The organism is Mycobacterium pinniadriaticum (assembly GCF_026242045.1).
Classification (GTDB): domain Bacteria; phylum Actinomycetota; class Actinomycetes; order Mycobacteriales; family Mycobacteriaceae; genus Mycobacterium; species Mycobacterium pinniadriaticum.
Genome location: NZ_JAPJDO010000003.1, coordinates 282,188 through 338,984, shown reverse-complemented (window position 1 = coordinate 338,984; position 56,797 = coordinate 282,188). Strand labels below are relative to the sequence as shown.

59 protein-coding genes and 1 tRNA gene (1 of these 60 only partly in view) are annotated in these 56,797 nt (G+C 66.7%); 30 read left to right on the top strand and 30 right to left on the bottom strand.

Translation table 11 applies throughout. The annotated features are described in order from the left end of the window. The first annotated feature begins 141 nt into the window (after positions 1–141). The 10 genes from ORI27_RS05895 (at position 142) to ORI27_RS05850 (ending at position 9,193) form a co-directional block, all read left to right on the top strand. A complete protein-coding gene (locus ORI27_RS05895) occupies positions 142–1,899 on the top strand; it encodes a CTP synthase (protein WP_265995668.1) in 1,758 nt (585 codons plus the stop codon). Next, a complete protein-coding gene (locus ORI27_RS05890) occupies positions 1,892–2,515 on the top strand; it encodes an NUDIX domain-containing protein (RefSeq protein WP_265995628.1) in 624 nt (207 codons plus the stop codon). Before ORI27_RS05895 ends, ORI27_RS05890 begins: the two co-directional genes overlap by 8 nt. Beyond that, complete coding sequence (gene xerD / locus ORI27_RS05885) at positions 2,512–3,519, top strand: site-specific tyrosine recombinase XerD (protein WP_265995626.1); 1,008 nt, start codon at positions 2,512–2,514, stop codon at positions 3,517–3,519. Before ORI27_RS05890 ends, xerD begins: the two co-directional genes overlap by 4 nt. Before the next feature lie 175 nt (positions 3,520–3,694). After that, positions 3,695–4,477 carry a ParA family protein gene (locus ORI27_RS05880; RefSeq protein WP_407666227.1) on the top strand — a complete coding sequence of 261 codons (783 nt, stop codon included), beginning with the start codon at positions 3,695–3,697 and terminating at the stop codon, positions 4,475–4,477. Further along, positions 4,474–5,295: a segregation/condensation protein A gene (locus ORI27_RS05875; protein ID WP_265995622.1), complete on the top strand. Its 822-nt coding sequence runs from the start codon at positions 4,474–4,476 to the stop codon at positions 5,293–5,295. The genes ORI27_RS05880 and ORI27_RS05875 overlap by 4 nt, the downstream gene beginning before the upstream one ends. Beyond that, positions 5,292–5,999, top strand: coding sequence for an SMC-Scp complex subunit ScpB (gene scpB / locus ORI27_RS05870; protein WP_265995621.1), 708 nt, complete (start codon positions 5,292–5,294; stop codon positions 5,997–5,999). The genes ORI27_RS05875 and scpB overlap by 4 nt, the downstream gene beginning before the upstream one ends. Then, positions 5,992–6,735, top strand: a complete 744-nt coding sequence (locus ORI27_RS05865; protein WP_265995620.1) for a pseudouridine synthase — start codon at positions 5,992–5,994, stop codon at positions 6,733–6,735. The genes scpB and ORI27_RS05865 overlap by 8 nt, the downstream gene beginning before the upstream one ends. Further along, entirely contained in the window at positions 6,732–7,412 is a 681-nt protein-coding gene (gene cmk / locus ORI27_RS05860) for a (d)CMP kinase (RefSeq protein WP_265995619.1), read from the top strand. The genes ORI27_RS05865 and cmk overlap by 4 nt, the downstream gene beginning before the upstream one ends. Beyond that, positions 7,409–8,815 (top strand): ribosome biogenesis GTPase Der, encoded by a 1,407-nt coding sequence (gene der / locus ORI27_RS05855; RefSeq protein WP_265995618.1) that lies wholly within the window; start codon positions 7,409–7,411, stop codon positions 8,813–8,815. Before cmk ends, der begins: the two co-directional genes overlap by 4 nt. 51 nt (positions 8,816–8,866) lie before the next feature. After that, positions 8,867–9,193, top strand: coding sequence for a hypothetical protein (locus ORI27_RS05850; protein ID WP_265995617.1), 327 nt, complete (start codon positions 8,867–8,869; stop codon positions 9,191–9,193). 15 nt (positions 9,194–9,208) lie between these two features. On the opposite strand, the gene ORI27_RS05845 is transcribed toward ORI27_RS05850, so the two are convergent. Next, positions 9,209–9,895: a nitroreductase family protein gene (locus ORI27_RS05845; protein WP_265995616.1), complete on the bottom strand. Its 687-nt coding sequence runs from the start codon at positions 9,893–9,895 to the stop codon at positions 9,209–9,211. Positions 9,896–10,037: 142 nt separating this feature from the next. Between ORI27_RS05845 and ORI27_RS05840 the strand changes: the two genes are divergently transcribed. Then, positions 10,038–10,805: a sulfite exporter TauE/SafE family protein gene (locus ORI27_RS05840; RefSeq protein ID WP_265995667.1), complete on the top strand. Its 768-nt coding sequence runs from the start codon at positions 10,038–10,040 to the stop codon at positions 10,803–10,805. Here the strand turns inward: ORI27_RS05840 and ORI27_RS05835 are convergent. Continuing rightward, positions 10,795–11,523, bottom strand: coding sequence for a group I intron-associated PD-(D/E)XK endonuclease (locus tag ORI27_RS05835; RefSeq protein WP_265995615.1), 729 nt, complete (start codon positions 11,521–11,523; stop codon positions 10,795–10,797). The genes ORI27_RS05840 and ORI27_RS05835 overlap by 11 nt on opposite strands. A gap of 48 nt (positions 11,524–11,571) precedes the next feature. Then, positions 11,572–11,645 (bottom strand) — tRNA-Pro (locus tag ORI27_RS05830). A 274-nt stretch (positions 11,646–11,919) separates the two neighbouring features. Here ORI27_RS05830 and ORI27_RS05825 point away from each other — a divergent pair. From ORI27_RS05825 to ORI27_RS05820, 3 genes are all read left to right on the top strand, one after another. Continuing rightward, positions 11,920–12,129, top strand: coding sequence for a hypothetical protein (locus tag ORI27_RS05825; protein WP_265995614.1), 210 nt, complete (start codon positions 11,920–11,922; stop codon positions 12,127–12,129). A gap of 15 nt (positions 12,130–12,144) precedes the next feature. Then, positions 12,145–12,267 carry a hypothetical protein gene (locus ORI27_RS33095; RefSeq protein ID WP_407666221.1) on the top strand — a complete coding sequence of 41 codons (123 nt, stop codon included), beginning with the start codon at positions 12,145–12,147 and terminating at the stop codon, positions 12,265–12,267. A 380-nt stretch (positions 12,268–12,647) separates the two neighbouring features. Continuing rightward, positions 12,648–13,520 (top strand): bestrophin family protein, encoded by an 873-nt coding sequence (locus ORI27_RS05820; RefSeq protein ID WP_265995613.1) that lies wholly within the window; start codon positions 12,648–12,650, stop codon positions 13,518–13,520. 65 nt (positions 13,521–13,585) lie between these two features. Here ORI27_RS05820 and ORI27_RS05815 read toward each other — a convergent pair whose 3' ends face one another. Next, positions 13,586–14,059, bottom strand: coding sequence for an ArsI/CadI family heavy metal resistance metalloenzyme (locus ORI27_RS05815; RefSeq protein WP_265995611.1), 474 nt, complete (start codon positions 14,057–14,059; stop codon positions 13,586–13,588). A gap of 100 nt (positions 14,060–14,159) precedes the next feature. On the opposite strand from ORI27_RS05815, the gene ORI27_RS05810 reads away from it, so the two are divergent. After that, complete coding sequence (locus ORI27_RS05810; RefSeq protein ID WP_265995610.1) at positions 14,160–14,519, top strand: Rv2640c family ArsR-like transcriptional regulator; 360 nt, start codon at positions 14,160–14,162, stop codon at positions 14,517–14,519. Here ORI27_RS05810 and ORI27_RS05805 read toward each other — a convergent pair. The 3 genes from ORI27_RS05805 to ORI27_RS05795 all read right to left on the bottom strand — a co-directional run bounded on the left by ORI27_RS05805 (position 14,516) and on the right by ORI27_RS05795 (position 16,962). Continuing rightward, positions 14,516–14,944: an arsenate reductase ArsC gene (locus ORI27_RS05805; protein ID WP_265995609.1), complete on the bottom strand. Its 429-nt coding sequence runs from the start codon at positions 14,942–14,944 to the stop codon at positions 14,516–14,518. The two genes, ORI27_RS05810 and ORI27_RS05805, sit on opposite strands and share 4 nt — an antisense overlap. After that, positions 14,941–15,333, bottom strand: a complete 393-nt coding sequence (locus tag ORI27_RS05800; protein WP_265995608.1) for an ArsR/SmtB family transcription factor — start codon at positions 15,331–15,333, stop codon at positions 14,941–14,943. The genes ORI27_RS05805 and ORI27_RS05800 overlap by 4 nt, the downstream gene beginning before the upstream one ends. A gap of 90 nt (positions 15,334–15,423) precedes the next feature. Then, on the bottom strand, positions 15,424–16,962 hold the full coding sequence (locus ORI27_RS05795) for an MFS transporter (RefSeq protein WP_265995607.1): 1,539 nt from the start codon (positions 16,960–16,962) through the stop codon (positions 15,424–15,426). A gap of 227 nt (positions 16,963–17,189) precedes the next feature. Here ORI27_RS05795 and ORI27_RS05790 point away from each other — a divergent pair, with 227 nt between their 5' ends. The 3 genes from ORI27_RS05790 to ORI27_RS05780 all read left to right on the top strand — a co-directional run bounded on the left by ORI27_RS05790 (position 17,190) and on the right by ORI27_RS05780 (position 19,344). Then, a complete protein-coding gene (locus ORI27_RS05790; protein WP_265995606.1) occupies positions 17,190–17,477 on the top strand; it encodes a hypothetical protein in 288 nt (95 codons plus the stop codon). 177 nt (positions 17,478–17,654) lie between these two features. Beyond that, positions 17,655–18,563 carry a cytochrome c biogenesis CcdA family protein gene (locus ORI27_RS05785; RefSeq protein WP_265995605.1) on the top strand — a complete coding sequence of 303 codons (909 nt, stop codon included), beginning with the start codon at positions 17,655–17,657 and terminating at the stop codon, positions 18,561–18,563. A 139-nt stretch (positions 18,564–18,702) separates the two neighbouring features. Further along, positions 18,703–19,344: a TetR/AcrR family transcriptional regulator gene (locus tag ORI27_RS05780; RefSeq protein WP_265995604.1), complete on the top strand. Its 642-nt coding sequence runs from the start codon at positions 18,703–18,705 to the stop codon at positions 19,342–19,344. A gap of 45 nt (positions 19,345–19,389) precedes the next feature. Here the strand turns inward: ORI27_RS05780 and ORI27_RS05775 are convergent, their stop codons facing one another. The 3 genes from ORI27_RS05775 to ORI27_RS05765 all read right to left on the bottom strand — a co-directional run bounded on the left by ORI27_RS05775 (position 19,390) and on the right by ORI27_RS05765 (position 24,046). Then, entirely contained in the window at positions 19,390–20,634 is a 1,245-nt protein-coding gene (locus ORI27_RS05775; protein WP_265995603.1) for a hypothetical protein, read from the bottom strand. Positions 20,635–20,702: 68 nt separating this feature from the next. Then, positions 20,703–21,863: a phosphatase domain-containing protein gene (locus ORI27_RS05770; protein WP_265995602.1), complete on the bottom strand. Its 1,161-nt coding sequence runs from the start codon at positions 21,861–21,863 to the stop codon at positions 20,703–20,705. 5 nt (positions 21,864–21,868) lie between these two features. Continuing rightward, a complete protein-coding gene (locus ORI27_RS05765; RefSeq protein WP_265995601.1) occupies positions 21,869–24,046 on the bottom strand; it encodes a pentapeptide repeat-containing protein in 2,178 nt (725 codons plus the stop codon). 184 nt (positions 24,047–24,230) lie between these two features. Here ORI27_RS05765 and ORI27_RS05760 point away from each other — a divergent pair, with 184 nt between their 5' ends. Beyond that, the gene (locus ORI27_RS05760) at positions 24,231–24,428 is read left to right on the top strand and encodes a hypothetical protein (RefSeq protein WP_265995600.1); all 198 of its coding nucleotides are present in this window, start codon (positions 24,231–24,233) and stop codon (positions 24,426–24,428) included. Positions 24,429–24,432: 4 nt separating this feature from the next. On the opposite strand, the gene ORI27_RS05755 is transcribed toward ORI27_RS05760, so the two are convergent. The 7 genes from ORI27_RS05755 to ORI27_RS05725 form a co-directional block, all read right to left on the bottom strand. Beyond that, positions 24,433–25,122 (bottom strand): esterase, encoded by a 690-nt coding sequence (locus tag ORI27_RS05755; protein WP_265995599.1) that lies wholly within the window; start codon positions 25,120–25,122, stop codon positions 24,433–24,435. Positions 25,123–25,191: 69 nt separating this feature from the next. Next, positions 25,192–25,989 carry an ABC transporter permease subunit gene (locus ORI27_RS05750; RefSeq protein WP_265995598.1) on the bottom strand — a complete coding sequence of 266 codons (798 nt, stop codon included), beginning with the start codon at positions 25,987–25,989 and terminating at the stop codon, positions 25,192–25,194. A gap of 3 nt (positions 25,990–25,992) precedes the next feature. Further along, positions 25,993–26,892: a 2-aminoethylphosphonate ABC transporter permease subunit gene (locus ORI27_RS05745; protein WP_265995597.1), complete on the bottom strand. Its 900-nt coding sequence runs from the start codon at positions 26,890–26,892 to the stop codon at positions 25,993–25,995. Next, a complete protein-coding gene (locus ORI27_RS05740) occupies positions 26,889–28,001 on the bottom strand; it encodes an ABC transporter ATP-binding protein (protein WP_265995666.1) in 1,113 nt (370 codons plus the stop codon). The genes ORI27_RS05745 and ORI27_RS05740 overlap by 4 nt, the downstream gene beginning before the upstream one ends. 61 nt (positions 28,002–28,062) lie before the next feature. Continuing rightward, entirely contained in the window at positions 28,063–29,109 is a 1,047-nt protein-coding gene (locus ORI27_RS05735; RefSeq protein ID WP_265995596.1) for a 2-aminoethylphosphonate ABC transporter substrate-binding protein, read from the bottom strand. A 14-nt stretch (positions 29,110–29,123) separates the two neighbouring features. Continuing rightward, on the bottom strand, positions 29,124–29,813 hold the full coding sequence (locus ORI27_RS05730) for a phosphonatase-like hydrolase (RefSeq protein WP_265995595.1): 690 nt from the start codon (positions 29,811–29,813) through the stop codon (positions 29,124–29,126). A gap of 10 nt (positions 29,814–29,823) precedes the next feature. After that, positions 29,824–30,939 (bottom strand): TIGR03364 family FAD-dependent oxidoreductase, encoded by a 1,116-nt coding sequence (locus ORI27_RS05725; protein ID WP_265995594.1) that lies wholly within the window; start codon positions 30,937–30,939, stop codon positions 29,824–29,826. Between the two features lie 109 nt (positions 30,940–31,048). On the opposite strand from ORI27_RS05725, the gene ORI27_RS05720 reads away from it, so the two are divergent. Further along, positions 31,049–31,594, top strand: a complete 546-nt coding sequence (locus ORI27_RS05720) for an HD domain-containing protein (protein ID WP_265995593.1) — start codon at positions 31,049–31,051, stop codon at positions 31,592–31,594. Beyond that, a complete protein-coding gene (locus ORI27_RS05715) occupies positions 31,591–32,286 on the top strand; it encodes a GntR family transcriptional regulator (RefSeq protein ID WP_265995592.1) in 696 nt (231 codons plus the stop codon). Before ORI27_RS05720 ends, ORI27_RS05715 begins: the two co-directional genes overlap by 4 nt. Position 32,287: 1 nt before the next feature. Here ORI27_RS05715 and ORI27_RS05710 read toward each other — a convergent pair whose 3' ends face one another. The 5 genes from ORI27_RS05710 to ORI27_RS05690 all read right to left on the bottom strand — a co-directional run bounded on the left by ORI27_RS05710 (position 32,288) and on the right by ORI27_RS05690 (position 36,743). Then, the gene (locus ORI27_RS05710; RefSeq protein WP_265995591.1) at positions 32,288–33,112 is read right to left on the bottom strand and encodes a PHP domain-containing protein; all 825 of its coding nucleotides are present in this window, start codon (positions 33,110–33,112) and stop codon (positions 32,288–32,290) included. Positions 33,113–33,239: 127 nt separating this feature from the next. Then, complete coding sequence (locus ORI27_RS05705) at positions 33,240–33,734, bottom strand: Rv2253 family sensor-like surface protein (protein WP_265995589.1); 495 nt, start codon at positions 33,732–33,734, stop codon at positions 33,240–33,242. After that, a complete protein-coding gene (locus ORI27_RS05700) occupies positions 33,727–34,392 on the bottom strand; it encodes a hypothetical protein (RefSeq protein ID WP_265995588.1) in 666 nt (221 codons plus the stop codon). Before ORI27_RS05700 ends, ORI27_RS05705 begins: the two co-directional genes overlap by 8 nt. Before the next feature lie 268 nt (positions 34,393–34,660). After that, entirely contained in the window at positions 34,661–35,746 is a 1,086-nt protein-coding gene (locus tag ORI27_RS05695) for an NAD(P)H-dependent amine dehydrogenase family protein (protein WP_265995587.1), read from the bottom strand. Beyond that, positions 35,733–36,743, bottom strand: a complete 1,011-nt coding sequence (locus tag ORI27_RS05690) for a Rieske 2Fe-2S domain-containing protein (RefSeq protein WP_265995586.1) — start codon at positions 36,741–36,743, stop codon at positions 35,733–35,735. Before ORI27_RS05690 ends, ORI27_RS05695 begins: the two co-directional genes overlap by 14 nt. Positions 36,744–36,802: 59 nt before the next feature. Between ORI27_RS05690 and ORI27_RS05685 the strand changes: the two genes are divergently transcribed. Beyond that, positions 36,803–37,417, top strand: coding sequence for a TetR/AcrR family transcriptional regulator (locus ORI27_RS05685; protein WP_265995585.1), 615 nt, complete (start codon positions 36,803–36,805; stop codon positions 37,415–37,417). An 87-nt stretch (positions 37,418–37,504) separates the two neighbouring features. On the opposite strand, the gene aceA is transcribed toward ORI27_RS05685, so the two are convergent. Beyond that, complete coding sequence (gene aceA / locus ORI27_RS05680; RefSeq protein WP_265995584.1) at positions 37,505–39,811, bottom strand: isocitrate lyase ICL2; 2,307 nt, start codon at positions 39,809–39,811, stop codon at positions 37,505–37,507. Positions 39,812–40,313: 502 nt separating this feature from the next. Here aceA and ORI27_RS05675 point away from each other — a divergent pair. The 3 genes from ORI27_RS05675 to ORI27_RS05665 are packed head-to-tail and all read left to right on the top strand — an operon-like array spanning position 40,314 to position 43,247. Continuing rightward, entirely contained in the window at positions 40,314–41,525 is a 1,212-nt protein-coding gene (locus ORI27_RS05675; RefSeq protein WP_265995665.1) for an MCE family protein, read from the top strand. Between the two features lie 57 nt (positions 41,526–41,582). Beyond that, positions 41,583–41,780, top strand: a complete 198-nt coding sequence (locus tag ORI27_RS05670; RefSeq protein ID WP_265995583.1) for a ferredoxin — start codon at positions 41,583–41,585, stop codon at positions 41,778–41,780. Further along, a complete protein-coding gene (locus tag ORI27_RS05665; RefSeq protein ID WP_265995582.1) occupies positions 41,781–43,247 on the top strand; it encodes an APC family permease in 1,467 nt (488 codons plus the stop codon). It abuts the gene before it with no gap. A 53-nt stretch (positions 43,248–43,300) separates the two neighbouring features. Here ORI27_RS05665 and ORI27_RS05660 read toward each other — a convergent pair whose 3' ends face one another. The 7 genes from ORI27_RS05660 to ORI27_RS05630 all read right to left on the bottom strand — a co-directional run bounded on the left by ORI27_RS05660 (position 43,301) and on the right by ORI27_RS05630 (position 51,315). After that, positions 43,301–43,882: a peptidoglycan endopeptidase gene (locus ORI27_RS05660; RefSeq protein ID WP_323055565.1), complete on the bottom strand. Its 582-nt coding sequence runs from the start codon at positions 43,880–43,882 to the stop codon at positions 43,301–43,303. Between the two features lie 321 nt (positions 43,883–44,203). Beyond that, the gene (locus ORI27_RS05655; RefSeq protein ID WP_265995581.1) at positions 44,204–45,115 is read right to left on the bottom strand and encodes an enoyl-CoA hydratase; all 912 of its coding nucleotides are present in this window, start codon (positions 45,113–45,115) and stop codon (positions 44,204–44,206) included. A gap of 29 nt (positions 45,116–45,144) precedes the next feature. Continuing rightward, positions 45,145–46,626 (bottom strand): acyl-CoA synthetase, encoded by a 1,482-nt coding sequence (locus ORI27_RS05650; RefSeq protein WP_265995580.1) that lies wholly within the window; start codon positions 46,624–46,626, stop codon positions 45,145–45,147. Further along, positions 46,611–47,414 (bottom strand): SDR family NAD(P)-dependent oxidoreductase, encoded by an 804-nt coding sequence (locus ORI27_RS05645; RefSeq protein WP_265995579.1) that lies wholly within the window; start codon positions 47,412–47,414, stop codon positions 46,611–46,613. The genes ORI27_RS05650 and ORI27_RS05645 overlap by 16 nt, the downstream gene beginning before the upstream one ends. After that, positions 47,387–48,964 carry an AMP-binding protein gene (locus tag ORI27_RS05640; protein ID WP_265995578.1) on the bottom strand — a complete coding sequence of 526 codons (1,578 nt, stop codon included), beginning with the start codon at positions 48,962–48,964 and terminating at the stop codon, positions 47,387–47,389. Before ORI27_RS05640 ends, ORI27_RS05645 begins: the two co-directional genes overlap by 28 nt. A gap of 3 nt (positions 48,965–48,967) precedes the next feature. After that, positions 48,968–49,717, bottom strand: coding sequence for a GntR family transcriptional regulator (locus tag ORI27_RS05635; protein WP_265995577.1), 750 nt, complete (start codon positions 49,715–49,717; stop codon positions 48,968–48,970). Beyond that, positions 49,714–51,315 (bottom strand): SMP-30/gluconolactonase/LRE family protein, encoded by a 1,602-nt coding sequence (locus tag ORI27_RS05630; protein ID WP_265995576.1) that lies wholly within the window; start codon positions 51,313–51,315, stop codon positions 49,714–49,716. Before ORI27_RS05630 ends, ORI27_RS05635 begins: the two co-directional genes overlap by 4 nt. A gap of 159 nt (positions 51,316–51,474) precedes the next feature. Between ORI27_RS05630 and ORI27_RS05625 the strand changes: the two genes are divergently transcribed. The 5 genes from ORI27_RS05625 to ORI27_RS05605 form a co-directional block, all read left to right on the top strand. Continuing rightward, the gene (locus tag ORI27_RS05625; RefSeq protein WP_265995575.1) at positions 51,475–52,338 is read left to right on the top strand and encodes an SDR family NAD(P)-dependent oxidoreductase; all 864 of its coding nucleotides are present in this window, start codon (positions 51,475–51,477) and stop codon (positions 52,336–52,338) included. After that, positions 52,335–53,714 carry an aromatic ring-hydroxylating oxygenase subunit alpha gene (locus tag ORI27_RS05620; RefSeq protein WP_265995574.1) on the top strand — a complete coding sequence of 460 codons (1,380 nt, stop codon included), beginning with the start codon at positions 52,335–52,337 and terminating at the stop codon, positions 53,712–53,714. Before ORI27_RS05625 ends, ORI27_RS05620 begins: the two co-directional genes overlap by 4 nt. A gap of 127 nt (positions 53,715–53,841) precedes the next feature. Then, complete coding sequence (locus ORI27_RS05615) at positions 53,842–55,638, top strand: flavin-containing monooxygenase (protein WP_265995664.1); 1,797 nt, start codon at positions 53,842–53,844, stop codon at positions 55,636–55,638. Between the two features lie 82 nt (positions 55,639–55,720). Beyond that, a complete protein-coding gene (locus tag ORI27_RS05610) occupies positions 55,721–56,635 on the top strand; it encodes an SDR family NAD(P)-dependent oxidoreductase (protein ID WP_265995573.1) in 915 nt (304 codons plus the stop codon). Continuing rightward, on the top strand, positions 56,632–56,797 hold the 5' end (the start) of the coding sequence (locus tag ORI27_RS05605) for a CaiB/BaiF CoA transferase family protein (protein WP_265995572.1). 1,001 nt of this gene lie beyond the right edge of the window; only the first 166 of its 1,167 coding nucleotides appear in the window; its start codon is at positions 56,632–56,634; the stop codon falls past the right edge of the window. Before ORI27_RS05610 ends, ORI27_RS05605 begins: the two co-directional genes overlap by 4 nt.

Below are 56,797 nucleotides of genomic sequence, written 5' to 3'. Positions count from 1 at the left end.
ACTCAGAGGTAACTCAGCCCACGGGCGTGTTAGCGCCACCTTGTCGGGGTCGGTGTTAGGGTGAGATTCCGTGGGTCGGCAGGCCCCAGCTAGTTCACAGCGATCCCCTGCCCGTCGTCACGGAGGTTGCTCTTGCCACCATTGCGCAAGCACCCGCAGACCGCTACCAAGCACCTCTTCGTCAGCGGTGGAGTTGTTTCGTCCCTCGGCAAAGGCCTGACGGCGAGTAGCCTCGGCCAGCTGCTGACCGCGCGGGGCCTGCAGGTGACGATGCAGAAACTCGACCCGTATCTGAACGTCGATCCGGGAACGATGAACCCGTTCCAGCACGGCGAGGTGTTCGTCACCGAGGACGGCGCCGAGACCGATCTCGACGTCGGCCACTACGAGCGCTTCCTGGACCGCAACCTGTCCGGCTCGGCCAATGTGACCACCGGTCAGGTGTATTCGTCGGTGATCGCCAAGGAGCGCCGCGGCGAGTATCTGGGTGACACCGTCCAGGTGATCCCCCACATCACCGACGAGATCAAGGGCCGGATCCTGGCGATGGCCGAACCCGACGCGTCCGGTAACCGACCCGATGTGGTGATCACCGAGATCGGCGGCACGGTCGGCGACATCGAATCGCTACCGTTCCTGGAGGCCGCGCGACAGGTCCGCCACGAGGTGGGCAGGGAGGACTGCTTCTTCCTGCACGTCTCCCTGGTGCCCTATCTGGCCCCGTCGGGTGAACTCAAGACCAAGCCCACCCAACACTCGGTGGCGGCGCTGCGCAGCATCGGCATCACCCCGGACGCGCTGATCCTGCGCTGCGACCGCGACGTGCCCGAGCCGCTGAAGAACAAGATCGCGCTGATGTGCGACGTCGACATCGACGGGGTGATCTCGACCCCCGACGCGCCGTCGATCTACGACATCCCCAAGGTGCTGCATCGCGAGGAACTCGACGCCTACGTGGTGCGTCGGCTGAATCTGCCGTTTCGCGACGTGGACTGGACGCAGTGGAACGACCTGCTGGGCCGGGTACACGAACCGAAGGAGACCGTGCGAATCGCGTTGGTGGGCAAGTACGTCGACCTCTCCGACGCCTATCTGTCGGTGGCCGAAGCGCTGCGCGCGGGCGGGTTCGCACACCGCGCGAAGGTGGAGATGCGCTGGGTGGCCTCCGATGACTGCGAGACCGACAGCGGGGCGGCCACCGCACTGGGCGACGTGCACGCGGTGCTCATACCGGGCGGGTTCGGTATCCGCGGAATCGAAGGAAAGATCGGCGCGATCCGGCATGCGCGCCACCGCGGACTGCCGGTTCTCGGGTTGTGTCTGGGATTGCAGTGCATCGTGATCGAAGCGGCCCGATCGGTGGGGCTTACCGACGCCAACTCAGCGGAATTCGATCCGGACACAACGGATCCGGTGATTTCAACGATGGCCGACCAGCGCGAGGCGGTGGCCGGTGAGGCAGACCTGGGCGGCACGATGCGGCTCGGCGCCTACCCGGCGACGCTGCAAGCGGGATCGATCGTGGCCGACGCCTATCAGTCGACGGAGGTGTCGGAGCGGCACCGGCACCGTTACGAGGTCAACAACGACTACCGCGAGAAGATCTCGCAGAGCGGGCTGCGGTTCTCGGGGACCTCACCCGACGGTCACCTGGTCGAGTTCGTCGAATACCCGCGCGAAACACACCCATTCCTGGTCGGTACGCAGGCTCATCCGGAGCTCAAGAGCCGGCCGACCCGGCCGCATCCGCTGTTCGTCGCATTCGTCGGTGCGGCCATCGACTACAAGGCGGCCGAGCGGCTGCCGGTGGAGATTCCCGAACGTCACCACCCCAACGGCAAGGAACACCCGGCGCAGCCGCTGGCCGAGCAGGTTCCAGAGCACTCATCCCGTGGCTAAGCACGATTTCGAGACCGTCTCCTCCGAAACCGTTTACCGCGGAAACATTCTCGCCCTGAGGATCGATCAGGTGCGCATGCCCGGCGGCAACATCGCCAAACGCGAGGTGGTCGAGCATTACGGTGCGGTGGCCATCGCCGCGGTCGATGACGCCGACCGGGTGGCGATGGTCTACCAATACCGCCATTCGATCGGCCGCCGGTTGTGGGAACTGCCGGCCGGGCTGCTCGACGACCCGGGGGAGGACCCCGCGGTGGCCGCTGCGCGCGAACTGCAGGAGGAAGCCGGCGTCACCGCCGAGCACTGGTGCGTGCTGGTGGATCTGATCTCATCCCCGGGTTTCTGCGACGAGGCATTGCGGGTGTATCTGGCCCGGGACCTGACCGACGTCGGCCGCCCGAAGGGGCATGACGAGGAAGCCGACCTGGAAGTGCACTGGGTCGGTATCGCGGATGCCATGCGGCAGGTGTTGGCCGGCGAGATCGTGAATTCGACTGCGGTGGCGGGCATCCTGGCCGCACACGCGGTCCTGGTGGACGGCAAACCGACCAGGCCGGTCGATGTGCCGTTCCCCGATCGCCCGACCGCGTTCGCCGCAGGGAAGGCCCGTTTATGACCACGTTCTCGGCCAATGTCCCGGGGCCTGCCCTGCGAGCAGATATCCCGGGTCGCTCCGCTCCTGCCCTCCGATCGGTGCTGGACGGCCAGCTGCAGGGCTACCTCGACCACCTCACCATCGAGCGCGGCGTGGCGGCCAACACCATCAGCTCCTACCGGCGCGACCTGCGCCGCTACGTCGAGCACCTCACCCTGCGCGGCATCGACGATCTGACCAACGTGACCGAGAACGACGTCAGTGACTTCCTGGTGGCGCTGCGCCGCGGCGATCCCGACGCCGGCGCGGTTCCGCTGTCGGCGGTGTCGGCGGCGCGCGCCCTGATCGCGGTGCGCGGATTTCACCGGTTCGCCGCCGCCGAAGGGATCATCGGCGTCGACGTCGCCAGGGCGGTCAAGCCGCCCACCCCGAGCCGTCGGCTGCCCAAGAGCCTGACCCTCGACGAGGTGCTGGCTCTGATCGAGGGTGCCGGCGGAGACAGCCCGTCGGACGGGCCGCTGACGCTGCGCAATCGTGCCCTGCTGGAGCTGCTGTATTCGACCGGCGCGCGGATCTCCGAGGCGGTCGGGCTGGACGTCGACGATATCGACACCGAGGCCCGGTCGGTGCTGCTGCGCGGCAAGGGCGGCAAGCAGCGGCTGGTGCCCGTCGGTCGGCCGGCGATCGCCGCACTGGACGCCTACCTGGTACGTGGCCGTCCGGAGTTGGCGCGCCGAGGCCGCGGCGCGCCGGCCATCTTCCTCAATTCCCGCGGCGGCCGGCTGTCACGGCAGAGCGCCTGGCAGGTGCTGCAGGACGCCGCAGAGCGGGCCGGTATCTCCGCGGCGGTGTCTCCGCACACCCTGCGGCACTCCTTCGCCACCCACCTTCTGGACGGTGGAGCCGACGTCCGGGTGGTCCAGGAGCTGCTCGGACACGCCTCGGTCACCACTACGCAGATCTACACCCTGGTCACGGTGCATGCCCTGCGCGAAGTCTGGGCCGGCGCACATCCGCGCGCATGATGTCGCGGGTCTGCCATTCGCAGGGGCGACACACCGTTAGACTTTCGCGGATGTCCGCCACGCCGCCGAATCGCCTGATGACGGGGGGCACGGCGTGACCGACGAGGCAGACGACGACGCCCCCATCGGTCTCACCGGCCGCCCGCCCCGACACATTCCCGAACCACAGCCGCTGATGTCGCACGGGCCGGCCAAGGTCATTTCGATGTGTAACCAGAAGGGCGGGGTGGGCAAGACCACGTCCACGATCAACCTGGGTGCAGCGCTGGCCGAGTACGGTCGCCGGGTGCTGCTGGTCGACCTCGACCCGCAGGGCGCCCTGTCGGCGGGGCTCGGCGTGCCGCACTACGAGCTGGCCAACACCGTGCACAACCTCATGGTCGAGCCGCGGGTGAGTATCGACGACGTGCTGATCAACACCCGGGTCAAGAACCTCGACCTGGTGCCCAGCAACATCGACCTGTCGGCCGCCGAGATCCAGCTGGTCAACGAGGTCGGCCGCGAGCAGACCCTGGCTCGTGCGCTGCACCCTGTGCTGGACCGCTACGACTACGTGTTGATCGACTGCCAGCCGTCGCTGGGCCTGCTCACCGTCAACGCGCTGGCCTGCTCCGACGGGGTGGTCATCCCGACCGAATGCGAGTATTTCTCGCTGCGCGGGCTGGCGTTGCTCACCGACACCGTCGACAAGGTGCGCGAGCGGCTCAACCCGCGGCTGTCGATCAGCGGGATTCTGATCACCCGATTCGACAATCGCACGGTCAATGCCCGCGAAGTGATGGCGCGTGTCCTGGAACGCTTCGGCGACCTGGTTTTCGACACCGTGATCAGCCGCACCGTGCGCTTCCCCGAGACCAGTGTCGCCGGCGAGCCCATCACCACATGGGCACCGAAATCCGCTGGCGCACAGGCATATCGATCGCTGGCCCGTGAGGTCATCGACCGCTTCGGCAAGTGACCGAACCACCGGCGCCCGAAAAGGGCTTCCGTGTCACGCTGACCAACTTCGAGGGTCCGTTCGATCTGCTGCTGCAGCTGATCTTCGCCCACCGCCTCGATGTGACCGAGGTCGCACTGCATCAGGTGACCGACGAGTTCATCGCCTACACCCGCGCGATCGGGCCCGAACTGGAGCTCGACGAGACCACCACGTTTTTGGTGATCGCCGCCACGTTGCTCGACCTCAAGGCCGCCCGGCTGCTGCCCTCCGGTGAGGTGCACGACGAGGAGGACCTGGCGCTGCTGGAGGTGCGTGACCTGTTGTTCGCGCGGCTGCTGCAGTACCGCGCGTTCAAGCACGTCGCCGAGATGTTCGCCGAGCTGGAAGCCGCCGCACTCCGGAGCTACCCGCGTGCGGTGGCGCTCGAGGAACGCTTCGCCGACCTGCTTCCCGAGGTGATGCTGGGCGTCGACGCGGTCAGCTTCGCCGAGATCGCGGCCGCGGCATTCACCCCGCGACCGGTGCCGACCGTCGCCACCGAACATCTGCACGCACCGCAGGTGTCGGTGCCCGAGCAGGCCGAGCGGCTGCTGGAGTTCCTCTCGGCGCGCGGGGTGGGGCAGTGGGCGTCGTTCAAGGAGCTGGTGGCCGACTGCGATGCACCGATCCAGATCGTCGGGCGCTTCCTGGCGCTGCTCGAACTGTATCGGGCCAGGACGGTAGCATTCGAGCAGTCAGAACCACTTGGTGTGCTCCAGGTTTCATGGACCGGGGACCGGCAGGTAAACGAAGAGCTGGTCAGATCCGAGTGGGAAGAAGAACAGAATCAACCATGACCGACGACGCAGGCGAAGTACCCGACTTGGATCTTGGGGCCGACCTGGATCTCGACGTCGCCCACGCCGACCTGGACGACGACGAACTGGCCCGGGTGCTGGAGGCGTTACTGCTGGTGGTGGACACCCCGGTCAACGCCGAGGCGCTGGCATCGGTGACCGATCAGCCGGTGTATCGCATCACCGCCAAGCTCGAGGTGATGGCCGCCGAGTTGGCCGCCCGGGACAGCGGTATCGAGCTGCGCGAGGCGGGCGGCGGCTGGCGGATGTACACCAGGGCCCGGTTCGCGCCGTATGTGGAACGGCTGCTGCTGGACGGGTCACGCTCGAAGCTGACGCGCGCGGCATTGGAGACCTTGGCCGTCGTGGCCTACCGCCAGCCGGTGACCCGTGCGCGGGTCAGTGCGGTGCGCGGCGTCAACGTCGATGCGGTGATCCGGACGTTGGTGGCGCGCGGGCTGATCACCGAGGCGGGCACCGACGAGGACACCGGTGCGACCACCTTCGCCACCACCGAGTTGTTCCTGGAACGGCTTGGGCTGTCGTCACTGACCGACCTGCCCGATATCGCGCCGTTGCTGCCCGATGTCGACGTGATCGATGAATTGAGCGAAAACCTGGACACCGAGCCACGTTTCGCCAAGCTGTCCGGGGGCGGCGCCGCTGATCCGAACGTCTCCTTCGATGTGGACACCGATGCCTGAGCCAGAAGGGGTGCGGCTGCAGAAGGTGTTGTCGCAGGCCGGAGTCGCCTCGCGGCGGGTCGCCGAGCGGATGATCGTCGACGGCCGGGTGGAGGTGGACGGGCAGATCGTCACCGAGTTGGGCACCCGGGTGGACCCGGCCCGCGCCGATATCCGCGTCGACGGAACGCGGATCGTGCTCGACGACACGATGATGTACCTGGCGATCAACAAACCCAGGGGTATGCACTCGACGATGTCGGATGACCGCGGCCGGCCGTGCATCGGCGACCTGGTGGAACACCGGGTGCGCGGCAACAAGAACCTCTTTCACGTCGGGCGCCTGGACGCCGACACCGAGGGTTTGCTGCTGCTGACCAACGACGGTGAGCTGGCGCACCGGCTGATGCATCCGTCGTTCGAGGTGCCCAAGACGTATTTGGCGACGGTAACCGGTTCGGTGCCAAAGGGTTTGGGTAAAACCCTGCGGACGGGTATCGAGCTGGACGACGGCCCGGCCGCGGTCGACGACTTCGCGGTGGTCGACGCGGTGCCGGGGAAGACGTTGGTGCGGGTGACCCTGCACGAGGGCCGCAAGCGGATCGTCCGTCGGCTGCTGGCGGCGGCGGGCTTCCCGGTGGAGGCGCTGGTGCGCACCAACATCGGCGAGGTGGCCCTCGGTGAGCAGCGGCCGGGCAGCATTCGTGCGCTGAGCCGCAAGGAAGTCGGCGATTTGTACAAGGCGGTAGGGCTGTGAGTGGTCTCGTGGTGGCGGTCGACGGTCCGGCCGGAACCGGAAAGTCCTCGGTGTCGCGGGCCTTGGCGCGCGCGCTGGGCGCGCACTACCTCGACACCGGGGCGATGTACCGGATCGCGACGCTGTCGATGCTGCGCGCCCAGGTGGACCTGGATGATCCCGAGGCGATCGCGGCGGCCTCCGACGTGCCGCTGTCGGTGGGTTACGACCCGGAGGTCGATCGGGCCTACCTTGGCGGCGAAGATGTTTCGGTCGAGATTCGCGGTGACGAGGTCACGCGCGCGGTGTCGGCGGTGTCGGCGGTTCCGCAGGTGCGCACCCGGCTGGTGGCACTGCAGCGGGAACTGGCTTCCGGGCCCGACAATGTTGTCGTCGAGGGTCGCGACATCGGCACCGTCGTGCTACCCGATGCCGATGTGAAGATCTTCCTCACCGCCTCGGCCGAGACTCGCGCGCGGCGGCGCAACGACCAGAACGTCGCGGCCGGACTGGCCGACGACTACGAGACCGTGCTTGCCGATGTTCGTCGCCGGGATCACCTCGACTCGACTCGGGCGGTGTCGCCGCTGCGCCCGGCCGAGGATGCGCTGATCGTGGACACCGGAGACATATCCGAGGCACAAGTGGTGGACCACCTGCTGCAGCTGGTGCAGCAGCGAAGCGGGGCGGTGCGATGAGCGAGGACGGCACCTGGTCCGACGAGAGCGACTGGGAGCTTTCCGAGGAGGGCTTCGCCGCCGAGGACGACGAGGCGTTCGCGCCGCCGCCGGTGGTGGCGATCGTCGGGCGGCCCAATGTCGGCAAGTCGACGCTGGTCAACCGGATCCTCGGCCGGCGTGAAGCGGTCGTGCAGGACCTGCCGGGCGTGACCCGCGACCGGGTGTCCTACGACGCATCCTGGATCGGGCGTCGGTTCGTCGTGCAGGACACCGGCGGGTGGGAGCCCGATGCCAAGGGCCTGCAGCAGCTGGTGGCCGAACAGGCCTCGGTGGCGATGCAGACCGCCGACGCGGTGATCCTGGTGGTGGATGCCACCGTCGGCGCCACCGCGGGCGACGAAGCGGCGGCGCGGATTCTGCGGCGGTCGGGTAAGCCGGTGTTCTTGGCGGCCAACAAGGTTGACAACGAGAAAGGCGAGGCCGACGCGGCGGCGCTGTGGTCGTTGGGGCTGGGGGAGCCCCATCCGATCAGCGCGATGCATGGCCGCGGGGTGGCCGACCTTCTCGATGGCCTGATGGCCGCGCTGCCCAAGGCCTCGGAGGTCGCCCCGGCGACCGGGGGGCCGCGCCGGGTGGCGTTAGTGGGTAAGCCCAACGTCGGGAAGAGCTCGCTGCTGAACAGATTGGCCGGTGCCGAACGTTCGGTGGTACACGACGTCGCCGGAACCACCGTCGACCCGGTGGACTCCTTGATCGAATTGGGCGGCAAGACTTGGCGTTTCGTCGACACTGCCGGATTGCGCCGACGGGTCGGGCAGGCCAGCGGACACGAGTTCTACGCCTCGGTGCGCACGCACAGCGCGATCGACGCCGCCGAGGTGGTGATCGTGTTGATCGACGCATCGCAGCCGCTGACCGAGCAGGACCAGCGGGTGCTCTCGATGGTGATCGACGCGGGCCGGGCGCTGGTGCTGGCGTTCAACAAATGGGACCTCGTCGACGAGGACCGGCGCTACCTGCTGGACCGGGAAATCGACCGTGAGCTGGCTCAGCTGCAGTGGGCTCCGCGGGTGAACATCTCGGCCAAGAGCGGCCGGGCGGTGCAGAAGCTGGTGCCGGCGATGGAGACCGCCCTGGCGTCGTGGGATGCCCGGATCTCGACCGGCCAGCTCAACACCTGGATCAAGGAAGTCGTGGCCGCCACTCCGCCGCCGGTGCGCGGTGGTAAGCAGCCCCGCATCCTGTTCGCCACCCAGGCCACCGCGCGTCCGCCGACGTTTGTGCTTTTCACCAGCGGTTTCCTGGAAGCGGGCTATCGGCGGTTCCTGGAGCGCCGGCTGCGGGAGACCTTCGGTTTCGAGGGCAGCCCGATCCGGATCAACGTGCGGATGCGGGAGAAGCGCAAGGCCAAGCCGCGCTGAATCGGCGGGTTTGAAGCGTTTTCACGGCTGCCGCCCAGTAGATTGCCAGGTATGGAGTTTGCTGCATCAATGGTGCCGACTCGGCGCCTGATCTATGGGGCCGCCGGCTTGATGATCGCCGCGGCACCCGCCGTCGCCGTGTTCTCGGGAGCATTTCCCGGCGCCGAACCCCGGGTGCTGGCCTGCCAGGAAACCGACACCGAGGACAGTTTCTCGATGAACTGCGCGCCGGCGATCATCCCCGACGTCAGCGACCAGTTGACCGAGGCCGAGGTGGCCGAGCCGGGCTTTAACGCCTACCCGCATGGCGGTGCCGGCCCGGGCGGCCATCCCGTTCCGCACGGCGGCGGTGGTGGCGGAGGCCACGGCGGTCGCTGACTGCTGCGCGCCGGGTCAGGTGCCGAGCCAGGCGCGGTTGCCGTAGGAGTCGAGATGCACCACGTCTTCGACGGGTTTGCGGGTCGTCGGCCCGTATCGGCCGCGCGGCCAGCCGAGCGGAACCACACAGACCGGGGTCACCGACAGCGGTAGGCGCAGGATCCTGCGCGCCGACGTGACGTTCCACAGCGGCATGGTGATCAGCGATGCGCCCAGGCCCATCGCCCGGGCGGCGAGCAGCAGATTCTGCACGCTGGGGTAGATCGAGCCGAAGTAGGACGTTTCACCGACGAACGGCGTTGGAACGTAGGGCAGGCGCATGCCGCCGCGCAGGCAGGGGATGACCAGCACCGGGATCTCACTGAAGTGCTCGACCTGCCATTCCACGGCTTTCAGGATCTTGAGCGTCGACTCGTCCTTGGCGGCGGTTCGCCGGCCGATGGCACCGTAGATGGACCAGGGCTGACGGTAGCGCTTGGCCAGCTGATCCTTGACGTGCTGGTCCTTGACGACGATGAACTCCCAGTTCTGGCCGTTGGATCCGGTGGGGGCTCGCAGCGCCAGTTCTATGCATTTCACGACGATGGCGTCATCGACCGGGTCGGGTTTCACGCGGCGGACGGCCCGTTGGGTCATCATCGCGTCGAGCAGGGGCATGGACAGGGCGGCCAGCGCGTCGTCGGTGGTCGGTATCTCGCTCATAGGGTTGAGGCTAGGTGCCGAGGCCGCGGTGTGGTGGTGTGTGACGTATCACGTTGGCGTGGAGCCTGTTTGGCGGGCGGTGTGGCCGGTGTCGCTGGTGGCTGGCGGTCGGCGATAGGGTTCCGGGGTGCCCGTCTGGAACATGATCGTGATCGCCCTGGCCGGGATGGGCGCGGGTGCGATCAATGCGCTGGTCGGTTCGGGCACCTTGATCACCTTCCCGACGTTGGTGGCGTTGGGGTTTCCACCGGTGACGGCGACGATGTCGAACGCGATCGGTCTGGTGGCCGGCGGGGTGTCGGGGACGTGGGGCTACCGCAAGGAACTGGGTGGGCAGTGGGATCGGCTGCGCTGGCAGATCCCGGCGTCACTGGTGGGGGCGGCCATCGGGGCGTTTCTCCTGCTGCATCTGCCGGAGAGGGTCTTCACCCGGATCGTTCCGGTGCTGCTGGTCGGTGCCCTGGTGCTGGTGGTGATCGGGCCGCGAATCCAGGCGTATGCGCGGGCGCGCGCCGAGCAAGCGGGGCGATCGGCGTCGCATGTATCGCCGCGGCGGATGGCGGCGCTGGTGGCCGGGACGTTCGCGGTCGGGATCTATGGCGGGTACTTCACCGCGGCGCAGGGGATCCTGCTGATCGGGGTGATGGGGGCGCTGCTGCCCGAGGACATCCAACGCATGAACGCGGCCAAGAACCTGCTGTCGCTGCTGGTGAACATCGTCGCCGCGGTGGGCTACACGGTGGTCGCGTTCGATCGGGTGAGCTGGGAAGCGGCGGGGCTGATCGCCGCCGGCTCTTTGGTCGGCGGGTGGTTGGGTGCGCACTATGGCCGGCGACTCGCACCGAACGTGCTGCGTGCGGTGATCGTCGTGGTCGGGCTGATCGGGCTCTACCGGCTGCTCATGGTGTAGGCGGCTCGCGCGGTAGCAGATAGTCGGCATAGGCCGACAGCTGGATCGCGGTGAGTCCGCCCACGGCGGCGATGGGGATCAGGTAGAAGTTGAAGTCCCCGTCGATCACGAAGAAGTAGTCGACCTCGTCGGGATCGTAAGTGGAGCGCACCTTTCCGGTGTTGGAGATCCACACCGTCCAAGACGATCCCTGCTTCACCTTGGTCGTCTTGACCTGAATGCGTGCGGCTGAGTCGCCCATCCAGGCAAGTAAATCGTAGCGAGTCGGCTCGAGCGGCCATGACACCTGGTGGCCACAGAGCTCGAACCATGCGGCGGCCATCAGGGAGCCCGCTCGACCGAGATGGCGCAGCTGGGGGCGCATTCCGGGCTCGGAGGCGTGCGCCTTCCGAGGGCGCGACAGGTGTGCGGTGTCGAGGCCGAGCCGCAGGGCGTGGCCACGGAGCGTCGGCATACTTGAGCCGCCGACCAGCCCGAGCGTCTCCCCGACCTGAGCCCACGTCGTGGCCGATTGGATCGCTGTGGCCAGGTCCTGGTCGGTCCACCGCCGTTGCCCGGTGAAATGGCTGTAGTCCAGTGCGAGCCGGTCTGCCTGGGCGCGGACGGAGCGCATGGCCGCCGCCGAAGTGCCTGCCAGCCCGAGGGTACGCAGAACACCCCGCCACGATCGGGACGCTTGGACAGCCTCGACCAACTGAGCGTCCGAATACTGCCTCATGTCGAGACACTACTGCGTCGCGCAACCATATTGCGCTAACGAAAGCGGTCGGGCTGACAGGATTTGAACCTGCGACCCCTTCACCCCCAGTGAAGTGCGCTACCAAGCTGCGCCACAGCCCGCGTGTCTGCCGGAAACCGCCCGACGGACGCCAGGGAACGATACATCAGCGGCGGGCGAAACTCCGAAACGGTCCCGCGGTTCGTCGCCGTTCCATGCTGACGGGACCTGGCGAACCGCGCTCGAATCCGCTGGGGCGCTCGCGGTGAAATTCGGCGTTGAACAGACGGTGCCGCTAGTTGGTTCCTACTGTATGGAGAAGAGCAGCGGTTTCGGCTCAATGCGAGGACCCATCTCAAGGCACTGTTAGACGTCGCAGGCATCGAGGGCACCATCGTGGTCCAGGCTGCGGCCACCGTCGCCGATCCGCTGCTGCGATTTCTCGACCGGCACCCGGATCTGCGGTGTGCGATCGACCACGCCTCGAAACCTGAAATTCGTGGCGGGCTGATCGAGTCATGGGCCGAGAAGACGGTCGCGATCGCGACATCAACCGATGCCTGCTGCAAGTTCTCGGGCTTGCTCACCGAGGCGTCCGCACCGTAGTCGCCGTGCGACCTGGTGCCCTATACCGACATACTGCTGGAATATTTCGGACCGACGCGACTGATGTTCGGCAGCGACTGGCCGCTGATCACCTGGCGACTGAGTACCTCAGCTGGCTGTCGCTGGCACGGGGGCTGACGCGGGCTCTACCCGACAACGAAGCGGCGCAGATCTTCGGCGGCACCGCCGAACGCTTCTACCTTGGTCGGCGACGGACCTGATAAGGCCCGAGCACGTGAAGGTCGCATGAGTTCGTGGCGGCAAAGCGCGGCACTTCGATCCCGAAAAGCGCACGTGAACAGCGAAGACGTCCCGGGGATCGACTGGTCGGGGTCCAAATCCGGTCAGTCCGACTGCGGAATACCTCTGAACCGCGAGGATAGACGGGTGGTCCAGAGCTCATACGGTCGAATGACACGAAGTTGGTCACTGCTCGCGACCGCCATACGGCGTTGTGCGGAGAACGGAAACCGATCCGTCCGCGGGCTCCGTGCCGGGGCGTACCGATGATCCGCAGCGTGGGGCCAGCGGGTCCGGTCAAGGTTCTCGGGCTGGTGGGCTGGCAGCTCAGGTACGACTTGCTCGCGGTGGTGGTGATTGCCGCGGTCCTGCTGCCGCTTCCAGACACCGTCGATCCGAACGACTACGACGCGATCTTGGCCACTGCCGGGATCGTGGCGTCGATTTTCGTCGGCTTCCGCAACATGAACGCCTACCAGCGCTGGTGGGAGGCGCGGACGTTATGGGGTGCTGTCATCAACGACAGCCGGGCCATGCACCATGCTCTGTCCTCGGTCGATGACGGGTCGGCAGACATGGCGTCGGTTCTCGAGCGGATACGGCGTCGTCAAGTGCGCTACGCCTGGCAGTTGGCTGCCGAATTACGTGGCGTCGCACCTCTTCCCGGCGTCGTCGACCTCACCGAGGACCCGCCGGAGGCGACTACGATCGAGCTGCTCAACGAGCAGGCGCACGATATTCAAGGGCTCGCCGCAAGCGGTCATATCGACAGCCCGACCCGGCTGATGCTTATGTCGGTCAACAGGGGCCTGGTGACATCGCAGGGCGGACTGGAGCGCATCCGAAATCAGCCCATCCCCGCCCACTACGACATGTTCGTGCGTGGGCTGGCGTGGGTGTTCGCCCTCGTGGCGTTCAATCTTCTCCACGTCGCCACCCATTACGTCGGCAGCATCGCGCTGGGCCTGTTGTTCATGATTCTGTTCATCGCCGCCGAACGGCTTGGCTACTTCTTCGAGCGGCCGATGAGCAACAGTGTCTTCGATCTACCGATGTACCGGTTCTGCAGCACCAGCACCGGCAATCTGCTCGGCAGTGCGCAGCCCCTGGCGGCGCCCAGGCAAAGCGACAAAGCCACCGTCTGGTGGTGAGCAGGCGCAACAGCATTGCGCCACAATGATTTCAGAGACGACGCGACAATCAAACGGTCGTCGGTTCAGCAGCAGGACGCCTGGGTTGCGGCATCGGTGTGCTGTTCGGCGGCTGCGCCACAGCAACCGGGGCCATCGGCCGGTGTGCCGGTCTGCGGGCTGACGCCGAAGGTCTCGGAGTCGGCCAGCTTGGTGTAGACCTCCCAGCGTTCGCCGCCGGGACCAGTCACCCATACCTTGTCCTGAGTGGCGAAGCAGCAGGTCGTCCCCATCTCCTCCTCGGTGAACAGCCCTTCGTCTGCCAACCGGGCGATCTCGGCGTGCACCTGCTCGCTGGTCTCGACTTCGACCCCGAGGTGGTTGAGGCTACCGCCGCGGCTGGGATTCTCCAGCAGTACCAGTTTCAGGGGCGGCTCGGCGATGGCGAAGTTGGCGTAGCCGGGTTTGACCTTGGCCGGAGACGCGCCGAACAGTTTGGAATAGAACGCAATTGCCTCGTCGAGATCATCGACGTTGAGGGCCAGATGAACACGGGACATGGGAGCCTCCTGGAAACCTGTGGGACATATATCGAACTACTGATGACACTCAGGATGCCACCTTTTCGATATATGTCAATACTTCTGGCATGATGGGGCGATGCCCAAGGCCCTGCCCACGATCGATATGTCCGCGCCGGTGTGCTGTGCGCCTGTGGCCGCGGGTCCCATGAGCGACGAGGCCGCCCTGGCGGTGGCGCTGCGCCTCAAGGCGCTGGCCGACCCCGTACGGGTGAAGATCATGTCGCTGTTGTTCGGAGCGCCCGGTGGGGAGCTGAACAGTGGGGAACTGGCGACGGCGATCGGGGTCAGTGAGTCCACGGCCAGTCATCACCTGACCCAGCTGCGCAATGCGGGGCTGGTCGAGTCGACGCGTCGCGGTATGAGTGTCTACCACCAGCCGCACCGCGACGCGGTTGCGGCGCTGGTGGCCGTTCTGGATCCGAATTGCTGTTCCTAAACCGGGTTTTGATTGTCTGCAGACTGGGGGAGTAGTTCGGCGATCAGTGCTTCGACCCGGGCTTTGATTTCATCCCGGATGGGGCGCACGGCCGCCACGCCCTTGCCGGCGGGATCTTCCAGCACCCAGTCGCGGTAGCTCTTGCCGGGGAAAAACGGGCAGGTGTCGCCACAGCCCATCGTGATCACCACGTCGGAGGCTTCCACCGCGTCGGTCGTCAAGATCTTCGGCGACTGGGCGGAGATGTCGATCCCGACCTCGGCCATGGCCTCGACGGCGGCCGGGTTGACCACGTCGGCGGGGGTACTGCCGGCCGAGCGCACCTCGATGGCGTCGCCGGCCAAGGCGCTCAGGAACCCCGCCGCCATCTGGGAACGGCCCGCGTTGTGTATGCAGACGAAGAGAACGGACGGTTTGGTGCTCATCGGCAGGTCCTTTCCGGTGCGCGATCGGGTGTCGTCGGGAAATCGGTGATGTCGAGGGTCAGGACCGTCGACAACTGTTCCAGGGCTGCCGGTATCACCCAGTAGTACACCCAGGTGCCGCGTCGCTCGCAGTCCACCAGGCCGGCTTCGCGCAGCGTCTTGAGGTGATGAGAGATGGTCGGCTGGGAGAGGTCGAACGTGGGTGTGATGTCGCAGACGCAGCACTGCCCGCCCTCGTGGCTGGCGATCAGGCTCAATATCCGGAGGCGCACCGGGTCGCCCAGCGCCTTGAACATCCGGGCCAACTCGCCGGCCCAGTCCGAGCCCAGCGGTTGGTGTGTCAGCGGTGGGCAGCAGGGCTCACCCGGGGACGACGATGGATCGGACACGGTTCTATATTGATGGTCATCGATACAGCCGTCAATGGCGTGTCAACAACTCGATGGGGCAAAGGATGTGGTCGCCGCCTGCCGGAGCCCTCAGCGCGAGGCGGCGTCCTTGCGCTCGGGCTTGATCAACCACAGCGCAAGAACGATGGCGATAACCGGCGCGACGGCCATCACCAGACTCAGGGTCTGGATCGCCTCGACCATATTGTGCGGCCCATGCTCGACCACCAACCGTGCAAGCTCGGGATCGAGGACGTGGGCGTCGTGCCCGCCACCGTGTGCGGTTCGCATCGCGTCCCGCACGTCCTCATGGGTGATGCCCGACCCGTGGAGTTCTCCGACGATGCTGTTGAAGAAGTAGTTCACGCCGACCAAGGCGAAGATCGTGGGCCCGAGGGAAAAGCCGCCCTCGTTGATCGCGCTCTTGACCCCGGCGATCGAGCCGCCGAGCTCGTCGGGCGCGCTGGACATCATGATGGTGGCCTGCGGAGTGCCGACAAGCGCGCCGCCGACCATGATCAGAGCCACCGCCACGAAGACCGCCAGGGTCGAGGTGTTCAGGTCGAAGAACCGCATCAATATCAGGCCGCTCAACGCCACGAGCAATCCACCGACCAGGACCGTGCGCGCACCCGCCCGATTCATGGCCGGACCGGCGAGGGTGGCGGCCGCGGCCGACAACGCGGTGGCCGGTATCAGCAGTAGGCCGAGCAGCTGCGGTGAATCCTGGCGGATTGTGACCAGGTAGAAAGACAGCACGACCAACGATCCGGCGGTCACGAAGTTGAAGACCAGCCCGGCGGTGGCGGCGGCATTGAATCGTCCCGAACCGAAGACCCGCATATCCAGTGCCGGCTCAGGGGTGCGCCGTTCGTGGATCACGAACCCGCCGCCGGCCAGCAGACCAACGGCGATCGAGACGACACCGATTCGATCGATGCCCATCTCCAACCGTGAGAAGCCATAGATCAGCCCGAGCAGGGTGACGGCGAACAGACACAGGCCGACCAGGTCCAACCGCCGGTGCGCGCGGACGGTGGCGGGCACATAGCGCCAGGTGATCACCAGGCCGACCACCGCGATGATCGGCACGACGAAAAAGCATGCCCGCCAACCGATCACATCGGCAAGCTTCCCGCTGATCGCGGGCAGCGGGGTCGAGACGATGTACCCCACACCGAAATACGCGGCGATCGCGGCCGTCCGCCGGGCTGGTGGGAACACCGCGTTCGTGATCGCCAGCGACAAACCGATCAGGAACGCAAGCGCCACGCCCTCGCCCGCACGGGCGACCATCAAGACCGTCGACATCGGCGCGGCAGCCGAGATCGCACTGAAGACGATCGAGCCGCACAACCCGACCAGATACATCCGCCGCATCCCGAATTTGTCGCCGAGTGCACCCGCGGCCAGCACGGTCGCCGCCATGGCCAACGATGCAAGGCTGGCCACGAACGACGCTGTGTCCGGGGAGATCTGCAGTCCGTCGGCGACGAACTGCAGATTGGTCGACAGGACGGTGGGATCGCCGATCGAGATCGCATAGCCCAGCCCCATGGCCAGCACCGTCATCGTCGCGGCCACACCCGAGACGAGGTGCGGACGGATGTCGGCGCGCTCACCGGTCACGGGCGAGATGTTACTTGCGCCGACGGGTGAGCGCGGCATTGTCGAGAATCGACAAAGGTGCTGGCCAGGGGGGCTGAAGTTGGCTGTCCGGCGTGCCTGCTGGGGGCCCTGGACGGTCAGAGGTCTGCATGCGCACCGTGAACTACACGTGGCCCCGGCGTGACGGTTCGGCGATCCGTGCGGCGATTCGTCGTCCGGGTGCGCCTGGCGCAGGCTATGAATCAACGGTGAGCAACCACCATGTGAACCTGACCGCACAGGAAAGCTCGTTGATCGGCGAGTGCCACCCCGAAGCCCTCGCCCGCATGGACGAGAAGCAGCTGAAGGATCTGCAGAGCAGGCTACGGCAGGCGAGGGAGAAGAACTTCAGTCTGTTGCGGCGTCAGGGCGCAGCCCGAGTGGAGGCCGAGGGCGCTCGTGGTGCCGCCCAACCGGCCAACGAGAAGCGCAGTGAGAAGGTTGAGGTCTTCGACGAGGCGCTGGCCCGGGTGGGCCAGTACCTCGACGCGGAGTAGGGGCCTCGGGGGCGAGTGCCGCCCTCAGGTTCACCGGGACCAATTTTTTTCGATTGAACCGGGGCGCCCCGCGCCTCGTGTCCTACCCGAACGCCAACGCTGGGTCGCCGGGAGACAGGGGTGTGTGATGCGGAGGCCGGCACAGTGATGCACGGATGAGCTAGAGCGCGGGGCATCGTGGAACAAGGCCTGATGGGGCTTGCTTTCGGCGCCGGATTGGTCGCAGTTCTCAATCCGTGCGGCTTTGCGATGCTGCCTGTCTACATGACCTTGGTTGTGCGTGGCGACTCCATCGGCGAGCTCAGCGCGCTTCGCCGCGCGCTGGTGGCCACCGTCGAGATGGTGTTGGGTTTCATGACCGTGTTCGGCGCCTTCGGGCTGCTCACCGTGTCGGCGGCCTCGACCGTGCACCGATATCTCCCGTATGTGACGGTGGTGATCGGCAGTGTCCTCATCGCTCTGGGCATCTGGTCGCTGGCGGGCCGGCACCTTCCGGGATTGAACCCGGTAGTGCGAAGTAGCCGATGGGTGCCGACGGCGCGCGGGAGTTCCATGTTCGGCTACGGGGTGGGTTACGCAATCGCGTCGCTGTCCTGCACCGTCGGCCCGTTCCTGGCTGTCACCGCGGCGAGCTTCCGCAGCGGCCTCATCGTCAATGGGTTGCTGACCTATCTGGTGTACGCCGCCGGGATGTCGCTGATCGTCGGCGTCCTGGCCATCGCCGCGGCATTCGCCAACCCGATCGGCATCTATCGCATGCGCCGAATCCTGCCCTATATCAACAGGATCGGCGGCGCATTCGTCGTCATCGTCGGACTGTACGTCGCGTACTACGGCGTCTACGAGGTACGTCTGTTCAGCGGCAGCGCCACCGCCGAGGATCCGGTGATCGCCACCGCCGGCCGTCTTCAGAGCGCCCTGGCCACCTGGGTGCATGAGCACGGCGGCTATCCGTGGCTGGTGGCGCTGGCTGTGCTGGTGCTCGGCGCGTTGGCAGTGGCCTGGGCAAGGCGGCTGCGTCGTGCGGCCAAGGTCCGTCACGTGCTCGAGCTGCGGTCGGCAGAGCTGAGCGTGTCGTCCGCCTAGCCCGCATTCGCCTACCCCCGGTGAACTGGCGATACTGCTGATCTCCTGCTGAACCACCGATTGTCCCAACTCCCGCCTCCGCGTGGGGGACACTGACTGGGCGATCGGGGACATGATCATCGCGGAGCAAGGAGCGTCAATGTTGACACCAGCGGTTTCGGCAGCCGACCGTGACGGGGGTGCCGAGGCCGCGTCCGCCGACGCCCGGCAGCGAATCCTGCAGGCGACGGTGCAGTGTTTCCGCGCCCACGGCTACGAGAAGTCGTCGATGCGTCTGATCGCGACGACGGCCAACGTGTCGCAAACGCTGCTGCACTACCACTTCGAGACCAAAGAGAAGCTGTTCGACGCGGCGATCAACGACGTGGCGAAGAACCTGTTCGCCACGGCGGCCACGCAGCTGACCCAGGCGGCATCGGTTCCCGACGGTCTCGCCGACGCGGCAGGTCTGCTGTACACCCTGTTCCTGGACAACCTCGACACGGTCACCTTCGTGGTCGAGTTCGGGGCCGCGGCCAACCACAACGACTTCCTGCGGACGGCATACCTCGAGTTTCGGGAAGCGCAGCGTCAGCAGTTCGCCGAAATGCTCCGCACGATCACCGGAGCCGACGCGCCGCACGACAAGATCGACGAGTCAGTGCGTCTGATGGAGGTGGTGCTCCTGGGCATGTCGATGCAGCGTCCGTTCGTGTCGGATGCTGCCCGATTTCGGGCCGACTTCGACAGCTTCGTCCTCATGCTCATCAGGCGGCTCATCGAAGAGATGGCGTCAAGGTGACGTGGAGTCGGCGAGTGATGGCCCATCGTCACCGCTGATCGTCGGCTAAGCCGCCACGATGGCGGGCATGGTGCCGCGAGCCGCGCTCGAGGCGAGACCGGCGAAGTAGGCACCCGACCACATCCACAATCCGGCCTGCAGCCGTAACGAGCTGCGGCCGATGGTCGTGTCGCCGTCGGCGTATGCGGTCATGCTGGACAGCACCGCCGCTTTGGAGATCATCAGGTAGGCCGAACTCAACTCGACCAGCGCGGTGTAGGACGTCGGCGAGAATCCGTTGCGGGCGAGTCCCTCCCACACGAACCTGCCCGCGCTGGTCGCGCCCCGCAGCACCGTGGTCCATATCGACATCTCGGCCCAGCCCAGATTCGTCGGATTGTCCAGCTCGCCCAGTGCGCTGTCGTAGCGGGTGGCCAGCTCCAGCGGGAAGGCGGTCGAGTTACAGTCCAGGAAGCCGTCGCAGCTCAGCGTGTCCTGCATCGACGGCACACCGGGCGGCGGGTTCTCCAGCACCACCTGCAGGTAGCCACGGTTGTATCCGTAGAGCGCGAGCAGTACGGGGACTGAGACGTGCGCGACGGTCGACACCATCGGATCCGGTGCGCGCGCCGCCACGCCCGACAGCCCGGCAGCCAACGTGTCGAAGAGCCGAATCCCGATGGCCGACGGCGACAAGTCGACGGTGGGCGCGGCCACCGACGGCACGGCGACAGCCGCGGTGCCGGTGGTGGCACTCAGGTTGTCGCGCAGCCAGATTCCGCCGAAGTAGCCCGATGCGGCCAGGTTGCCCAGCAGCAGATGTACCTGCCGGGACGGGATGTTCGGCTCGGCCAGGGCGTCGAGACTTTTCACGGCAAGGTCGCCGAAGAAGAACCGGGCGCCGTCGTTGGGATCGCCACCGCCGGCGACGTAGTCATCGGCGAAACCGGTCATGAAGTCGGGCGACACCGTGAACGACAGGCCGCTGCGCACCGGCATCGGCGGCAGCTTCACCGATATCGCGGAGGTGAAGGATCGCACTGCCGAGGACAATTCGCGACGTACCGAGGCCGGTGGCGCGAAGTGTCCGGCCGCCGGGCGGACGGCCGGCCGGTGAGATCGGCTGCGGGTCTTGGCGGCGGCGGTGGACGCCCGCGCCGACCCGGCAACGGACTTCGAGTGGCCCGGCGTGGACTTCCCGGCCGACGGTCCGGGGTCAGCGGCGGCCGACGCCACCCCGTGCCCGACGAGCAACGCCGCTCCGATCCCGAGCGCGACCGCGACGCCCGCGATGTACCCCGACGCCCGCACCCCACCTCCTGAGCAAGGATCCTCTTGACTGCAGCCAGCAGAGACTAACATTGCAGCAAAGTTCGATGTCAGGAATGGTCAACCTCGGCGCGCACCTGGGCGACCGTGTCCTGGTCGCAGAGGTGCAGGCGGTGGGCCAGCTCGGCCGCCTGCGTTGCGTCGGCCACCAGATGCAGGGGAATGTCCTCGCCCCGCAACGCGTCGGCGCGCTCGCGCAGCTGGGAGTTGCGCTCCTCGTCGTCGGCCCCGACCTGCCTGATGAGGGCCAGCAGCACCCGGCCGGGAAACTCCCGGGCCATCTCTTCATAGATCATCGGGTCGCGCTGGCCGCTGTCGCCGATCAGCACGAAGCGCATACGCGGATAGGCCTCGAACAGCCGCCGGGCGGCCGCGCGCTTGTGCTCGGCGCCGCTGCGCCTCAGGTACCGCTCGGTCGGACCCCAGTCGGTGAGGAACATCGGGCCCGGCGGGAAGGCCCGCAGCTCCATGAACTTTTCCAACATCGGATAGAACGACCAACTTCCGGTCGACACATAGAAGAATTCCGGTTCCGGGCGGGCCTTTCCGGAGCGGCCGGGAACGCCGCGCGCCAAGCCCCGATAGAGCGGGGACATCCCCGGAATCGCGGTGCGCTGCTCCACGTCACGCAACAGCGTCCGGGCCACCATCGTCAGACCCTCGGTCAGACCGGTGAGCAGAATCGTGTCGTCGATGTCGGAGACCACCAGAAACGGTGCTGCCAGCGATGGTTTGACCACCCAGCCGGCGCCCACGGCCGGATTGTCGTCGCCGATGTCGGTGGCGACGGCGTCGGCGGCATGCCAGCCGACCCGCAACTTCGGTACCGGTACCGCGAAGTTGGCGAAGCCGTGGCCGTCGGTCACCTCGGTGGCCCGGTGCCGGCCGATCCGCAACTCCACCTCGGCCCCGGCGATGGACAGCGCCGCATGCCGGCGCACATTGCTCTGCGCCACGTCCCAGTACGGGATGCGGCTGTCGCCTGGCAGCTCGGGGGTCTCGATCACCCGGACCCGGACCTTTGCCACGTCGTCGGCCACGAACCCGCGGTAGACGAGCACCCGCACGCCGCGGAACGCACCGGACTGCAGCTTGTAGTCACGGCGCCGCTCGGTGAGTTTGCCCTCCAAACCCGCTACCACCGCGGCGGTTTCGGGGCTGCGCAGGCGCGCGTTCAGGTCCGACGCGATCCGGCGGGGGAGTCGGGGCATGACATCTACAGTACGAACACCGACGAGGACGGGTCGATGGAACTGCCCGACAGATTGGCGAGCACCGCCGTGTAGCCGGGCAGGTCCGGATCACGGTCGAAGTACAGATATCCGGTGGAGGTTTCGTAGACGAACTGGCTGGTGTAGTTGGCGGCACCGCCATCGCCGAACTGGGCGCTGGTGACGATGTCGACCGACGAGCTGGTCGCCCCGTCCAGCGCTGCCTTGTCGATCACGACGACGTCGTGATCGAGCGTGCGGGCATCGAGCAGCGGTGCGTCGTCTCCGCTGGCGAAGGCATGGTCGAGGACGTAGGTGTCGGTGGCGTCGGTGCCGTGTAGCGGCGTAGCCGCCGAGGAACTCGAGTACAGCCAGGTGCCGCCGGTGATCACGCTGTCGCTGACCCCGTCCGAGGTGCCGAACACGTAGACGTCCAGCGACACGGCATCGGGAATGTTGGTGAACTGTCCGGCGGTCTCGTCATTGGGATAGGTGAAGAATCCGTAGACCCCGTTCGCGTCGGCGGGAAACCCGTCGAGCACCGCCGCGGTGCGCAACGCGATCGGGTAGGGAGTGGATCCGGGGCCGGACACCGAGGTCTTCCAGAACGTGAAGTTGCCGTCCGTGGAGTACTGGGTTCCGTTGTAGGCGTAGGGATAACTGCCTGCCACGGAACCGTACTGGACGAAATCCTGATACGAGGCCGGCACCCAGCCGGTGTTGTTCATGTTGATGTTGCTCGCCGGCTCGGTGGACTGCTGGGTCCACACCTTGTCGGGACCGATGATCCGGCTGACCGTTGCCGGTGGGTACGGCGACCACGGCGTGGTACCGCTCCACACCAGATCCGCGTACGGGCCGCCGGCCGTTGTCAATTGATTGACGACTGTGTCGAAATCGTTGAATCCGTAAGTCTTTCCGTCCTGCGCACCCGACCAGTCGGCCCCATTGAGGTGGAACTGCAGCTGGATCGGCAACGACCACTCGTCGATATAGGACGTATCGATGGTGTATTGATAACCGCCGTTGACGGCGTAGTAGTTGTACTCCAGGAAGCTGTAGTTGTCGAAGGAGTTGCCCGCCGTGGGCGCGGTCGGATTGAATGCGTCGACACCGCCCGGCGAGCTCACCGGCAGGGTGAATCCGGCGGACCCCTCCACGATGTAGATCCGGTTCTCCGGAGAGCCCGCCGCGGCGGTGCCGACGGCGAGCGTCACCGCGGTGGTGTCCCCGGCCTGCACCTGGACCGGCGTGAAACCGGCGGGAATGCTGTAATTGCCGGACGTGGTCAGGTTGTACACCCAGATCGTCTGCCCAGAGCTGTTGTGGATCGTGATCGACGGCGGTGACGTCGTGGCCGAGCATCCGCTGCTGGATTTGGCGCCGTCGGGGCAGGTCGTCCGGTGCCAGGTGACGCCGGTGAGGGTCGCGTCGTGCAGGTTGGCCCCGGTCAGGTCCGCGTAGCTCAGCAGCGCGCCGGTCAAGTCCGCGCCGGACAGATCAGCGTTCGCCAGCTCGGCACGGGTGAAATTCACCCCGGTCAGATCCTTGCCCGACAGGTCGGCAGCGGTCAGGTTCGCGCCGAAGCAACTCTTGTCGGTGACACACTCCGGACCCTGGGTGAGGAACGGAAAGAACGTGCGGCGCACCAATAACAGGCCGCCTTCGAGGAAATCGGTGACGGGATTCGCCGGCAGGCGCGACAAGAGATTGGCGACCGAGTTGAACGCTCGCCCCAGCGCCGCGGCGATCGCGTGCTCGCCGGGAAAGGCCGTCACCGCACCGCACGTTCGGCACGTGACTGCCGGGACGGGGGGAACCGCCGCCACGGCGGTGACCGCCACGGCGGTGACCACAGCAGCGGGCAGTTCGGTGCGCGCCGGGCGGGCCAGTGCCGGGCTGACCCGTCTCGAGACCGAGAGCACCGACTTCGGCAGCCTGCGCGCTGGGCCGGCCGCCGCCCGGGGTCGGCTTGCCGAGCCCCGTGTCGCCGGGGTGGAGCGCGATGGTTGCGTTTTTCGCGCCGAGTGCGCGACGGAGGTCTTCGACGCCGAGCCCGCCGAGACCGACCCGGCGTCGGCCGAGTCGGCGGACGCGATTCCGGTGCCATGCGGAGCCGACAGCGACAATCCGGCGGCGAACACCGCCGCGCCGACGCGTGCCCGCGTCTTGTTGGACGCCATCAGACCCCCGATCCTCGACCCGCACATCCCTTTGCCGAGTGACTCTATCCGGGATCGCCGAGATGTCCCCCGATCGGTGGACACCGGATTCAGCCGCCGTATCCGCCAACCTCCCGATACCGGGAGCGGCCACGACGAAGGAGAGTCAATGGCAACGCGACAACACCGAACCAGGAGGTCAGCCATGAAGGATCGGATCATCCGCTGGCTGGAACGGGCCGCCAGCAGCCTCAGCGGGGCGGCACCCCTGGCCCCGATCGACGCGTCCTGGTCCGGCGGCGTGCCCGCGATGGCCGCCCGCGTGCCCGCGATGGACGAGGGCCGCAGCCGAGGCGCCGGACGTCTGCCGATGGCAGCCGCGGCCCACCTGCCGGCGTTTTGAGCCGCTACGCGAGCAGCGGGTCGATCGCCGCGCGCGGAACCAGGATCTGGGTGGCGCCGGCGGCCTCGGGCAGCAGTTCGCCCTGACTGAAGAAGAAGATGACTCCATCGTTGGTGATGGCGAAGTCCTGATAGTTGGCGGGATCCATGCCGGCGATCGGGTCCACGAAAACCGGCTGGCCGGTCTGCTTCTGCAGCTCGGAAACCACGATCGGGAAGACGACCTTGAGTGGGTCGCTGCCCGGCTGCCACAGCGTGTCGAAGGTGATCGGCTTGCGGAAGGCCTGATCCCAGTTGAACGCCTTGAACAACGTCGCCGGGTGTGCGCCACCGATGTTCTCGTAGGTCTGCAGAACCAAACTCTGGGTGCCCCGTGGCGGGATCGCCGAGTCGTAGCTGGTGGCGGTAATGTCCAGCTCGTAGGGCACGTCGAGCGGGGTGGAACTCCTGGCCACGTTCAGGAAGCCGTCGCGGGTCTGGCTGACGTAGTCGGCGACGGCCTTCAGGTCGGGGTAGTCGCTGGGGAAGCTGATGTTGACCTGGTAGGAGGGTTCGGACATCAGAATCTGGCAGGTCTGGTCGTTGTCGACGCCCTTGAGGTCGGCGCAGTAGTTCTTCGGCGCGGCCCCGGCGATGCCGGGAGCGCTGGCCACGGTGACCGCCGCGACCAGCGTTGCCACCTTCAGGATGCGCATGCCCAGTCCCTTCCTGTTCGTCGGCGACAGGTACCGCCGACGACCCAGACTAGGACATGATTGCGCCGGCTAACGTAGCGCAGCGCGGCCCCTGATCCGCCCGAGGGTGATCAGCACCAGCAGTGTCACCAGCAGCAGCACCGTGGTGCTGGCCGCCGCTTGGAACGCCTGCCCGCGGTCGGTGAGTCCGAAGATGGTCACCGGCAACGTCTTCCAGGTCGCGGGATACACCATCACCGTGGCGCCGAGCTCGCCCATCGACAACGCCACCGCCAGGCCGGCCGCCGCGCCCAGCGCGGGCAACAGCAAGGGGAGGGTGATCCGGAAGAGCACCCGGGCAGGCCCGGCCCCGAGCGACTCGGCGGCCTGTCCGAAGGCCGGGTTCTGCCGGTCCAACGCCGCCGACACGGCGCTGAACGCGAACGCCAACACCAGTACGAAGTGGGCCAGGATAACGATCCAGCGAGTACCGCCCAGCAGCAATGGGCGGGAGTTGAACGCGATCAACAGCCCCAGCCCGATGGCGACCGACGGCACCGCGATCGGCAAATGGAACACCGCGTCGGTGAGCCGGCCCAACCACCGGGGCGCACCACGCGATGCGATCGCCGCCCAGCTGCCCAGGAACAGGGCGAGCCCGCCGCCCAGGAACGCGGTCTGCAGACTCACCGACAGACTGGCGAGGTTCTCACCGGACAGCGCCTGCCCGAACCGGGCGAACCCCAGGTCCGACGGTAGCGGACCGTTCCAGGATCCGGCGAGTCCGGCCAGCACCACCGTGGCCAGCGGCGCGACGAAGACCACCAGCACCACCAACCCGAACCCGGCGAGTGCCATCGCCCGACCACGCCTGCTCCACAACAACATCGGCTAGTCCTCCCGGCTTGGGCCAGCGGTGACCCGGGCGAAGATCATTCGGTAGCCGATGTACAGCACCAGCGACAGGACGATCTGAACGGTGGCGATGACGGCAGCTCCGGCCAGGTCGAACGTCACGATGCCGCGAGTGTAGATGAGCACCGGCAGGGTGATGACGCCCTTGGCGCCGGTGAACAGCACGATGCCGAACTCGTTGAGCGTCAACAGCAATACCAGGCTGCCGCCGGCCATCAAGGCAGGCCATGCCTCCGGCATGATCACCGAGCGCAGCACACGCAGGGGAGAGGCGCCGAGGCTGGCAGCGACATCGAGTTGCTGGCGGGGCAGCAAGGCGAACGCGGCCAGCAGCGGGCGGATGACGAACGGGGTGAAGAACGTGATCTCGGCGGCGATCACCCCGGCCGGGGTGTACAGGAAGTTGAGCGCCGGGGAACTGGCGCCGGTGACGCTGGCGATCAGCGCGTTCACCGCACCGGCACTACCGTAGAGAAAGGTGAAAGCCAGGGTGATCAGGAACGACGGCAAGGCCAGGATCGTGTCGATCAGCCGGCCGACCAGTGATGACCCCGGAAAAGGGATGAACGCCAGCACGATTGCCAGGAAGGTGCCCAGGATCAGGCAGCCGATGGTGGAGGTCACCGAGATGGCCACGGTGCGCCACAGGGCGGACCGGAAGACCTGTGAACCCAGGACGGACGTCCAGGTGCTGATGCCCGCGCTGCCGTCGCGGGGGCTGAGCGACTCCAGGCACACCCGCACCAGTGGATAGACCGCCGCGACCAGCACGATGAGCAACGGGGGCAGCGTCCACAGCACCGGGCGGATTCGGGCGAGCGAACGCTTGCGCGGCGTATCACCGGCCGGTGCCGACCGCTCGAGAAGCGCGGTCACCGCCCGGCCCGTACCAATACCCCGGCAGGCTGCGGAAAGCGCAGCCCCACTTCGGCACCCACCGGATACCCGGTGTGGCCGGGTGCGTCGACCTCGATGAGCAGATCGGACAGCCCGTTGACAGACAAGACCACACGGGTTGTCGATCCTCGCCACACGGAGGCATTGACGTTGGCGCGCAAAGCTTCCGGATGTCCCAGTCCGACGATCTGCAGGGCATGCGGCCGAATGCAGAGCAGCGCCTGCGATCCCGGCGCCCAGTCGATCTTGCCGACGGCTGGCTGTGGTGCCTCCGCGCTGACGGTCTTGTGCGCGATGCTCACCAGCGCTGAGGTTCCGATGACCCGCCCGACGGTGCACGGGATCAGGTTGGCACCTCCCAGGAAGGCCGCGGTGAAGCTGGTCGGTGGTCGTTTCCACAGGTTTTCAGCGGTGTCGACGTCCATCAGCCTGGCATCGTTCATCACGACGATGCGGTCGGCCAACGCCAGCGCTTCGGCTTGGTCGTGCGTGACATACAGCATCGCGGTCTCGGGCAAGGCCTCCTTGAGCTGCTGCAATTCGGCCAGCATCGAGTGACGCAACTGGGCGTCCAGCGCCGCCAGCGGCTCGTCCAGCAGCAACACCTTGGGCCGGATCGCCAGCGCCCGCGCGATCGCCACTCGCTGCTGCTGACCGCCGGAAAGCTCACGAGGCAGCCGCTTTCCGAAAGCGGACATGCCCACCATGTCGAGAGCCTCGGCGACACGCGGCCCGATCTCACCGCGCGGAACGCGGTGGGACTTGAGGCCGAACGCCACGTTCTCGGCGACCCGCATGTGCGGAAACAGCGCATAGGACTGCAGGACCACCCCGATGCCGCGCTTGGCCGGCGGCAGATCCGTCACGTCGCGCCCGTCGAGGCGCACCCGACCGGAGGTCGGCCGGACGAATCCCGCCAAGGCGTTGAGCGCCGTCGACTTGCCCGAACCGCTGGGGCCCAGCAGTGCGACGGTTTCACCCGGGGCGACCTTCAGGTTGAAGTCGACCAGGGCGTCGGTCGACTTCTTGCCCCGCCCGTAGGCCACCCCGACGCGATCAAAGGTGATCGCGGGGGTGGCCTCCGGCAGTGTCGGCGTCTGCTGCGCGGCTGCGGTGGTCGGAGAGGAGCTGACGCCGATATCGGCCACGTCAGCTCCCGGTGGCCTTCTGGTAGGCGGCGAGATCGGCGTCGAGGTCGGTCAGCACCGCGTTCCAGTCCGGCGTCCAGACCTGCACGCCGTTGAGCAGGCCGGTCGGGGTGTTGGTGTCCGACGAGACCGTGGAGGTCTTGGCGATCGCGTCCTTCACCGGGATGCCCAATGCCTCTGGTGCGACGGTCTTCTGGACATCGTCGGAGATCAGGAATGCCAGCAACTTCTTGGCATCGTCGGCGTGCGGAGCGCCCTTGGTGACACCCGCGACATAGGGCAGCGCCACGGTGGTCCGGCTGTGGTCGGCCATCGCCGGGAAGAAGATGTTGAACTTCGAGCCGTCGTCCTTGATGGAGCCCAGGTTCATCTGCACATCGCCGTTGGCGACCAGCAACTCGCCGTTGCTGACCTTGGGTTGCAGCTTTCCGGTGGACGATGACGGCCCGACGTTGTTGACCTGCAGCTTGCCCAGATAGTCCAGGGCGCCCGGCTTGCCCATCAGATGCTGGAGCAAGACCAGCACCGCGGTCCCGTCACCGGCCTGCCCGGGAGTCGAATACTGCAGTTTGCCTTTGAATTCGGGCTTGAGCAGATCGTCCCAGCTGGCCGGCTGCGGGTCCGCGCCCGGGTTGGCGATGAAGCTCAGGGCGTTGTTCACGATCGCCACGTAGTTACCGTCGGGACCGACCAGGTCCGGCGAAATCCCGGTGGTGTCGGCACCGCTGGCCTGCAGCAGGCCGGACTTGTCGGCCTTCTGGATGAAGGGAGGCAGGGTCACCAGCAGGTCGGCCTGCGGGTTGGACTGCTCCTTCTCCACTCGCGACACCACCTCACCGGAGCCGGCTTCGACCATGTTGACGTTGATGCCGGTGTCCTTGGTGAACTTGGCGAACTGGCTCTTGTACCAGGTGCCGAGGCCGTCGGCGGTGTAGACCGTCAAGGTGGTGCCATCACCGGAGCCCGACGTCCCGGTACCTCCACAGGCTCCAACCAGCATTGCGACGGCAGCCGCGGTGACTGCCGCCGTCAACTTACGAATGTTCATGAGCACTCCTCGTTTCAGCGGAATTGCAGGACCAGGTCGGCGAACTCGGTGACCGTGGGCACGACGTGGGTGGCGCCCGCGTCGCGTAGTTGTTGTTCGTTGTGGGCGCCGGTGAGGGTGCCCGCCGCGATAGCGCAGCCTGCCCGCAGCGCGCTGTCGATGTCGCTGCTGGTGTCTCCCAGCGCTGCGACGTTGCCGACCGCGTCGACCTGCAGGCGCATCAGGGCCGTCAGGATCAGGTCGGGGTAGGGCCGGCCCCGCACGCCGTCACCGGGAGCCAACGTCAGGTCGGCCAGCGCCTGCCAGCCCAGGGCGGCCAGCAGTTTGTCTTGGGTGACCGCGCTGAAGCCGGTGGTCAACGCGACCCGCACGCCGGCGCTGCGCAGATTCGTGATCGCCTCGGCCGCGGCGGGAATCGCCCGGGCGTTGCCGTTGTCGATCAGCTCCGCATAGGCCGACTCGAATGCCCGATTGGCCCGCTGGGCCAGTTCCTCGCCGTCGAACAGCGCCCGGAACACCGCGATCTTCGACTGGCCCATGGTGTCGAGCACATAGCGGCGGGCCCGTTCGCGTTCGGTGCCGCTGGGCGGGAGCCCGCCCGCGGTGGCGGCCGCCTCGAAGGCCTCGACCACCAACCCGTCGTCGGCCACCGTCGTGCCGGCCATGTCGATGACCGCCAGCTGAATAGTGTTGTCCACCAGCATGTTCCCTTTCTCAGATGCCGATCAGTTCCGCGGTGTGCTCGGCGATCGCCGGGGCCAGCGTCATGCCCCGGCCACCGGGCCCGGTGACCAACCAGACGCCCTGACCGATCGCGCGCCGGCACACCAGTTCGCCCGGGTCGGTGCATTGGCTGTAGACCCCCGCCCACCGCTGTCGCACCGGCGGCAGGGGCCGTCCGAGCAATTCCTCCACCAGCTCGGCCAGGTACGCATAGGGCGGCTCGTGGACGTCGAATCCGAACGGCTCGGCGTACTCGTGCGTGTCACCGATCGTCAGCCCGCCATGCAGGCGCTGTACGCACAGCAGCTGCATCTCGTTGGCGTCGGCAACCGCTTCCTGAGGTTCGTTGTCCCGCAGGTCATCCAGTGCCGAACCGGCGTAGCCGGGGTAGTACCGGAAACTGTCTCCGTCGGCGATGGCGGTGGTAAGGGGCTCACCGAGCGGCTCGGTCTGCATCATCTGCAGGCGCACCCGTCGCACCGGCAGGTCGCCGGCGACCTCTCGGGTGAGCCCGCCGTGGGCGGCGCCCGGGCACAACAGCACCAGGTCGCCGTCGTGACGGCCACCTCGGTCGTCACGTACGACAGCGCCGTCGATCGAACGGGCTTCGGTACCCGCCAGGAAGGTGTAGCGTCCGGTGCTCGCCAGGTGTGCGCGGATCGCGGGTAGAGCCTGACGTGACTCCACTGCGGCATCACGCGAACAATGAAGTCCGGCAAGGAATCTGCCACGCAGCGCGGGATTGAGGGCGCGAACGTCAGCCGGCTCGAGCAAGTGGAAGCCACGCCGGCCGGCGTCCGGGCGGCCGGCTACCTGTTCGGCGACGGCCACCTCGCGGCCAGAGCGCAGCAGGGTCAGCGATCCCGCCGGGCGGAACCCGACTCCGGGGACCCGTTCACCGATCTTCTCCCAGAGTTCGCGGGCACGCAGCGCGGCGTCAAGTTCGTGGTGCGCCCGCCCGGACACCCACACCAGGCCGAAGTTACGGACCGTCGCGCCGCGGGCCTCGGTCTCGCGTTCGAGTTGGACGACGGTGTGTCCCCGTTCGATGGCTTCCCATGCGTGGGCGGTGCCCAGCACGCCGCCACCCACGATCGTCACCCGCATGGGTACTGAGGCTCTACACCCTGGGCGTCGGTGGACCTACGGGCCGGTTCTGGCTGACTGAACAAAAGATTAACGATTGGTATAGACCAATTCGAGGTAATCTGTGGCCGTGGGTCAGACCGAGGAATCCGTGGTGCTGGCGGAAACCGGCGCGCTGTTGCGCTCCCTGAGGGGAGTATGGGACGAGGACGCCGTCGACGATCTCGACCATGCGCTGCAGTCGGCGGCGCGGGCGATCGATGACGGCGCGGACGACGAACTGGTATTGGCGGCCGCGCTACACGACCTGGCCCACAGCCCGCTGTTCGACGCGAACGAACGGGACCGCCACGATGTCGCCGCGCGGGATTGGCTGACCCCGCGATACGGTGCTCGGGTGGGATGGCTTGCCGGTGCGCACGTCGCCGCCAAGCGCTACCTCGCGGCCACCGAACCCGGCTACGCCGATGCGTTGTCGTCGACGTCGGTGCTGTCGCTGCGTGCACAGGGCGGTCCCGCGGTCGATGGGGAATTGCTCGATCACCCATGGTGGTCCGACGCACTACGGCTGCGGTACTACGACGACGCCGCCAAGGTCCCCGACGCGCCGGCGGTGAGCATCGACGATGTCCTCGCCGTGGCCGAACGGGTGCTCAGCCGACACGACGCACCGTGAGCAAAGCGCATGTCGTCCGAAACGGGCTCGACGAACTCCTGGCGGGCCTGACCGAAGGCGACCCGGTGCCCCCCGAGCGGGACCTGGCCGTGCGCTTCGGAGTTGCCCGGGACACCGTGCGCCAAGCGCTGCACGAGCTACTGCTGGAGGGTCGCGTTCAGCGCCGTGGGCGTGGCACAGTGGTCGCTAAACCCAAACTGACACAACCACTGTCGCTTCGCTCCTACACCGAGGGTGCCGAGCGGATGGGCCGCAAGCCCGGCCGCATCCTGGTGACGTGGGAGGAGATCGAGGCCACCGTGGATCTCTCGGCCGGACTCGAGATCGAAGTGGGCGAGCCGGTGATGCATCTGGAACGTGTGCTGCTGGCCGACAATGAGCGCATCGGCCTGGAGAGCACCTATCTGCCGATGCCCCGGTTTGCCGGGCTCTACGACACCTTTGACCCGGAGACATCGCTGTACGCCGCGATCCGCGCAACCGGTGTGCGTTTCGCGTCGGCTACCGAATTCATCGAGACGATCCTGCCCACCCCGCGCGAAGCCGGCCTGCTGCTGACCACGACGGCTATGCCGATGCTGCATCTGCGCCGGCGCTCACTGGATGCCGACGGCCGGCCCATCGAAATGGTCCGGGCGTTGTACCGCGGCGACCGGGTGGCGTTCCAGACGACGCTCGCAGACACCGAGTGAGTCAGCGACGCCACAAGTCGAATCGGTCCCGGCCGGGCCGGAATCCGGCGGCCTCGACGACGTCGACGGCGACCGCGAACCGAGTGCCCACCGAGTACGGGTCGTGTGCGTCGCTGCCGAACGACACGGCCTCGCCGCCGGACTGCCACCACCAGTGCACCAAATCCACTGACGCCAGCGGGCTTCGGGTGTTGATTTCCAATGCCCGCCCCGAGGCGGCCAGTGCGCGAAACACGGCCCGGTAGGCCTCCTCGAATTCGATCTCGCGGTACTCGCCGGCCCTGGCGGGCCAGTACCGACGGGCGTAGTCGCAGTGCGCGAGTACGCCGAAGGCCGACGAGCTCTCGACCAGCAGCAGCAGTTCGTCGAAGTAGCGGCGCATCAGATCCCGCGCATCGAGTCGGCCGAACAGATCGTCGTCGACGAAGTGCAGTGCACCGTTGTGCTCGACGGCGTGCAGGCTGCCCAGCACCCAGTCGAAGTCGCCGGAATCGAGGATCGAGGCGACCGCGCTGGAGAACAGATGCGGTTCGCCCGCCTCGATACCGGACAGAATCCGTAACTGCGGGAACGTGTCTCGGCAGCGCGCGAGATCGGCGGCATAGCCTTCGACGTCGAAGGGCTGCACCCTGGGGCGCGGACCGACGGTGTGGCCGCGGGCACTGCCCGCATCGCCGGGTCCCCAGTCGGTGAAGTCGACGTGTTCGGTGAAGGCCACCCCCGGCAGGCCGAGTTCGACCGCGCGGACACAGGCCAGCTCCATCGAGGATGAGTCCGCGGTATCCCAGGACCATCGCGAGTGGACGTGGTTGTCCGTCGGCAGCAAAGGGTCACATGCCGATCGGCGACTTGATGCCGCTGCGGGTGAAGTGCAGGACGAAGCCCGCGACGATCACCAGGGCGGTGATCTCGAAGAAGCGGTCGAGACGATTCACCCTTCGCACCCTAAGTGCTCAGGGCGTGAAAGGGACGGCGGACACCGGGATGTTCACCGTGCCCTCGCAGGCACCACTGTCGATGGTGGTCGCGAAGGTGCCCGCGAGCGATCCGTCCGGCTGGGGGGTGTAGGTGGTCACCGAGTTCGCCGGGTCGTAGGTGATGGTGCCGTCGGGCAGGGTGCAGTCCCAGCGCCAGCTGTTCGACCGCGACCACTGCGAGCCAGTCCACGTGAAAGTGGTGGATTGCGTGACGTTGTCCTTCGGCGTCGGCCCGTCGAGCACCGAGGCGATACAGCTGCCCGACGAACAGTCCGTCGTGATCTTGTACGAGGCGGTGTACGGCGTTTCCTGCTGCGTGGCCGCGATGCTGGTGCCGGTCTTCTGGTCGGTGTGGAAGGTGATCTTGTACCAGCCGCCCCAGAATGCCTCATCGGCGTGCGCCACCGGTGCGAGGGCCAGCGCACCGCTCAGCAGTACGGCGAGCCCGCCGAAATGCCTGGGGTCAGCCAAAGTAACTCTCGCCGCCGGTGGGGTAGCCGCCACCGTCGGTGGCGATGTGCACGTGAGTGTAGTGGTTGGCGTCGTCGGACCCGAGATTCCCCATCAGAAAGGGCTTTCCGCCGTGGTCGTACATGATCCGCCGCCAGATCACGTGGTTCAGCGATAGCCGGTCGGCGTTGGCGAGGGCGAAGGCCGCGATGCGGTCGCCGAGTTCCTTGCCCTCCGGGGTCTGGTAGTTCGGGATCATCACGTCGATGGCCAGCCCCATCGGGTGCCACTTCAAGTAGTCCGACCGGACCCCGCCGATGTTGTGGATCTCGGGGAAGTGGGCACTGATGAGGCGCTCAGCGAGGATCGTCTTGATCTGCAGGCCTCGCTCGATACCGACACCCGGGGGTAGCTCACGCAGGACGCTGCGGTTGGCCGCACTTCTGCTGGCCACCAGTTCCGCCTGGGTCATGACGACGTAGTGGGCGCCGATCGGCGCGGCGTTGAGGTTCTGAGGCCCGGCCGCCACGATTTCGGCGCAGCAATCGCTGCCCGGGGCGACCCGGCTGGGCAGCCCGCCGGTGCTGGCGGTCAGGACGCCGGCCACCGGGATCGCGGCCAGGGCGACCACGGCGACCGACCAGCGGCGCCGTGGCTTGGCTAACCGGTGTCTGCCCACGGGCGGCACTCTACCTGGACAATTCCGGCGATTGAACACCCAGCGCTATCTCTTATTCGGCGCCGGACCGGGCCGGACACGCTTCGTCGACGACACACGACGTTGCTGCCGAGATCGCGCGACGACCGGCGCCGGGCGTCGAAATCACGCGCGGATCGGACCTCTGAACTGGGTATTTATCGTTTCGTTACCAAACTGAATCCGGACCGATACCGTTGCCGTTTCAGTTCGCTCCGGACACGCCAGCGAACTCCGGTCAGCCGCACGATCATTTCTTGAATCGGCCGGCGAATCCGCGCAGCGGAAGGTCCGCGCTCGTGATCAGCCCGGGCGGAGCGGCCACCACGGCGGGGATCGCGTTGAGGGCCGGCATGCCGGTGACGGTCATGCCGATCGATGCGAACGAGGCCACGTCGGACAGGTCGACGCCCGGCTTGGGGAAGATCATGTGCTTGTTGTAGACGAAGGGATCGCCGGTGATCTGGGTGATGTAACAGCCCTTGATGTCCCAACTCGGATCGGTGTGCGGCGTCATCTGCCACTCCAGATGCGTCTCCACCCGCGGCACACCGTCCACCATGCCCTGGTATTTGAGGTAGTTGCCGCCCAGCGAGCCCTTGGGCAGCTGGTACCACCCGAGGTCGACGTCCTTGGTGCAGGCGCCGAGCTCGTAGGTGAACTTGACCTCGTCGAGTTCGAGATCGAAACAGTCGGCCATCATCAGCACGCTGTCGGCGAAGACGCGAGTGTACTTCTCGAGCATGCCGGGCAGCGCCGGATCATCGACGGGCAGACCATAACCGACCTCCTTCCAGGTGTCGTGCGAGTGATGGCAGGACACGTCGACGGACTCGATGGTGGTGACGTTCTCGATCTCGGCGACGTCCGAGGAGCAGACCACCCCGAGGATCTGGTTCACGCCGGGGTTCATGCCGGTGCCGTAGAACGACGAACCGCCCTTCTCGCAAGCCTCCTGGAGAAGCTGGGAGACCTTCTTGCCGGAGGGGTGCGGGTGGTTGGTGTCGCGGTGCCAGCCGGTGATCCAGTCGGCGGTGGTGACGATGTTGATGCCTGCCTCGAGCACCCTGACGTACAGGTCTTCGTCGGGGAACACCCCGTGGAAGGTCAGCACATCGGGCTTGGCGGCGATGATCGCGTCGATGGATCCCGTTGCGGTGACCCCGATCGGCGCCAGACCGGCGATCTCCCCGGCGTCGCGGCCGACCTTCTCCGGTGTGTAGCAGTGCAGACCTACGAGTTCGAGCCCACGATGCTCGCCGATCCGCTTGATCATCTCGGTGCCGACGTTTCCGGTCGCCACCTGGAACACCCGAATCGGGTTACTGGCTGACATCTTGGGGCACTCCTTGGTGGTCGGATACATAGAATTGGTTGGCCCATTTGCGAATTGCGGTGAAGCCGTCGAACTCGGTGGCGGCCAAGGCGGGCCGGTCGGTGTAGCGCTGGTGCTGCCAGATCTCGATGTCGGCCGCGAACTGGTCGATCACGGCCTGACCGAAGGCTTGGGCCTTGGCTTCGGCTTTCGGGCTGTCGTCGCCGGGCACCCGGCCGATGTAGACCATGAACCGGACATCGGAGGTGTTCTCGTCGACCGGGGTGACCGCGGAGATGGTGCGGTTGTCGACCATGCCCCAACTCTTGGTGACCGCGACGCCGAGTCCGCCGTTGATCGCCTCGACGCCGCTGTTGACGTCGTCGATGATCTGCCCCTCGTCGCCCTCGAAGGTGATGGTGAAGTCCACGTAGGACACCGGCTCGTCGAAGTCGTGCCGGGTGAACAGCGGCACGATCGGCGTCTGGTGGACGAACTTGAAATGTGCGAAATCCACCCCGTTTTCGAGCACGTACTGCGGATGCAACTCGAGCTGGGGGCGATAGAGCCGGGCCTGCGGGTAGTAGTCGGCGGCGGAGCTGTCGTCACCGAAATCGGCGAAGATGTCGGGCGCGTCGAAGAAGGGCGGTCGACCTCCGATGTCATGCCAGATGTAGACCGACGCATTGCGCTCGACCACCGGGTAGGTGGGGATGCGACGGCCGCGATTCGGCCTGTCCTGGTAGGGGATACAGACGTTGCGGCCCTCGTTGTTCCACTGCCAACCGTGGAACGGGCACTGGATGACCTCGCCGACCACCTGGCCGCCGTAGCCGAGATGGGCACCCAGATGTTCGCAGTAGGCATCCATCACCGTCAGCGATCCCGACTGCGCGCGCCAGGCGACCAGGTCGGTGTCGAAGTACTTCATCCGGTGTACGTCGCCCACCGCGATCTCGTCGGACCAGGCGACCTGGAACCATCCGGTGGGCTTCATCGACAGCGACGGTTTGGCCACGGTGGCGAGTCTAGGAAGGCTTCATAGAAGTGTCAATGAATCTGCGGTAGGATTCCGGCGTGGCGGAAGCGGACAGCGCGCGACGACGGCCGAACAAGCGGGGTTCGGCCACCCGCGAGAGCCTGCTCGAAGCCGCGCTGACCGCATTGGCCTCCGGGCACCCTGGCGCGGTCTCGGCCAACCGGATCGCCAAGGAGGCCGGTGCCACCTGGGGCACTGTGCAGTACCAGTTCGGTGACACCGACGGGTTCTGGGCGGCTGTGCTGCGCTACACCGCGGAGCGCCGTGCGCACATCTTCACTCCGCCCGATACGTCGGCGAGCCTGCGCGATCGCGTGTCCGGCATCATCGACACCCTCTACGACGGCCTGACCAATCGGGATTCGCGCGCGATCGAGAACCTACGCGCCGCGCTGCCTCGCGAGCACGCCGACCTCGAGCGGGAGTACCCGCAGACCGCCGCCGAACTGTTCTCCTGGGGTCAAGGCTGGCAGGAAACCTGCCAGAAGGCCTTCGCGGATCTGCACGTGGACCCGCAGCGCATCCGGGAAATGGCGTGGCTGATTCCCGGCGCGATGCGCGGTATCGCCTCGGAGAAGCAGCTCGGCAGTTACGGGGACCTCGACGAGGCTCGCCGCGGGTTGACGAACGCGATCGTGGCCTACCTGAAGTAGGTTCGCGCCGAGATCGACGAAATGTCGCTCACATCTCGCACTTTCGCGGCCAAACGTCGGTTTCGGCGCGGTGTGCGGTGAGCGGGCTCAGTCCTCCTTGGCGATCAGCCGCTTCAGTGCGGCCCGGTCGGGCTCGAGCAACTGGGCGATCCGATCCTTGTTCACATCGGCGACGATGATCTCGCCGACGTCTTTGTGCACATCGCTGAAGATGCCGTGGGCCTTCATCTTGTCGGCCTGATAGATGTTGTCCTCGGTGGGCGTGACGTAGTAGACCGCATCGGCCTTGAACCGGTGCACCATCCACAAGTGGATCAGCGTCATCAGGCGCTTCTTGCGCAGCTTCTCGGCGAATGTGTTCTGATCGCGCACCGTCAGAATGCTGCGGCCGTGCCGGTCCTTGATCGGGTCGACGAGCGCGTTGGCCAGCAGCTCCTCGGTGCCACCATCCTCTCTCTCACCGTAAATGCCGAGCTCGAGCACCTCGCCGCCGGCCCGCCGCGGCCGCAACGTGACGCGCAGCTTCTCACCGAGCTGATAGTGCTCGCTCCACAGCGCCAGCCACTCTTCGAGAAGCTTCTTGGGCACCTCGGTCTGCACCAGATGCTGATGCTGTGTGGAACCCTTGCCCATCGACTTCGTGGTGGCGGTGCGACCGGAGGACGCGGCCAGCGCGGCATCGCTTCGCGGTCCGCCGACCAGGGTCTGGGGTGTGCGGTACGGCGACTCGACCAGCCGCATCTTGCGCTGCAGCCGGGCCAGGGCCAGCATGCCGTCCTGACGCAGCGCGGTGGCGAACTCCTCGGCGGCCACACCATCGATCTGGTGACCGCCGTAGGTCATGAAATTGAAGACGAAGCCCATCTTGCCGAGCTCCTCGGGGAAGGCGCGCATCTCCTCGTCGGTCATCCCGGTGGTGTCCCAGTTGAACGAGGGAGACAGGTTGTAGGCCAGCATCTTGTCCGGATACACCGCATGAACGGCCTCGGCGAACTCGCGGGCATCGGCCAGGTCGGCGGTCTTGGTCTCCATCCAGAGCAGGTCGGCGAACGGCGCGGCCGCAAGGGATTTCGCGATCGCATAGGGAATTCCGCCGCGCACCTGGTAATAACCCTCGGGAGTCTTGGCCCGCTCCGGGTCCCACGGCGCGTCGACGCCGAGTTCGCGCGCCTTCTCCCGGGCCGCGTACAGCGATGCGGTCTTGGCGAATGTGCGCCAGTCCGCGGCTGTCATCTCCTGAGGCTCGCCCTCGCCCTCGCGGAACTGCAACAGCTCGGCGACCGCGCCGCCGTAGGTGTCCAGCCCGGCGTCGTCCTGCCAGGCGTCGACGAACTTCGATTCGACCTTGTCGAACAGGGCGTCCAGCGAGCGCTCCTTGCCATCACGCCAGGCGGCGGCCTGCTCGGCGATCAGATCGAAGATGCCCTGCCGCTGCAACCACGCATCGGCCACGGCGTACTCGCCCTCGGGCAGTGCGTAGAGCAGGTGTCCGTTGAGTTCGGTGACACCGGCTTCATAGAACCGGCGAACCATCGCCAGGAAGCACGCCTTGTACGGCGGGACTTTGAGGTTGGTCGCCCCCAGCAGGAACGGCTGGTCGCGCTCGTCGGCGCGGCCGTCGATCAGATTGGCCGCTTCGGCGTCGGTGCGGGCCACGATGATGCCCGGCACCGCCATGATGTCGAGCTGGAACCGTGCGGTGTTGAGCCGCTTGAGCTGTTCGTCGGATGCCACCAGGACCTTCCCGCCTTGATGGCCGCATTTCTTGGTGCCCGGGCGTTGATCCTCGATGTGGTAGCCGGACACCCCGGCCTCCACGAAACGCCGAATCAGGTTGCGCACATGAGGATCTCCGCCGTGGCCGGTGTCTGCGTCGGCGATGATGAAGGGGCGGTAGTCGACGGCGGGTTGGGCTGCGCGTTGTTCGGGGGTCATCTGTAGTCGCAGGTACTGCTGGTTGCGGTCGGCGGTCAGCAGCGCGCGCACCAGTCCGGCGGCCTCGTCGGGCACCTGGCTCAGCGGGTAGCTGGCGAGGTCGGGACCGGGATCCTCGGTGGTCGACCCCTTCGCCGAGGTGGCCCAGCCGCCGAGGTAGATGCCTTCGATGCCCATCCGCTTCATCGTCACCGCCTGCCCCGGCGAGTACGGGCCGAAGGTGGTGATGCTCTTTTTCGCGGCGAAGAGTTCGCGGAGACGTTTGTAGAAGGCCGTCGAGGCCTCGCGTGCCACGGCGTAGTCGACCGGAATCGTGCCGCGCTGCTCGGCCACCTGCCGCGCGGTGTAGAGCCGGGTGATTCCCTCGAACCGCGGACTGTCGAAGTATCGTTGCGTTTCGGTGACTTCACGTTCGAATGGCGACGACTGGGTCGCTGCGTCCGCTTCGATGATGGACATAGGTCTCACGCTCCTCGCTGAGCCGGTTCCCGCCGGCGGCAACCCCCCGGGCGGCGACTTCGATTATCCCGGCTTCACCGTCAGCCGGAGTGGGTTTTGGAACCAGTCTGCCGGGCCTGGGTATGCCGGCGGCCAGTCACCGACACCGTTTGTGTTCCGATGCGGGTCGCCGGTTCCTGCCAGCAAATTCATCAACATGAGTGCCGCATTTTTCCGCAATGTGCGATGAATTGTGTTCAGATTCTCGGAATTGGCTGGATAACAGCACTTTACGCGGTTTCCTGATATCGGTCCGATAATTGACGACCGTGTCGGTGAATCGGCTCGCAGAGCAATTCGGCGAATTGTGCCGATGTCGCTCGGCCGGTTCGGGAAATCGGGTACATTCCGGTGGTCTGCCGTACTATCCGGGGGTCGGTGTGGCGGGGACACCCAATCGCTGGGGTCGGGGACGAGGAGGCGAGATGTCCGGCGGCCGGCCGCGGGATGACAACCCCCGGACCTGGAGGCTGCGGTGAGCCGGCGCAGGCGACCTCCGCTCAAGACCGCCGGCGTGTTGTTCCTGGTCCTCATCGTCGGCGTCGTCACGCTGATCTTCCTGCAGTTCCGCGGGGACCTGTCCCCGAGAACAGCGTTGACCATGGTCTCCGACCGCGCGGGCTTGGTGATGGACGCGGGATCGAAGGTCACCTATAACGGTGTGGTCATCGGCCGGGTCGGGAAGGTCAGCGCGGCCGAGCGCGATGGACAGACGATTGCGAAGGTGACGCTGGAAGTCGACCCGCGCTACCTGGCCAGCATGCCCGCCAACGTGCACGCCGATGTCAAAGCCAGCACGGTGTTCGGCAACAAGTACGTCGCACTGTCCACGCCGAAGAACCCGGCGGCCGCGCGACTGACCGGGTCTGACGTGATCGAGGCGTCGAGTGTCACCACGGAGTTCAACACGCTCTTCGAAACGGTCACCTCGATCGCCGAGAAGGTGGACCCGATCAAGCTCAACGTGACGCTGTCGGCGACCGCCGAGGCGCTGAGTGGCCTGGGCACCGAATTCGGAAGGTCCATCGTTGCGGGCAATGCCGTACTCGACGACGTCAACCCGCAAATGCCACAGATCCGCTACGACGTTCAGCGGCTGTCCGATCTGGCTGACGTCTATGCCGGGGCCAGCCCGGACCTGTGGAGCGCGCTCGACAACCTGGCCACCACCGCGCACTCACTGAACGGTCAACAGAAGGACATCGACGCGGCGCTGCTGGCGTCCATCGGCTTCGGCGACACCGGCGCCGATGTCTTCGAGCGCGGCAGCCCGTACCTGGTGCGGGCCATGTCGGACCTGGTGCCCAGTACTCAGCTACTCGACACGTACAGCCCGGAGCTCTTCTGCGGCATCCGCAACGTCGCCCAGGCGGTGCCCGCGGCGCTGGACTCCTTCGGCGGCAACGGGTATTCGTTGCGCACCATGACCGAGATCCTCGGTGCGCCCAACCCCTACGTCTATCCCGATAATCTTCCGCGGATCAATGGCCGAGGCGGCCCCGGCGGTGCGCCGGGTTGCTGGCAGACGGTCGACCGCAACTTCTGGCCGGCGCCCTACCTGGTGATCGACGACGGCGCCTCGATCGCCCCGTACAACCACTTCGAACTCGGCAAGCCGTTGCTTACCGAGTACGTGTGGGGTCGTCAGGTCGGCGAGAACACGATCAACCCCTGACGGGCGCGGTTACCTGAACCGGTGCGGCACGGCGCGGCCCGCGGCTAACCTGAGTCGATGCGGGTTCGTCTGGAAAGGTCCCGGTGTGTGGGCCACGCGCAGTGTTATGCCGTCGATCCCGAACTCTTCCCGATCGACGATATGGGTTATTCGATCCTCGAAGAGCACGAGGTCGCGCCCGGGGACGAACAGCGCACCCGCGATGGCGTCGCGGCCTGCCCGGAGGAGGCGCTGATCCTCGACGAGGAGCTCTGAGTGCCGCAGGCCGCCGAGCAGGCGCCGGGCGACGGCATCCAGGCGTCCTCGCTGCGCCGGAGCCTCAACGTGTGGTCGGCGGTCGGGGTATCGGTCGCCCTGATGGCCCCGTCGATGGCCATCAACATCAACCCGCAAGGCACTGCCGCGGCGGTCGGCCGGGCAGTTCCGCTGGCGTTCCTGCTGGCCACCGTCGGCGTGCTACTGATTGCCCACACCTTCGTCCGCCTTTCGCAGCGGTTCAGTCATGCCGGCAGCGTCTATGCGTTCGTCGGTGCCACGTTGGGACCCCGCGCCGGCAGCGTGGCCGGTTGGCTCAACGCAGGCACTTATGTCTTCTACGGCGCGGTGACCTCCACGGCCGCGGGCATCTTCCTAACCGACCTGATACGGAAAATTCTGTCGCCCAATGACTTACCCGACTGGGCGGGGTATGTGTTCGCTTGGCTTGTGCTCGCCGCAGTGTGGTGGTTTTCGGTCCGTGAGATCCGGGGCGGCACCACGTTGCTGCTGGTGACCGAGGGCCTGACGATCGCGCTGATTCTGGTGGTTGCCGTGATAACGCTCGGCAAGCTCATCACCGGCCATTCGCCGGGTGGCCAGCGCGTGGATATGTCGGTGTTCACCGTCACCTCGGGCACCTCGGTGTCGACGGTCTTCCTGGGAATCGTGTTCGGCTTTTTGTCTTTCGCGGGATTCGAGGCCGCGGCGACCCTCGGCGAGGAGACCGAACAACCCCGGCGCAACATTCCGCGGGCGATTCTGGGCACCGCGCTATTCGGCGGCGTGTTCTTCGTGGTCGTCACGGCGATCGAGATGATGGCGTTCGGGACGGATGCCGGCGGGGTGCAGGCGTTCGTCAAATCCGAAGCCCTGATAGGTGATCTCGCGCAGCGATACGTCGCCTCATGGTTGTCGTACGTCATCGTGATCGGTGCGACATTCAGCGCGGCGGCGTGTTGCCTGGCCTGCGTCGTCGGCGCGAGCCGGCTGATCTTCGCGCTGAGTCGGGACGGGATGGGCCCGACGGCGCTGGCCTCGGTGCACCCGAGCCGCAATGTGCCGCACGTGGCGGCGACCGTGAGTGTGGCCGTGGTGGTGGTGATCCAGGCCGTCGGCTGGGTGCTGTTGCGGGCGACGCCTTTCGACGTGTTCACTATCGCCGCGACCGCGGGCACCCTGATCCTGCTGGTGGCCTATGTACTGGCCACATTGGGCGCGGTGCGGCTGCTGTTCGTCGCCGATGACGGTCAGATTCGTCGATCGGAAGTGGTGATCCCGGTGCTCGGGCTGGCGCTGCTGGGATACACCTTGTACCGCAACGTCATTCCGTGGCCGGACGGAAGTGCGCTGTGGGGCCCCGGCCTGGCCATCGCGGTGCTTGCCCTTGTCGTCATCGGTGTGCTGGTCCGGCCTGCCGCCGCCCGCGAGGCGGGCGCGAAACTCATGGCACAGCAAGGATTTTAGAACCAGGTCGGCCGCACTGCCGGGGAGGCGGTGCGGCCGACGGGCGGGGCTGTCTAGGCGGGTTGGTGGGCCGGATCTGGCGCCGGCAGAGCTACTTCGGTGCCGGCCGGCGCGATGTCACCGGGAGGTGGTGGTGGCAATTCCCCCGGTGGTGGTGGCAATTCGCCGGGCGGCGGTGCGTCGACGACGTTGTTCACCAGCACTGGCGCATCCGCCGGGGGAGCGTCCGGCGCGGGCGGTGCCAGCGGATCGGTCATCGCCTCGGCCGGCATCGGCAGGTACATGTGGTGGGTGAACTGCGGCTGGTAGGCGCCGCCGCCGCCGATCCGCACGCCGCCACCCTCGCCGCTGGACACCGGGGTGCCGTCGGGCAGCGTGACGGCGGTGTGGCGACCATTCCAGCCGATCACCAGTGAATTGGGTGCGGTGCCGTAGTGGAATCCGCGGGCCAGGAGCGCTGCTTCCTCGTTGCCGGTGTGGAACCGGCTGCCGAAAGCGGGTCGTCCGGTGGCCACATTGGACACCCAGGAGGCCAGCCCCGAACAGTCAGTGCCAGCCGGAGTGTCCCCACCGGGGATATACGGCGTGCCTGACACCTGACTGATCAGAGTCATCAACGTCGCGATTGCAAACATGTTGCCGAAAGTAACAACTAATTTGCGCGAATACCAAAGTCTGTGCTTTGCACCACGTTTCGCAAAATGGTGTGGCGCTCGCAACAATTTTTCTGAGAAATCACAAGCGAATCGGATTCGTCACCCCGATGCGCTTTCCGAATTAAACGCCATATCAAGGTGTTTCGGCAAGTGTTGATGACGAGCGGCTGTATACCGACGCTCACCCGACGATGGGCCGGAGAGTGGGGCCGTAACAGGCTCGGTATTGCTGGATCGATTCAGATGCAGCCAAACCGAGTCTTCGCCGTGACGTGCGATCAAGCGTTGCGGCAGGCGAGATCAGCCCTCGGCGCGGACCTGGTCCTTGAGTGCGGGCACCACCGGCGGGGCGGTCCGCCAGTTCGGCAGGCCGTCTTCCTCGAGCCCCACGGGCCAGCCGTTCTCGTGGACTTGTGCCCAGTGCGAGTGGTTGAGCTGATGCAGGGTGAAGCAGGCGTTGAGCGCGTTGTAGAAACCCATGTTGTCTTGCGTCTGATTGACCGCTTCCTTGGCCAGCAGCGCGGCCATGGTCGGCACTTCGGCAATCCGGCGAGCGAACTCCAGCGTCTTGTCGGCCAGTTCATCCTGCGGGAACACCTTGGACACCATGCCCAATTGATAGGCCTCGTCCACGGTCATCGCGTCACCGGTGAGCATCAGCTCCTTGGTCTTGCGTGGCCCGAACTCCCACGGATGGGCGAAGTATTCGACGCCGCACATCCCGAGCCGGGCGCCGACCACGTCGGCGAAGCGGGTGCCTTCGGCGGCGACGATCAGATCGCATGCCCACATCAGCATCAGCGCGGCCGCATAGACCTCACCGTGCACCTGGGCGATGGTGATCTTGCGGAGGTCGCGCCAGCGGCGGGTGTTGGCGAAGAAGTGATGCCACTCTTGCAGCATCAGGCTCTCGGCACCCTTCCGCGTCCCGCCGTTGACCTGGTAGCTCGGGTGCTGGTCTGGGCCGGGGGTGTATTCGGCGCGCGAGACCGCCGACCCGAGGTCATGGCCGGAGGAGAACATCGGGCCATGACCGCCCAGGATCACCACCCGGACGTTGTCGTCGGCCTCGGCCCGCAGGAACGCTTCGTTGAGCTCCACCAGCAGGCCGCGGTTCTGGGCGTTGCGTGCATCGGGCCGGTTGAGCATGATGCGCGCGATGCGCCCGTCATCGAGGTCTTCGTAGGTGAGGAAACGGTAATCCTGAGACATAGCGGCATTCTACGCAGGGGAGAATGTCGTTACCCGAGCCGGGCGCGCAACTCGCGTTTGAGGACCTTCCCATAGCTGTTCTTGGGCAGGTCGTCGACGAAAACATAGCGCTTCGGCCGCTTGAAGCGAGCGATCCGGTCCAGCAGGTGGGCGTCGAGTGCCTCCTCGGCGGCGGATCCGACGATGAACGCCACGACGATCTCGCCCCACTCGGGATCCGGGGCGCCCACCACACAGGCCTCGGCGACGCCGGGATGCTCCAGGAGCGCCTCCTCGACCTCGCGTGGGTAGACATTGCTCCCACCGCTGATGACCACGTCCTTGGACCGGTCCCGAAGCGTGAGGTAGCCGTGCTGGTCGAAGGAGCCCATATCGCCGGTGTAGAGCCAGCCGTCGCGCAACGCCTCGGCGGTGGCGTCGGCGTTGTTCCAATAGCCGGACATCACCACATCACCACGGCACACGATCTCGCCGATCTCGCCCTGCTCGACGGGCGCGCCATCGGGGTCCAACACGGCGACCTCGACCCCGGACCGGGGGTAGCCGACCGAACCGAGGATGGCGTCATCGGGGGAGTCGTGGTCGACACGACGCAATCCGGTGATGGTCATCGGGGATTCGCCCTGACCGTAGATCTGGGCGAAAACGGGCCCGAACGCCGCCATCGCCTTCTTCAGGCCGTCGACATACATCGGTCCACCGCCGTAAACGATCGTACGTAAGGAGGCCGGCACATTGCGCCCGGTGTCAACGAGGCGCTGGATCATGGTGGGCGCCAGAAAGGCCGACGATCCCGGGTGGTGGCCGCACAGATCGAGGAACTCGTCGGGGTCGAAAGCGCCTGAGCGGGAAACCACCTGGCGGGCTCCGCGCAAGACGTAGGGGGCGATGTACATCCCCGACCCGTGTGACATCGGGGCGGCGTGCAGCAGGCTGCAGTTCTCGTCCGGGGAGTCGATGTCGGCCAGGTGCGCCACCGTCATCGCGGTGAGGTTGCGGTGCGAAAGCATCGCTCCCTTGGAGCGGCCGGTGGTGCCGCTGGTGTAGAACAGCCACGCCAGCGCCGACGGGTCGGTTGATCCGAGCACAGCTGGCGGAGTGCTGAACAACTGCTCGTAGTCTCCTCCATCGATCAGTTCGACGACGACCGGCGCCAGCGGCGTCAACTCCGCTGCGATCTTCGGCGAGGCGAATACCATTGCCGCACCTGAATCTTCAAGGATCTGCACCATCTCGCGGGGATGCAGCTTGAAGTTGACTGGGACGACGGCGCAGCCGGCGGCCCATACTCCGTAGAACAGTTCGATGATCTCCGGCCGGTTTTCGCTGGCGATAGCGATCCGCTGACCGGGGGCGTAGGAATGGCGAAGCGAGGCGGCCAGCCGCAGTGCGCGCTCCCGCAGCTGGCTCCAGGTGTGCAGTTGCTGTTCGCCGCGATAGACGGCGCCCCGGTCGCCGAACCGGGCCGCGGCCTGATCGAGCGTGGCGAACAGGTTCACCGCACGACCCATTCCGCGGACAGCGCACGCTCCGACAGGTATTTCGTCGAGCTCCAGCCGCCGTCGACCACGATGGTCTGCCCGTTGATGAAACTGCCTGCGTCCGAGCACAAGAACGCCACCGTGCCGGCGATGTCCTCAACCCGCCCCAATCGGGTGTGCGGCGTCATCTCGGTCTGCATCTTCTTGAAGCCGGGATCGGAGAGTCGTTGCTCGACCATCGGCGTCACCGTCACCCCGGGGGCGACGGCATTGCAGCGGATCCCCTGCGCACCGTACTGACAGGCGATGTGTGTGGTCAGCGCGGTCAGACCGCCCTTGGCGGCGGAGTACGCGCCGCCGCGCAGACCGCCGACGACGGCGAACGTGGACGTGATGTTGATGATCGCCGAACCGGGACCCATGTGGCCGATCACGTCGCGGGCCAACCGGAACGGGGCTCGCAGCATGAGGCCAAGGAAATAATCCAAGGTCTCGTCGTCGGTTTCGTGCAACGGTTTGGGCCGGCCCACACCGGCGTTGTTGATCAGGAAGTTGATGTGTCCCCAGCGCGCCACCGCCTCCTCGACAACGCGGCCGGGTCCGTCGTCGGTGGTCAGATCGACAGCAATGGTGGCGATGCGGTCTGGGTCGCCGGTGGCCGCGACGACGGCCTCGGTGAGCGCGTGCAGACGCTGCTCGTCGCGGCCGGTGCCGAGGACCGTCATACCGGCCTGCGCAAGCGTGACTGCCGTGCCGAACCCGATGCCGCTGCTGGCCCCGGTGACAACGGCTACTCGGGCTGTGCCTGTTTCCGGCATATTTCCCCTTCCATCAGTGCGGCCCTGATCTGGTGCTTGAGCACCTTGCCCGCGTCGTTCTTCGGCAGCGCATCCCAGATCTCCACCTGCTCAGGGACTTTGAACATCGCCACACCTGCTCCGGAGAGAATGCCGCGCAATTCGGCCAGGCCGGGCGTCGTGCCGGCGGCGGGCACGATGACTGCGCACGCGCGTTCGCCGGTACGGGCATCGGGAAGGCCGACGATCGCGATCTCGGCGATACCGGGCGCGGCGACCAGGATGTCTTCGATCTCCTTGGGCGCGATGTTCTCACCGTTGCGGATGATGATGTCCTTGGCCCGCCCGGTGACGACGAGATAGTCGCCGTCCACCCAGGTGCCGAGGTCGCCGGTGCGGAAGTAGCCCTCGCCATCGAATGCCTCGGCAGGCTTTCCGTCGTGTAGATAGCCGAGCAGCATCTGGGCGCCGCGCGCGCGGATCTCACCGTCGACCAGCCTGATGTCAGCGATACCGCGCCGGCCGTCGGTGTCGGCGGCGTGGTCGGTGTCGCCGGGTGTGGCGGCGCCGACTGTGGTCACTGGAACCTCGGTGGATCCGTACACCCGCGACACCACGGCATGGTCGAAATATTCTGTTGCCGAACGGATCAGGGATGGCGGTACGGACGCCCCCCCGCAGATGAACACCTTCAGGGCCGGTAGCCGGGTGCCGGCGCGGCGGGCCGCGGCGAGCAACTGTGTCAGAAACGGGGTCGCACCGGCCATGTGAGTGCAGCGCTCGGCGGTCATCAACGCCACCGCGTCGTCCGCGTCCCAGCGGTCCATCAGCACGGCGGTGGTGCCGAGCAGCAGCGGGCACTCGAACGCGTAGATGGAGCCGCCGATGTGGGCGATCGGCGAAGGCACCAGGAACTTGTCACCCGGATCGATCATCCAGTGGTCACGAAGCTGGCAGATCAACGCGTTCAGCGAATTATGGCTGTGCAGCACCCCTTTGGGGCGACCGGTGGTACCGGATGTATAGAGGATCATGCGCACGTCGTCGGGATCCAGCTCGGGCAGGTCCGTCGGGGCGGCGCCGTCGATCAGGTCGGAGTAGGGGGTGTGGCCGGCACCACGCAGCACCACCACCTCGGGAGGGGAGGTCAGCTGGGCGGTGACGCGGCCGAGCATGGCGGCGTAATCATGGCCGCGGAATTCGGCCGGAACGAAGATGATCCGGCTGTCGACGTCATCGAGGATGAACGTCAGTTCGCGGTCGCGCAGGGACGGCAGGATGGGATTGACGATCATTCCGGCGAGCGTCGCCCCGAGGTAGACCACCGCGGCCTCATGCCAGTTCGGCAGCATGAACGACACCACGCCCCCCGGCCGCATCCGGGTCGACAACGCCGCGGCGAGTGAACGGGCCTGCCGGTTCACCGTCGCGCAGTCCAGGCGGACCCCATCGTCGACGACCAACACCCGCTCCGGCGTCTTCTCGGCGGCCGCCCGCAGTGCATCGGCCAGGGTGGTGGAGACCCACCACCCGCGCCGATAGGCATCGGAGCCGAACTCATCGCGGGTCACGGTCTACTCCTTGACCCGGCGTAACGTCATGGTGTGCGTGTAACGCCGCGCCGGGTGGGTGTTGATGGTTACCTGGGCGATGTCGCCCTCGGAGGTGCGATAGGTGCGGCGGACCTGCAGCGCCGGGGTGCCGGGTTCGACGTCGAGGCGTTCCCCCAGATCGGCCCGCATCGGGACCGCGGAGATCTCCTGGTGTACTTCGACGATGCTGCAGCCGAACATGTCCTCGATCAGCGGGAAGATCGGGCCGTTGTGGCGCTGCAAGATCCGCCCGACCGCGGCGAACGCCCGGTTGATGTAGTACTCGGTGAAGCACACGGCATTGGTCGCACCCTCGACCTGGCGGTATCCACCGACCCCCAGCCACTCTTCGCCGGCAGGCAGGCCGGTGCGCTCGGCCAGGGCGGCGTCGACGGTGAGCATGCGGTTGGCCTGGATGACGAACCGGGCACCGGTGGCGAACGCCATCAAGTCGTCGATCGACATGAGGTCCTGCGCGTAGGTTCCGGTGGACGTACGCGCCGTCACCAGAGTTCCCGCCCGTGGCCGCGACGAGATCAGGTTGTCCTCCCGCAGCCGGCGCAGAGCCTCGCGCACCGTGTAGCGGCTCACGGAGAAGCGTTCGCACAGTTCATGTTCGGTGGGGAGCTGAGAGCCGACCGGGAACACTCCGTCGACGATCTCCTGCCGCAGCGTCCGGGCCACCTGCAGGTAGCGCGGGTTGGGGGCCGAAGCGGCGACCTCCTGCGTCATGGGGTCGAGTGGGTGGGTCGCAGCGCGAGTACGCTGCCGTCGGCGTCGGCGGACACGTAGAGGGTGCCGTCGGGGCCGCCCGCGATGCCCGCGAACGGACCCTGCGGACCGGAGAACGGCGGCATGCCCAGCAGCGGCTTGGGCGTGACCCCCGGCGGCGCCCCGACCGGAAGATCCGATGCGATCGTCTGGCGTGCGCCGCTGGCAAGATCCACGGCGACAACCTCCTTGCGGCCCGCGTCGACGATATAGAGCAGGCCGTCGGCGATCAGCAGGCCCTGTGGCTGCCCGAGCCCGTCGACGACGGTCTCGGCACGGCCGCCCGACAGCTTCACCACCCGGCCCGTTTCGCCGACCAGTACCGTCCCGTCGGGCGCGACCACCACGCCAACCGGAGTCTGCAGGCCGGCGGCGAGTACCTCAGTGCCACCGCCGGTGCCGATGGCCAGCACGCGGCCGGTACCTTGCTCCACGACGACAGCCGCACCGTCGGGTGCCAGCGCGACACCGTAGAGCTGATCGAAACCGCCTGCCATCACTTCGGTTTCGCTGGTCTCGGGTCGATAGCGGGCGACGTCGCCATTCGCGGTGGTGACCACGAATTCGCCGGGAGCCGAGGGCGTCAGGCCACGCAGGAAGCCCGGATACCCGGGTGTGAACAACATGCCCGCGATCTGCTTCTCGCCGCCGGGCATCAATCGGTAGAAGTAGGTGCCGTCGGCGATGTACAGGGCGCCGTCGGCACCGACCGCGAGGTCCAGGGGCCAGTTCAGCCCGCCCTGCAGCGCGGCGCGAGTCGTCCCGTCGGGGAGGATCTCGGTGATCTCGCCAGTGAAGTTGGAGACGAACAGCCTTGCGTCGGTGCCGGACCCGGTGAAAGTGCAGTTGTCCAGGCCGGGTGCCAGCTGGGCCAGCACGGTCTGCACGCCGGTCCGCGGATCGATGCGCAGCACCTGTCCGCTGAATACCTGAGTGGACACGATGTACCCGTCTGCGTCGAACTTCACCGAATCGGGGACGCCGAGATCACCGGCGACGGGCTCCGGCTCGCCGCCGTCGACGTCGATACGCCAGATCTCGTTGGCGTCCATCACCGGGAAGTACAACTTCCCGTCCGGCCCGAACTCCATCGCATTGGGGGACGGGAGGTTCTCGGAGATCACCCGGGGCGGGCCGCCATCCATGGGCAGCTCCAGCAGTCGGCCACCGTGGCGGCACTCGCCGACGAACAGCCGCCCGTTGTGGACGGTGATGCCGTTGGCCGAGGGCACATCGTCGCGCAGCACACGCGCACGGCCGTTCTCCAGCACACTGACGCGCCCATTCATCACCTCGGTGGCGATGAGGCGTCCCGCGTCGTCGAAGGCCACGTCGTCAGGAGCGACGATATCGCCGCCCTTGGGGCTGACGGCCTCGACCGCGCCGGTGCCGACGTCCAGCGCGCTGATCTGGCTGCCGGTGACCTGCGCGATGTACACCCGGCCGTCCGGGCCGGTGCGCAAGCCGTTGGCTCCGAACACCCGGCTCGGCGGGGTGAGCCGGTCCAGTGACCAGCCCGGCCCGGTGCTCGGCGGCTTCGATGCTGCGTAGCGCGTCACGGCAGCCGACCCTACCAACCACAATTAGTCCAGACAATAGATGAGCGGCTCCCGGAAATCCGGCCTTGACTGCATAGACACGGCTGGAGAATGATGTTCTGCGATGAGCGCAATGCCATATTTTGTCCGGACTATTACCGCATTGGTGGTCGCGGGGTAATGCCGACGGACGCCGATCTGCTGGGCCTCGACGGCCGCGTCGTCGTGGTCGCCGGTGCTGGTGGCGGCGGCATCGGCACCACGGTCACCGAATCGGTGGCCCGCGCCGGCGCCACCGTCATCGCGGTGAGCCGCTCACCGGAGAACCTCGACAGGCATGTGGGCCCGTTGTCCGCCGCGGGCCTGCCCGTCGTTCCGGTCGCCGCCGATGTCTCGACTGACGACGGCATCGCCACCGTGCTGGACGCGGCCCGCCATACCGACGGGGACCTCTACGGATTGGTCAACGTCGCCGGCGGTGCCGGACCGTCGACCTGGATGCCGTCGACCCGGGTGTCGCGCTCGGACTGGCGGGAGCTGTTCGCCGCGAATCTCGAGACGATGTTCTTCATGAGCCAGGCCGTCGCCGAAGAGCTGCGGGTCAGCGGCCTGCCGGGATCGATCGTGTCGGTCTCGTCGATCAGCGGCATGAACACCGCGCCGCTGCACATCGCCTACGGCACCGCCAAGGCTGCCATCGTCGCGGCCACCCGCACCATGGCCGTCGAACTCGCAGCTCACGGAATCCGGGTCAACGCCGTCGCGCCCGGTGTCACCGAGACCCCGGCGTCGGGCACCTATGTCGAATCCGATCCCGACCGGGACCGCCGCGCGATCGCGATGGGCCGGCGCGGCCGGCCCGCCGAACAGGCCGGGGCCATCCTGTTTCTGCTCTCGGAGATGTCCAGCTATGTCACTGGTCAGACCCTGCTGGTCGACGGCGGGCTGAACCTGCGGTGGACACACCTCGATGCCGACAACACGTCGCTGTTCCTGAAAGACGAGACATTCCGGTCAGCCATCACACGTTGGGGGAACGCATGACGGACATCAAGGGTGCCGACACCGAGGAACTCTCCGAGCCGATGACCATCGGCACCGACGCCTATATCTCGCCGGAGTACGCCCGCGCCGAGCGAGATCGGTTGTGGCGCAAGGTGTGGCAGCAGGTGGGCCGGGTTGAGGAGCTCCCCGAGGTGGGCAGCTACCTCACCTATGACATCCTCGACGACTCCATCATCGTGGTGCGGACCTCGACCGCTGAATCGAAAGAGGCATTCGCGGCGCACCACAACGTGTGCATGCACCGGGGGCGGCGGCTGATCGACGTGCCGCCGGGCGCCAAGAACGCGCTGGGCCGGGCCCGCAAGTCCTTCGTCTGCGGATTCCACGGCTGGACGTACGGACTGGACGGGGCGTGTACCCACATCCGTGAACAGGAGGACTGGAAGGGGGCGCTCACGGGTGAGAACACCCATCTGGCTCCGGTGCGGGTCGACACCTGGGGCGGCTGGCTGTGGATCAACATGGATCCGGACTGCGAGCCGCTGGCCGACTACCTGTTCCCGGCGGCGAAGATCCTCGACCCGTTCGGACTGGAGAACATGCGCTTCAAGTGGCGCAAGTGGCTGAACTTCGACTGCAACTGGAAGGTCGCGCTGGAGGCCTTCAACGAGACCTACCACGTCTTCACCACACACCCGGAGTTCAACAAGTTCGGTGAGTTCAAGGGCTGGGCCAAGGTGCAGGGCAAGCACAGCAACATCGGCTACGACGCTCCACAGGACATGGAGGCCACCAAGTCCAAGATCCGGCTCGGTAGCGGTGCGGATCCGCGGATATCGACCGCCGAGATGCAGATCTACACCATGGAGGAGACCAACACCTCCACCACCGAGACGCTGGTGAACGCCGCCAAACGGCTTGTCGACGAGCTCCCCGAGGGCACTCCGGCCGACAAGGTGCTCGAGCACTGGCTGGCCTCGGCGCGCCGTGACGACGAGGCACGCGGAGTCATCTGGCCGACGATTCCCGCCGACGTCCTGGGGCAGAGCGGCACGGCGTGGCAGATCTTCCCCAACTTCCAGATCGGACAGGGCTTGACCGTTGCGCTGTGCTACAGCGCCCGCCCCGACCCGAGTTACGATCCCGACAAGTGCATCTTCGAAGTCTCGGTCTTCGAGCTGTACCCGAAAGGCGAAGAGCCGCAGACCGAGTGGGAGTACACGCCGCCTGGGGACCCGAACTGGCGTTCGGTGCTGCCCCAGGACTTCTCCAACATGGCGGCGGTACAGCAGGGCATGAAGTCGGCCGGATTCCCCGGGACACTGCCCAATCCCTACCGGGAGCGCAGCACCGTCAACCTGCATCACCAGCTGGCCAAGTATATGGGCACCGGCGATCCGCGAGAAATCCAGTGATTTCGGCGCGCTATCCGTCGCTGAGCGAACGAAAACGCGCCGAAATCGCGAGGGAGGAGACCAGGTGACCTACCCGGAGAAGCCCTGTGGACCAACCGATGTGCCGCAGGATGTCGACATCGAGGCCATGCGGGTCAAGTACGCCGCCGAGCGTGCGAAGCGAGTGCGCGACGAGGGCGCCGCACAGTACCTCGAACTCGACGGCGACCTGGCCGGCCTCTACGAGGTGGACCCCTACACGCCGGTCACCGAACGCGACCCGATCGACGAGGACATCGAGGTCGTGGTGCTCGGCGGTGGCTTCGCCGGCCTGCTCTCCGGTGCCTACCTGAAGAAGGCAGGTATCGGGGACGTCCGGGTGATCGACATGGCCGGCGACTTCGGCGGGGTCTGGTACTGGAACCGCTTCCCGGGCATCCAGTGCGACAACGACGCCTATTGCTACATTCCGATGCTCGAGGAACTCGACTTCCTGCCGAGCAAGAAGTTCGCCGACGGAGCCGAGATCTTCGGACATTGCCAGGCGATGGGCAAGCACTTCGGCCTCTACGACGGCGCGATCTTCTCCACTCAGGTGGAGACCATGCGCTGGGACGATTCGATCAAGCGCTGGCGGCTCACGACCAATCGCGGCGACGATATCCGCGCGCGCTTCGTCGTGATGGCCCAGGGGTCCTACAACAAGCCCAAGCTGCCCGGCATCCCCGGCATCAAGGAGTACCTCGATGCCGGCGGGCATGCCTTCCATTCCGCGCGGTGGGATTACGACTACACCGGCGGCGACGCGAGCGGTGGTCTGCACAAGCTCGCGGACAAGCGGGTCGCCCTGATCGGCACCGGCGCCACCGGAGTGCAGCTGGTACCGCACCTCGGCCGGGATGCCAAGCAGCTGTTCGTGTTCCAGCGCACCCCGTCCTCGGTGGACATGCGCGAGAACACGCCCACCGATCCGGAGTGGGCGGCCGCACTGCAGCCGGGCTGGCAGGAGGAGCGTAAGCGCAACTTCCACAACTGGTCACCGTTCGTCGGCGTGGTGTTCGGCGAGCCGGACCTGGTGTGCGACTTCTGGACCGAACTCGGCCGCAACATGACCGCCCGGATCGCGGCCAGCCCCGACCCCGCATCGCTGGGCGTCGAAGAGATCATGGCGATCCGGGAAGAAGAGGACTACAGGATCATGGAGCGGCTGCGGCGCCGCGTCGAGAGCATCGTCGAGGATCCGCAGACCGCCGAGGCGCTGAAGCCGTACTACCGGTTCATGTGTAAACGCCCGTGCTCGAGCGAGACCTACCTGCCCGCCTTCAACCTGCCCAACGTGACGTTGGTCGACGTCGCCGAGTCCAAGGGCGTGGAACGGCTCACGAAGAAGGGCATCATCGCCAACGGCGTGGAGTACGAGGTCGATTGCGTGGTGTTCGCCAGCGGGTTCGAGATCTCCACGGAGATCAGCCGCCGGTATGCGATCGACGTCATCGAGGGTCGCGACGGGTTGTCGCTGTTCGACTCCTGGCACGACAGCTACCAGACGCTGCACGGGATGACCAGCCGGGGCTTCCCCAATCAGTTCCATCTCGGGTTCATCCAGGGTGGGGTGTCGGCCAACACCACCGCGATGTTCGAGCAGCAGGCCCGCCACATCGCCTACATCATCGCCGAGGTCTCCAAGCGCGGGGCGACCACGGTGGAGCCGTCGCAGGCGGGGCAGGACAACTGGGTGAACACCGTCCGCGAACTCGCGATCGACAACTCGGCGTTCGAGCTTTCCTGCACCCCCGGTTATTACAACAACGAGGGCCGCGGGGCTTCAGAGAACAATGGTGGATTCCTCGGTCACTTCTACTCGCCCGGCTTCTACGCGTTCGACGAACTGATCGCGCAGTGGCGTGACAAGGGTGACCTCGACGGCCTGGAACTCGGACACTAGTCGCCGATGGCGCACGAAAGTAACACCAGGGCGAAAGATCCGGCGATTCCCCGCCGTGACGTTACGGTCGGCGGCGCGGGCCGTGGCTGACCGGAGGTTCGACGATCGGGTGGCCGTCATCACCGGCGCCGGCCGTGGTCTCGGCCGCGAATACGCGCTGCTGCTCGCCGGCCTGGGCGCCAAGGTCGTGGTCAACGACCCCGGAGGAGCCCTGACCGGCGAGGGTGACGACATCGGGCCGGCGCATCAGGTGGTCGACGAGATCATCGCGGCCGGCGGGGAGGCGATCGCCTCCACGGAGTCGGTGGCGACAGCGGTGGGCGGTCAGGCGATCGTCGGGGCGGCGACACAGCGGTACGGCCGGATCGACATCCTGATCCACAATGCCGGGATCGTGCGGCGCGCACCGCTGTCGGAGATGGCCGGGGAGGATTTCGACGCGGTGCTCGACGTGCACCTGCGCGGCGCGTTCCACGTTGTGCGGTCGGCTTTTCCGTTGATGTGTCAGGCCGGCTACGGTCGTATCGTCCTGACCTCGTCGATCGGTGGGCTCTATGGCAACCATGCGGTGGCCAACTACGCCGCCGCCAAGGCCGGGGTGATCGGACTGTCCGATGTCGCCGCGCTGGAAGGCGCCGAACACGGTGTGCGCTGCAACGTGATCGTCCCGGCGGCGGTGACCAGGATGGCCGAGGGGCTGGACACCTCCGCCTACCCGCCGATGGGTGCCGATCTGGTCGCCCCGGTGGTCGGCTGGCTGGCGCACGAATCCTGCTCGGTCACCGGGGAAATCCTCACCGCCATCGCGGGTCGGGTCGCCCGGGTGGTGGTCGCCGAATCCGTCGGCGTCTACCAGCCGGCGTGGACCATCGACCAGGTGGGCGCTCGCATCGAGGAGATCCGCGACATCAGCAACCCGCTGGTCTTCCCGGTGGTACCCGACGGGCACAACGCTCACATCGGCCACAGCTTCGGGATGGCAAGGGGCACAGAATGAACAGCAGCGGTCCGCTGGCGGGGGTTCGGGTCGTCGACCTCACCGCCATGGTGATGGGGCCGTACTGCACCCAGATCATGGCCGACATGGGTGCCGACGTCATCAAAGTCGAACCGCCGGAAGGGGACAACACCCGGTTCATCTCGGTCGGACCGGCCCCCG

Coding starts and splice junctions, on each gene's coding strand:
- xerD (WP_265995626.1), top strand. CDS start 2,512: ATGACCACGTTCTCGGCCAATGTCCCGGGGCCTGCCCTGCGAGCAGAT.
- ORI27_RS05880 (WP_407666227.1), top strand. CDS start 3,695: ATGTCGCACGGGCCGGCCAAGGTCATTTCGATGTGTAACCAGAAGGGC.
- scpB (WP_265995621.1), top strand. CDS start 5,292: ATGACCGACGACGCAGGCGAAGTACCCGACTTGGATCTTGGGGCCGAC.
- ORI27_RS05865 (WP_265995620.1), top strand. CDS start 5,992: ATGCCTGAGCCAGAAGGGGTGCGGCTGCAGAAGGTGTTGTCGCAGGCC.
- der (WP_265995618.1), top strand. CDS start 7,409: ATGAGCGAGGACGGCACCTGGTCCGACGAGAGCGACTGGGAGCTTTCC.
- ORI27_RS05850 (WP_265995617.1), top strand. CDS start 8,867: ATGGAGTTTGCTGCATCAATGGTGCCGACTCGGCGCCTGATCTATGGG.
- ORI27_RS05845 (WP_265995616.1), bottom strand. CDS start 9,895: ATGAGCGAGATACCGACCACCGACGACGCGCTGGCCGCCCTGTCCATG.
- ORI27_RS05840 (WP_265995667.1), top strand. CDS start 10,038: ATGATCGTGATCGCCCTGGCCGGGATGGGCGCGGGTGCGATCAATGCG.
- ORI27_RS05835 (WP_265995615.1), bottom strand. CDS start 11,523: ATGAGGCAGTATTCGGACGCTCAGTTGGTCGAGGCTGTCCAAGCGTCC.
- ORI27_RS05815 (WP_265995611.1), bottom strand. CDS start 14,059: ATGTCCCGTGTTCATCTGGCCCTCAACGTCGATGATCTCGACGAGGCA.
- ORI27_RS05810 (WP_265995610.1), top strand. CDS start 14,160: ATGCCCAAGGCCCTGCCCACGATCGATATGTCCGCGCCGGTGTGCTGT.
- ORI27_RS05805 (WP_265995609.1), bottom strand. CDS start 14,944: ATGAGCACCAAACCGTCCGTTCTCTTCGTCTGCATACACAACGCGGGC.
- ORI27_RS05780 (WP_265995604.1), top strand. CDS start 18,703: ATGTTGACACCAGCGGTTTCGGCAGCCGACCGTGACGGGGGTGCCGAG.
- ORI27_RS05770 (WP_265995602.1), bottom strand. CDS start 21,863: ATGCCCCGACTCCCCCGCCGGATCGCGTCGGACCTGAACGCGCGCCTG.
- ORI27_RS05765 (WP_265995601.1), bottom strand. CDS start 24,046: ATGGCGTCCAACAAGACGCGGGCACGCGTCGGCGCGGCGGTGTTCGCC.
- ORI27_RS05760 (WP_265995600.1), top strand. CDS start 24,231: ATGAAGGATCGGATCATCCGCTGGCTGGAACGGGCCGCCAGCAGCCTC.
- ORI27_RS05755 (WP_265995599.1), bottom strand. CDS start 25,122: ATGCGCATCCTGAAGGTGGCAACGCTGGTCGCGGCGGTCACCGTGGCC.
- ORI27_RS05750 (WP_265995598.1), bottom strand. CDS start 25,989: ATGTTGTTGTGGAGCAGGCGTGGTCGGGCGATGGCACTCGCCGGGTTC.
- ORI27_RS05735 (WP_265995596.1), bottom strand. CDS start 29,109: ATGAACATTCGTAAGTTGACGGCGGCAGTCACCGCGGCTGCCGTCGCA.
- ORI27_RS05730 (WP_265995595.1), bottom strand. CDS start 29,813: ATGCTGGTGGACAACACTATTCAGCTGGCGGTCATCGACATGGCCGGC.
- ORI27_RS05725 (WP_265995594.1), bottom strand. CDS start 30,939: ATGCGGGTGACGATCGTGGGTGGCGGCGTGCTGGGCACCGCCCACGCA.
- ORI27_RS05695 (WP_265995587.1), bottom strand. CDS start 35,746: ATGTCAGCCAGTAACCCGATTCGGGTGTTCCAGGTGGCGACCGGAAAC.
- aceA (WP_265995584.1), bottom strand. CDS start 39,811: ATGTCCATCATCGAAGCGGACGCAGCGACCCAGTCGTCGCCATTCGAA.
- ORI27_RS05670 (WP_265995583.1), top strand. CDS start 41,583: ATGCGGGTTCGTCTGGAAAGGTCCCGGTGTGTGGGCCACGCGCAGTGT.
- ORI27_RS05660 (WP_323055565.1), bottom strand. CDS start 43,882: ATGTTTGCAATCGCGACGTTGATGACTCTGATCAGTCAGGTGTCAGGC.
- ORI27_RS05655 (WP_265995581.1), bottom strand. CDS start 45,115: ATGTCTCAGGATTACCGTTTCCTCACCTACGAAGACCTCGATGACGGG.
- ORI27_RS05650 (WP_265995580.1), bottom strand. CDS start 46,626: ATGGGTCGTGCGGTGAACCTGTTCGCCACGCTCGATCAGGCCGCGGCC.
- ORI27_RS05645 (WP_265995579.1), bottom strand. CDS start 47,414: ATGCCGGAAACAGGCACAGCCCGAGTAGCCGTTGTCACCGGGGCCAGC.
- ORI27_RS05635 (WP_265995577.1), bottom strand. CDS start 49,717: ATGACGCAGGAGGTCGCCGCTTCGGCCCCCAACCCGCGCTACCTGCAG.
- ORI27_RS05625 (WP_265995575.1), top strand. CDS start 51,475: ATGCCGACGGACGCCGATCTGCTGGGCCTCGACGGCCGCGTCGTCGTG.
- ORI27_RS05620 (WP_265995574.1), top strand. CDS start 52,335: ATGACGGACATCAAGGGTGCCGACACCGAGGAACTCTCCGAGCCGATG.
- ORI27_RS05615 (WP_265995664.1), top strand. CDS start 53,842: ATGCGGGTCAAGTACGCCGCCGAGCGTGCGAAGCGAGTGCGCGACGAG.